We start from the raw sequence: 46,194 nt of genomic DNA on the forward strand, positions 1-46,194 counted from the left end.
ATGTCCGCGCGGCGCAGCAGCGGCCCCACGACCTCCCGCCACCGCCCGGCGTCACCGAGCTTGCGGCGGACGTTGGGGTCGAAGGACACCGTGACACCCCGCTCGCGGGCCAGCTCCAGCAGCCGTCCGGTCGCCCGGCGGGCGTCCTCCGACAGCATCGGCGTGATGCCGGTCAGGTGAAGCAGCCGGGCGCCGTCCAGCACCCCGGGGCCGGGCCAGTCGCCGGAGGCGTGGCAGGCCGCCGATCCGGCCCGGTGGTACTGCACGTCGATCGCCCGGGCGGGATGGCTGTCGCGGATGAGCACCCCGGTCGGGTATCGCTCGTCGATCTGCGCGTGCGACAGGTCGACGCCCTCCGCGCGCAGGTCGGCGAGCACCGCCTCGCCCGCCGGGTCCGCGCCGACCCGGCCCAGCCACCGTACGGCGTGGCCGAGCCTGGCCAGCCCGATCGCCACGTTTCCCTCGGCCCCGGCCACCGAGCGGCGGAAGCTGCGGGCGCGGGCCAGCGGCACCCCGGGCTCGGCCACCATCAGGAGCATGCATTCCCCGTACGTCACGACCTCGGCCACAACCTCACCTCATTAAGTATTATTTAATCGATCACCGTTGCCGTGATGGTCGCCGTCACCCGGGCCTTCTCGCGCCCTCGCACCGGAGACCCGCGGGAGCCGTACGGCGGCCGCCCTCATCGGAATCCGCGTTCCAGCGGGGCGCCCACGGCCCCGGGGACGCGCAGCCGCCACAGTGCTCCGCCGGAGTGCGCGGTGACGCTGTCGCCGAGCCTGCCCCCGTCGGTGACGTAGAGCGCGTCGCCGTCGAAGGCGCAGTTGGTGGGCGTCGCCGGGCCGGTCAGCCGGACCGTCTCGCGCCCCTCGGCGTCGAGGACGTGCACCGCTCCCGAGCCGACCCCGGTGACGAACAGCCGTCCGTCCGCCGCGGCGCACAGGCCGTCCACGAGCGCCCGCTCGTCGGCGAAGGCGTGCAGGACCCGGACCGTGCCGTCGGCCGCCCGGTGCACCACCCGGCGGGTGTACGACTCGGTCCAGATCACCCCGTCGCCGCCGGGGTGGGCGATGATCCCGTTGGGGTACACCGGCCCGAGGTCGGCGACCACCTCGGCCGTGCCGTCGGCGGAGACGGCGTACACGTATCCGGCGTCGGGGCGCTCCACCGGGTCGAAGCGGCCGGGGTCGGTGACGTAGAGGAGGCCGTCGGCGGCGAAGGCCAGGTCGTTCGGGGCGCGCATGGGCCGGCCTCCGGCCTCGGCGGCGAACGTCTCGACGCGTCCCGCGGCGTCGACGACCTGGACGCCGGGGACGCGCGGGTCCTCGGACCGCCACGGCCCGACGACGCCGCCGTTCTGGGTGACGAACAGCCGCCCGCCCGAGCCGCGCGCGGTCGCGTTGGGGCCGCCGCCGACGCGGGCGTACGGCCGCACGCCCCCGCCCGGCCCGTACAGGCTCACCAGACCCCGGTAGGTCTCGACGAACGCGACCGCGCCGCCGCCCAGCACCGACGGGCCCTCCGGCCAGGCCAGGCCCGTGCCGACCCGCTCCGCCGTCATCACGCGCCCCCGGGGGCGGGGTCTCCGGCGGGATCCCCGGCGGCCCCGGCGGGGTCGACGGCGGAGCCCTCGGCGGTCCCCGCTGCGGCCCGCCCGCCGCCCAGCCGCCGGACGTCGCGGGTGGCCTCGTCGAGCAGCGCCAGCATGCGGTTCCGCGCGCCCTCGGCGTCCTGGTCGCGCACGGCCTCGGCGACGTCGCGGTGCCACTCGTAGCCGCGTTTGATCGACACGCGGTGGCCGTGGACGTAGCGGTCGCGGGCCTGCAGGCCGACCTCGATGACCACGGCGAGCTGCTCCACCAGCTCGTTGTGGGTCGCGGCGATGAGCGCCCGGTGGAAGCGCAGGTCGGCGTCGACGATGGACTCGTCGGCGGGGTCGGCGCGTTCCATGTCGGCCAGCGCCGCCTCCATCTCCGCCAGGTCGCCCTCGGTGCGGCGGCGGGCGGCCAGGGCCGCCGCCGACGGTTCGACCATGGCCCTGATCTCGGCGAGCTTCTCCAGCATCGACGGGTCGGTGAACGCCTCGAACTGCCAGCGCAGCACGTCCGGGTCGATGAGGTTCCAGGCCCGCCGCTCGCGCACGAACGTGCCCCGCTTGGGCCGGGCGTCGATCAGCCCCTTGCCCGCCAGCACTTTGAGCGCCTCGCGGATCGCGGTCCTGCTGACGTCGAACTCGACGGCGAGGGCGTCCATGTCGAGGGTGTCCCCGGGGGTGAGCTCGCCCCTGACGACACGCAGCCCGACGCCGTCCACGACCCGGCCGTGCATCCCCCGGTCCGGATATCTCCTCATGCCTCCCGCTCTCATGTCGTCCACCCGTGATGATCAGCCATGTTCGACGACCACCCGCCAGGTCGTCCTCCCGGAGGCGGGCACGACCGCCGTCTCGCCGTCCGCCGCCTTCGAGCGATCATGTACGGCGCCGAGCATAGGCTCCACCCCGAAGCTGCGGTAGGGAGGGCCGCCGTCCCAGGCGTATCCGCCGAGGTTCCGCCAGACGCCGAACCCCACGGGGCCGTGCTCGCTCTCCAGGCCGAACCGCAGCGACGCCGCCCCCGCCGTGACGCGCAGCGACGCCAGCCCCGGCAGCAGGCAGAACGCGGCGCCGCCGTCGTCGGGGCCGAGCACGTCGAACCGGCCGGTCCCGGCCGGGCCCGGCCAGCGCCCGGAGAGGGGGCCGGGCCCGCCGTACGGCCACACCCGGGCGGGGTGACCGTGCGGGACCTCCACCCGAAGGCCCGGCTCGGGGACCAGCAGCGCGTGGAAGGCCCACACGAACGCGTATCCCGGCTCCGCGCGCAGTTCGTAGTCCACCGTGATCCGCTCTCCGGCGGTGATCCGGCGCGAGAGGCGGTACTCGCCGGTCTCCACGGCGGCCTCGCCGGCGTCGCCGGTCCACGGCAGCGCCCAGACCTCCCCGTGGTCGGGCTCGCCGACCACGGTGGGAAAGCATTCCTCGACGCCGCCCACGTCGACGAAGGCCGCCCCGGGCGTGACCGCGACGCGCCGCGGGTCGGGCCGGGACCACAGCCACTCGCGCCCGTCCGGGCCGGTGAGCGAGTCCCACCGGCCGCCGCGCCGGACGTCGACCGCGACGCGGAACCCGCCGGGGTCGCCGAGCACGCTCACCATTCGGTCAGGCTCCCGTCGTCGCGCCGCCAGACGGGCGAGCGCCAGCGGTGGCCGCGGGCCGCCGCGCGCTCCACCTCGGTGGCGTCCACCTCGATGCCGAGCCCCGGGGCCTCCATCAGCGGCACGTGGCCGTCGGCGTAGGCGAAGACGGAGGGGTCCACCAGGTAGTCCAGCAGGTCGGCGTGCTCGTTGTAGTGGATGCCGAGGCTCTGCTCCTGGATGAGCAGGTTGGGGGTGGCGAAGCCGACCTGGAGGCTGGCGGCCAGGGCGATCGGCCCGAGCGGGCAGTGCGGCGCGAGCGACACGTCGTGAACCTCGGCCAGCGCGGCGATCCGCCGCGTCTCGGAGATCCCCCCGGCGTGGGAGATGTCCGGCTGCGCCACCGCGATGCCCGCCTCCAGGGCGGGGCGGAAGTCCCAGCGGGAGTACAGCCGCTCGCCTGTGGCGATGGGGATGCTCGTCGACGCGGTCACCGCCGCCAGGTCACGGGTCAGTTCGGGCACCACCGGCTCCTCCACGAAGAAGGGCAGGTACGGCTCCAGCATCGGCAGGACCCGGCGCGCCATGGGCAGCGTCAGGCGGCCGTGGAAGTCGAGCGCGACGTCGATCCCGTCACCCACCGCCTCGCGCACCGCGGCGAGCCGGGCGGCGATCCCCTTCGTCTCGGCGGGCGTGTCCAGGAGCCGCAGCGCCCCCGAGGCGTTCATCTTGACCGCGGTGAAGCCCGCCTCCACCTGGGCGAGCGCCGCATCGGCGACGTCGGAGGGGGTGTCACCGCCGATCCAGCTGTAGACGCGGATCCGGTCGCGGACCGGGCCGCCCAGCAGGCGGTGCACCGGAACCCCGTACGCCTTGCCCGCGATGTCCCACAGGGCCTGGTCGATCCCGGCGACGGCGCTGGACAGCACCGGGCCGCCCCGGTAGAAGCCGCCTCTGGTCAGGACCTGCCAGTGGTCCTCGATGCGTAGCGGGTCGGCGCCCACGAGGTAGTCGGACAGCTCCTCCACGGCCGCCGCCACCGTGGCGGCCCGGCCCTCGACCACCGGCTCCCCCCAGCCGGTGATCCCCTCGTCGGTGTCGATCCGCAGGAACAGCCAGCGGGGGGCGACCGGGTAGGTCTTCAATGAGGTGATGCGCATGGATCCTTCGATCAGTCCGAGTCCTTGACGACGCTCCAGCCGCCGTCGACGGTCAGCGAGGCGCCGGTGACGTAGGAGGCCTCGTCACTGGCCAGGAACGCCACCGCGGCCGCCACCTCCTCGGGCGCGCCGAGCCGTCCTGCGGCTGTGGCGCGGGCGCTGCGCTCCCGGCCGGCCTCGTCTATGCCGTCCCAGGCGGCGGTGAGGACGGGGCCCGGCAGCACGGCGTTGACCCGGACCTCGGGTCCGTACTCCACCGCGAGCTGGCGGGCCAGGGACAGCAGGCCGCCCTTGGAGGCGGCGTAGGCCGGGCGGCCGGGCAGGCCGAAGTGGGCGTGCACGCTGGAGACGGCGACGACGGCGCCGCGCGAGCGGCGCAGCTCTCCGGCGAAGGCGGCGACGCCGAGGTAGAGACCGGTGAGGTTGACGGCGAGCTGGGCGTTCCAGTCCGCCAGACCCACCTCGTGGGCGGCTCCCATGCGTACCGTGTAGGCGTTGCCCACCAGCACGTCGAGGCGGCCGTGGCGGTCCAGCACCAGCTCGCGCAGCGCCCGCCAGTCGCCGGGCGAGGAGACGTCGCAGCGGGCGTAGCGGGTCCGCGGCGTCGCGGCGGCGAGCCGCTCGCCCGTCTCGTCGTCGACGTCGGCGACGACCACCGAGGCGCCCTCCCCGGCCAGGCGCCGCACGACGGCGGCGCCGATGCCGCGGGCGCCGCCGGTGACGACGGCGACCCTGCCCTCGAAGCGCCCGCTCGCGCCGGAGGCCCGGCCGCTCACCCCGGGGAGCGGGTCGCCCTCGCCCGAGGCCGGACCGCTCACGCCGGGAGTCCCACGCGGCGCTCGCCGCTGCGGACCTGCTGGATGACCACGGCCACGACCAGCAGGAGGCCCTTGGCGACGTTCTGCCAGAAGGGGTTGATGCCCAGCAGCGTCATGCCGTTGGTGAGCACGCCGAGCAGCACCACGGCCAGCAGGGTGCCGCTGACCGCGCCCTTGCCGCCGCGCATGGCGCAGCCGCCGAGCGCCGCCGCGGTGATCGCCTCCAGCTCCAGTCCCTCGGAGCCGGAGATCGGCTGGCCCGAGCCGGTCCTGGCGGTGATCAGCACGCCGCCCAGGGCCGCGATGACGCCGGTCGCCAGGTAGACGCCCAGGATGTAGCGGTTGATGTTGATTCCGGCCAGCCGGGCCGCGACGTCGTTGCCGCCGATCGCGTAGATGTTGCGGCCGATGTCGGTGTACTTCAGCAGCACGTGTACGGCCAGCGCCACGATGATCAGCACCCAGATGAGCGTCGGGATGCCGGCGACGGCCCCGCGGGCGAGGAAGACGAAGACCGGGTCGCTGCCGGTGTAGCCCTGCGCGCGGCCGTTGGAGACGAGTTGCGCCACACCCTTGAACGCGGCCAGGGTGGCCAGTGTGGCGATCACCGGGTTGACCCGGCCGTAGACGATGACGCACCCGTTGACCAGCCCGCACAGCGCGCCGATCACGAGGGCGCCCAGGATGCCGAGCGGGGCGCTTCCGGTGGTCGCCGTGAAGATCATCGCCGAGGCGACGGACGCCAGGCCCGCGACGGAGCCGACGGAGATGTCCAGCGCTCCGAGGATGATCACCATGGTCTGGCCGATGGCCAGCAGGCCGGAGATCGCCACGGCGGTGCCGATCGTCTTGAGGTTGGCGGCGCCGAAGAACACCGGCTCGCGGGCACCGATCAGCGCGACGAGCAGCACGAGCGCGATGAGAAGGCTGATGTTCTGCACGCCCGCGCCGTCGAGCGCCCGGCGCATCGCCGAACGCCCCTCCGGTGCCGCGGCGGGCGCCTCCACCCGGGTCTGACTCACTGCCTCGCTCCCTCGCTGGTGATCTGGTCGGCCATGGCGAGGGCGAGCACCTGCTCCTCGCCGGCCTGGCGCCGGTCCAGCTCTCCGGTGACGCGGCCGTTCTGCATGACGACGATCCGGTCGGCCAGGCCGAGCACCTCGGGTAGTTCCGAACTGATGACGAGCACGGCGACGCCGTCCGCCGCCAGCCGGTCGATGATGGAGTAGATCTCCGCCTTGGCGCCGACGTCGACGCCGCGGGTCGGCTCGTCGAGGATGAGCACCTTGGGCTTCCTCGCCAGCCAGCGCGCCAGGACGACCTTCTGCTGGTTGCCGCCGGACAGGCGGCGCACCTCCGTCTCCACGGACGGCGCCTTGACGCGCAGTCGGTCGGCGTACTCGCGCACCAGTGCCCGCTCGGCGGCCCGCCGTACCAGGTGGAACCGGCTCAGCCGGTCCAGCACGGCCAGCGAGACGTTGTCGCGGATGGAGCGGTGCAGGAGCAGCGCCTGCGCCTTGCGCTCCTCGGGGGCGAACCCGATTCCGGCGCGCACCGTGTCGGACGGGGAGCGCGGCCGCAGCCGGCGGCCCTCCAGCAGAACCTCGCCGGAGCGGATCGGCAGGTCGCCGACGACGGCCCGGGCCAGCTCGCTGCGCCCGGCGCCGACCAGTCCGGCGAGCCCGACGACCTCCCCGGCGCGCACCTCGAAGGAGACGTCGGTGACGTCGTCGGTCGTGACGCCGTTCAGGGCGAGCACGGGCCCGCCGGGCCGGTTGCGCTCGCGCTGGAACATGGCGGACAGGTCGCGGCCGACCATCATCCGGACGAGCTCGTCCTCACCGGTCTCCGCCGCGGGGCGCACGCCGACCAGGCGGCCGTCCCGCAGTACGGCGACGCGGTCGGCCAGCCTGAGGATCTCCTGCATGCGGTGCGAGACGTAGACGATCGCGACGCCCTGGTCACGCAGCCTGCGGATCAGCGCGAACAGCGCCGACACCTCGTGGTCGGAGAGCGAGGAGGTCGGCTCGTCGAAGGCCAGGACCCGCACCTCGCCGGTGAGGGCGCGCAGGATCTCCACGAGCTGGCGCTGGGCGGGCGACAGCCGCTCCCCCGGGCAGCCGGGGTCCATCGCCCCGGCGAAGCCGAGCCGCTCCAGGTCGGCGCGGGTCCTCTCGGACAGCGCCCGGTGGCTGAACAGGCGGCCCCTGGCCGGCAGGGCACCGACGTAGACGTTCTCGGCGACCGAGACGTGCGGGATGATCTCGGGTTCCTGGGCGATGACCCGCACCCCGGCGCGGCGCGCGTCCGCCGGGGAGCCGAAGGAGACCTCCTGCCCGCCGAGGAGCAGCCGGCCGTCGTCCGGCCGGTGGTCACCGGTGATGATCTTCAGTAGCGTCGACTTGCCCGCGCCGTTCTCGCCCATCAGGGCGAGCACCTCGCCGGGCCGGATGTCGAGCGTCACGCCGTCCAGCGCCCGCACGGCGCCGAATCGTTTGCCCAGGCCCTCCACGCGGAGGGCCGGGCCGCTCGTGGCCGGTGTCATGGTCGGTGTCATCTCGTCTTCCCGGTCAGGTGCAGACCACGCCGGCCTGCTGCCAGGTGCCGGCGTCGACCATCTCCGTCTTGGCGATGGTCCTGGGGGGAAGCTCGGCCTCGCCGCGGACCTTCTTCACCAGCGCCTCGGCCGCCGACTTCCCGACCTCGGTGCCGCTGATGAACAGCGCCGCCCGGTTGCCGCTCTCCTTGCCGGCCTTCCAGTCCTTGCAGGTGAGGTAGGCGCCCAGGCCGACGCCGATGACGTCCTCGGCGCCGTATCCGGCGTTGGCCAGCGCGGTCACCGCGCCGGTCTCGCTCTCGTCGTTGCAGCCCCAGACCACCCAGTGCTTGACGGAGGCGTTGGCGGTGACGGTGGCCGCGGCCTTGTCCTGGGCCCCGGTCACGGTGTTGTCGGCGCCAAGGTCGATCTTCTTCACGCCGGTGACCCCTTCCTTCTGGAAGGCGTCCCAGGCGCCGCCGACCCGGTCCTGGCAGACCGACAGGTCGAGCTTGGTGACGCTGAGCACCGCGGTCTCCTCCGGCTTCCAGCCGGACTCCTTGAACAGCCCGGCGGCCTTCTTGCCGACCTGCTCGCCCATCATGGTGCCGTCGAAGCCGACGAACGGGGCCTCCTTGCCGGAGCCGTCCTTGATGACGTCGTCGGAGGCCAGCAGCGGGATCCCGGCGGCGCGGGCCCGGTCGATGACCTGGGGGCCGATCTGCTGGTCGGGGACGACGACGGCGATGGCGTCGAACTTCTGGGCGATCGCGGCGTCGACCGCGCTGATCGCCTTGTCGGCGTCCTCGCCGACGTCGAACACGGTGACCTCGGCGCCGAGCCCCTTGGCCGCCTCCTTGGCGCCGTTCGCCTGGTCGACGAAGTACTGCTGGTCCCCCTGCTTCTGGATATAGGCGATCTTGACGGTCCCGCTCTTCTTGACCGTCGTCTCGCCGGAGGCCGTCTCCTGCCCGGAGGAGCAGGAGGCGGTGCCCGCGGCGAGGGCCAGGAGACCGAAGGTCATGCCGATCAGGCGCATCCGCACATGGATCATGGGGCGCGGTTCCTTCCACCGATGTCCACCCGTCCTCGGCGGGTGGTGAATATTAAATAGTATTTAATACACAGCACGGGAGGGCTTGTAAAGCGGTGAGGTGGATCGGCCCGATACGTAAACCATCCGATGCGCCGCACCCGCCCCAGCGGCAACACTGGGCGGCGTGACCACGTCCTCCTCCGTCGGCGCGCGCCGCGTCGCCCTGCACCGGTGGGCGGACGTGGAGCCCCAGGAGATGGGGCTGGCCGACCACCGCGACCCGTTCGGCGACGCCGTCACGACCTGGAAGTACGCCCGCTGGACCGGTGAGGAGACGCCGCTCGGCTTCCCCGCGGCCGAACTGGTGCCGTCATGGACGGCGAGCGCCCCGCCGGGGTCGTGGATCGAGGTCGAGCTGCGGGCCCGCACCGCGTCGGGCGACCTGACCCGCTGGTACGTGATGGGCCGCTGGGCCGAGGAGGACGGCGACGTCCACCGCACCTCCCTGCCCGGACAGGGCGACGAGCACGGCGACGTCGCCGTGGACACCTTCGTGGCGGCCCGCCCGGTGACGGCCTTCAGGCTCAGGTTCACCCTGTACGGCTCGGGCGCGCGGGTCCACGGGGCCGCGGTGATGGCCTCGGCGCCGACGGCCCGGACGGCGTCGGCGGACGCCGCTCCCCCGGACGCCGCCCACACGGACTCCCGCGTCGGCGCCGCCCACCCGGGCACCGGCCACCGGGACCCCGCCGGGGGCGTGCCGGCCGGGCACGTGGAGCTGGACGTGCCGTGCCGGTCGCAGAAGGTCCACGCCGGGCACTTCCCGCAGTGGGACGGCGGCGGCGCCAACTGGTGCGCCCCCGCCTCGACGAGCATGGTGGTCGCCTACTGGGGCCGCGGCCCCTCCGCCGCCGAGCTGGGCTGGGTCCCGCCGGACGACCCGTGCCCGGCCGTGGACCACGCCGCCCGCGGCATGTACGACCACGGCTACCAGGGCACCGGCAACTGGCCGTTCGGCGTCGCCTACGCCGGCCGCTACGGTCTCGCCGGGTTCGTCACCCGGCTGCGCTCGCTCGCCGAGCTGGAGCGCCTGGTCCGCGCGGGGATCCCGGTCATCACCTCGCAGTCGTTCCGGGAGCACGAGCTGCCCGGCTCCGGCTACTCCACCGGCGGTCACATCATGGTCGTCGTCGGCTTCACCGCGGACGGCGACGTGATCGTCAACGATCCCGCCGCACCCGGTGACCACGAGGTGCGCCGGGTCTACCCGCGGGCCGCGTTCGGCGACGTCTGGCTCCGCTCGTCCGGCAGCGGGGGGATCGCGCACGTGATCCACCCGCCCGGCTTCTCCCTGCCCCCTTCCGACGGCAACTGGTGATCATGCTGAACGACTCTCCCATCCGCCCCGTCGACGTGGCCCGGGTGGACGACCGTCCCCTCTGGGTCGAGATCTGCGGGGAGGAGGTGTGGTGGGACGAGCCGCGCCCGCACGAGGGCGGGCGCAGGTGCGTGGTCCGGCGCGGCCCGGACGGCGTGCCGCGTGACGCGATCCCCCAGGGCTGGAACTCCCGCAACCGCCTCATCGAGTACGGCGGGCGCTCCTGGCGTCCGCTGCCGGACGGCGGCGTGGTGTTCACCAACTGGTCCGACCAGCGGATCTACCGGTACGGCGGGAGGCCCGCCGCGTCCGGCGCCGCCTCCCCCGCCCCGGACGCCGCCGTCTCGTCCGCTCCGGCCGGCGTCCCGGGCACCGCGCCCGACACCGTCCGGGACGCCGCGCCCGACACCGTCCGGGACGCCGTGCCGGACACTGCGCCGGACACCGTGCCGGACGCGGTCCCCGTACCGCTGACCCCCGACGACGGCGCCCGATACGGCGACCTGTACCTGCCGCCCGGCCGCGCCGAGGTGTGGGCGGTGCGCGAGGCGCACCCCGCCGGGTCCGGCGCGAACCCCGCGTCCGGGTCCGCGCCCGCCACCGGGGCCGCCGACGGGTCCGGGTCCGCGCCCGGGCCCCGCCGCGACCTGGTGGCGGTCCCGCTGGACGGCGGCCCGGTACGGGTCGTCGCCACCGCCCAGCACTTCCTGGCCTGCCCGCGCCTGTCCCCGGGTGGGACGCATGTCGCCTGGATCGGCTGGGACCACCCGAACATGCCGTGGGACGGCGCCGAGCTGTGCGTGGCCCCGCTGGACGCCGCCGGCGCGGCCGGGCCGCACCGGGTCGTGGCGGGCGGGCCCGAGGAGTCGGTGGTCCAGGCCGAGTGGCGCGACGACGACGCGCTGTACGCGTTGACCGACCGCGACGGCTGGTGGAACCTGCACCTGGTGCCGCTGGACGGCGGGGAGCCCCGTAACCTCGCCCCGCTCGCCGAGGAGTGCGGCGACGCGCCGTGGCGGCTGGGCAACACCTGCTTCGCGCTCGCGGGCGACCGGATCGTCCTGCTGCACGGCACCCCGGCCCGCCGCCGCCTGGGCGTGCTGGACCCGGCGACCGGGCGGATCGAGGACGTCGAGGCTCCGCCGACCTACTGGAACCCCACCGTCTCGGCCGCGAGTGACGTGGTGGCGGGCGTGGCGGCCTCGCCGTACACGCCGTTCGAGGTCTTCCGGGTGGACCTGCGGACCGGCGGGCACGAGGTGCTGTCGGCGCGCAAGGAGCTGCCGCCGCGCGAGGCGCTGCCGGAGCCGGAGGCGGTGACGTTCGACGGCGTGCACGCGCACGTCTACCCACCGCGCGGCGTCACCGGCCCCGCCCCCTACGTGGTCTTCGTGCACGGCGGCCCGACCAGCGCGAGCACCATGGTCCTGGACCTGGAGATCGCCTACTTCACCAGCCGGGGCATCGGCGTGGCCGACGTGAACTACGGCGGCTCCACCGGGTACGGCCGCGCCTACCGCGAGCGGCTGCGCGGCGAGTGGGGCGTGGTGGACGTGCGCGACTGCGAGACGGTGGCGCGCGGCCTGGTCGCCGCCGGGCGGGCGGACGCCGGGCGGATCGCGATCCGGGGCGGCAGCGCGGGCGGCTGGACGTCGGTGGCCGCGCTGGTGCACAGCACGGTGTTCCGGGGCGCGGTGGCCCACTACGCGATCACCGACCCGGAGGGCTGGGCGGCCGAGACCCACGACTTCGAGTCGCGCTACCTCGACGGGCTGATCGGCCCGCTGCCCGAGACCCGGCAGCGCTACCTGGACCGCTCCCCCACGCTGCACGCCGGCCGCGCCTCCGGCCCGGCGCTGCTCATGCACGGTCTGGAGGACGCGATCGTCGACCCGGTCCAGGCCGAGCGGTTCGTCGCGGCGCTGGACCGCGCGGGCACGCCGTGGGCGTACATCACCTTCCCCGGCGAGCAGCACGGCTGGCGCCGGGAGGAGACGATCGTCGCCGCCCTGGAGGCGGAGCTGGCCTTCTACGGCCTGATCTTCGGCTTCCCGACGCCCGAGGTGCCGCCCCTGGCACTTAAGGGTATGCACCAATAATCCACTTTCGGGGGAGTTTTTCGATGAACGAGGTCGCCCAGATCTGCTCGGACCTGATCAGGTTCGACACCACCAACCCCGGCTCCGGTGAGCGACCGGCGGCCGAGCACGTCGCCGAGCTGCTGACCGACGCCGGCATCGAGCCGGTGGTGTTCGAGTCGGCCGAGCGCCGCACCAGCGTGGTCGCCCGCATCCCGGGCGACTCGCCCGAGGCCCTGCTGATCCACGGCCACCTGGACGTCGTCCCGGCCGAGCCGGCCGACTGGCGGGTCCACCCGTTCTCCGGCGAGGTCGCCGACGGCTGCGTCTGGGGCCGGGGCGCGGTGGACATGAAGGGCACGGTCTCCATGACGCTCGCCCTGGTCCGCGACTGGGCCCGGCGCGGCGTGCGGCCGAAGCGGGACCTCGTGCTCGCCTTCCTCGCCGACGAGGAGGCCACCGGCGAGTACGGCGCGCGGTACGCGGCCACCAGGCACCGGGAGCTGTTCGAGGGCTGCACCGAGGCGATCAGCGAGTCCGGCGGCTACAGCGTCCAGGCCCCCTCCGGGGCGCGGATCTACCCGGTCGCGGTGGGCGAGCGCGGCACCGCGTGGATGAGGCTCACCGCGACCGGCGTCGCCGGCCACGGTTCCAAGCCGCCCAAGGACAGCGCCGTGGCCGAGCTGTGCCACGCGCTGTCCAGGATCGCCGCCCACCGCTGGCCGGTACGGCTCACCCCGGGGGTGGCGGCGCTGCTGAACGAGCTGGGCGACGTCCTGGGCGAGCCGATCGACCTCGACCGGCTGGAGGAGGAGGCCGAGCGGCTGGGCTCGGTCGGCGCGCTGTTCTCGGCGCAGATCCGCAACTCGGCGAACCCGACCATGCTGGAGGCCGGCTACAAGGTCAACGTGATCCCCGGCACCGCGACCGCGCACGTGGACGGCCGGTTCCTGCCCGGATACCGGGAGGAGTTCCTGGAGACGATCGACCGGCTGCTCGGCCCGAAGGTCACCCGCGAGTTCGTCAGCTTCGAGGACGCCCCCTCCGCGCCGCTGGACGCGCCGTTCTTCGACCGGCTGTGCGACGCGCTCGTCGCCGAGGACCCGGCGGCGCGGCCGGTGCCGTACGTGATGTCCGGCGGCACGGACGCCAAGTCCTTCGCCGACATCGGCATCAGGGGGTACGGTTTCGCGCCCCTGATGCTCTCCCCCGAGCTCGACTACTACGGCATGTTCCACGGCGTGGACGAGCGCGTCCCCGTCGAGGGCCTGGAGTTCGGCGTCCGGGTCCTGGACCGCCTCCTGGCCGCCTGACCGCCCGGCCGCGCACCGGGAGCACCGCCGACCGCGCGCCGGGGAACGCCCCGGCGCGCGGCAGGAACAGCTCAAAAGGTCACAGAAGACGCATCAGACAACTTACGTACTTCCTATTCGGGTTGGTTTGCGGCAGTCTGTGCGTGGAGGAGACATGGACCAGATCACCCTGAGCCCGCGCCACCTCCACGCGTTCACCGAAGTGGGCTTCCAGATCGCCGGGCGCGGTGGCGCGGCCGGCGCGATGCGCGCCCTGCGCGAGGTCGTCCCTTTGGACGCCTACGAGTTCGTCGCCTACGATCCCGCGACCGACCGGCACCGCAGCCTGTTCTCCGACGGCTACACCCGGGTGGACGACGACGCCGCCGAGGAGTACGCCCGGCTCGCCCCCTACCGGCGGGCCAGGGACCTGCGGGTGCCGCTGCCCATGGGCGCCCCCGGCACCGAGCGCTACTTCCGCCGCCACCTGGAACCGTACGGCTGGCGCTCCGGGCTGACCGCCCCCCTGTTCCTGACGGAGGGAGACGGAGCCGGCCGCTACACCGGCCTGCTCCACCTGAACGCCCGCGCCCCCGGCGCCTTCCCCTCCGGGACCGGCACGCTGATCGGCGCCGTCTCCCCCGTCCTGGCCCACGTCACCGACCTGAGCCGCTGCGTGGTCAACCCGGTCGGCGTGCCGCCGGGCTTCCACGCGGCGGCGTTCGACCGCAACGGCGACCGCCGGGACGTCGCCGGCGCCCCGCACTCGGCGGCCGTCGCCGCCGAGCCCGCCATGGCCGGGCTCGCCCGGGAGTTCATCGACTCGCGCGAGCTCAACCGGCGGGGCCTCTGGCTCGACGCCACCGGATGCTGGCGCGAGGTGCGGCTGCTGCGCGCCGGGGTCGGGCCGCACGGCGCCCTCCAGGGGGCGGTGATCGCCGAGCGGCCGTGCGCGCTGCCGTACGAGCTGACCGCGCGGGAGATCGAGGTGATCACCCGGGTCGCGCTCGGCGACTCCAACCCGCAGATCGCGGCGGCGCTGGTGCTGAGCGTCCGCACCGTCACCACCCACCTGGAGCACATCTTCGCCAAGCTGGGCTGCGAGAGCCGGACCCGGCTGACCACCAGGGCCCTGGCCGAGGGACTGTGCCGGCTGCTCGTCTGAAGGCCGGGCGGACCGGCCGCCCGCGTCTCCCGCCGGGCGGCCCGGCGGTCAGCGGACGCCGGCCAGCCGGGGCCCGGGCACCGCGGCCGGCTCCAGCACGAGCTCGAACCAGACCCGGTTGGAGCCGGCGTCCCGGACCAGGCCCCAGCGGTGCGCCAGCGCCTCCACCAGCGGCAGGCCGCGACCGCCGGTGGCGTCGGCCGGGGCGCGGCACACGCAGGGCGCCGTGGAGGAGCCCTCGTCCTGGACGGTGACCCGCACGCCCGAGGCGGAGCAGGCGACGGTGACGGTGAACGCCCCGCCGTTCCCCGACCGGGAGTGGACGATCGCGTTGGTGGCGATCTCGCTGGTCAGCAGCACGCAGTCGTCGTGGAGCGGGTGGTCGCGCCCGAGCGTGACCGACACCAGCCGGCGCGCCCGCACCACCTGGTCGGGAGAACCCGCCAAGCGGAGAACCCATTCGCCGCCGTCGTACTCCGATGAGACGTCCATCTGGCCCCCTCCGAGGTGGTCCGCGCACTGAGAGGACGCGACGCCCGAGGAGGGAGATGTCTCATAAAAGTATGAATCCAATCGCTCACCGGACAGCCAGGTCGGGCTTGCCAGGAGGGCCGCCGCCTGCATGGCCGCCTCCCGGACATCAGAAGGCCGCATCCGTCCCAGGGGGAACGGACGCGGCCTCGCGGGGAAACTCCGGTCGCGCGCCCTGCGCCGGGTGCCCTACACCCGGTGCCAGCGCGCCTCGAAGAAGCAGTAGACCGCGAAGAGGATCAGGCCGATCGCGATGAGGGCGAGCAGCCACGGGCCCGCGGGGGCGTCGGCCAGCGCGCGCAGCGTCGCGTCGATGCCCTTGGCCTTGTCCGGGTCGTAGGTGACCGCGGCCTGGATGACGAAGACCCCGGCGATCGCCGCGATCACACCCCGGGCGATGTATCCGGCCATGCCGAGCTTGTCGGCCAGGTTCCGCACCTTCGGCGGCATCTCGCCGGTGCGCATGTCCTTGAGGAACTTCTTCTTCCATCCCCGGTGGATCCAGTACGCGCCGAGCGCGATCACCCCGAGGCCCGCCAGGCCGACCAGGAACTGCCCGCCGGGCAGGTCCATCGCCTTGGCGGTGAGGTCGTGGGAGCTCTCGTCGGTCGAGTTCCCCGGGTCTCCCCGCAGCAGCGTGCTGAGCAGCGCCGCCACGATGAGCCCGTAGACGACCGTGCGCGCCACCGACTCGACGCGGTCCTTGGTCCGGCCGCGGCCGATGACGGCCTCCGACAGCTGCCAGATGGTCAGCGCGGCGAAACCGGCCGCCATCAGCCAGAGCAGCACCGTGCCGAAGGGCTGCTCGGCCACCATCTCGATCGCGCCGGTCTTGTCGGCCTCCTTGCCCCCGCTGCCGCCGTCGAAGGCGATCTGCAGGGCCAGGAATCCGATCAGTCCGTAGAGGACGCCACGGCAGGCGAGTCCGAGCCGGGTCAGCCTCTCCAACGTCCGACTGTTCGCCGCCCTGTGCGCGGCGCCTTCCACCTCTGCCTGAGCGCTGTTCATACTCATGCGCTCTTACCGGTTCACGGGATGGTAAACTTCGCCCTCAACTTTCCGGCATGGCGTCCAGCCGCCGGAGGATGACGCCCTCGCGCAGCGCCCACGGGCAGACCTCCAGCTCATCGACCTCCAGGAGGTCCATCGCGGCGTCGGCGACGATCGCCCCGGCCGGAAGCTGCGGCGCCCGCCCCTCGGAGACCCCGGGCAGCGCCGCCCGTTCGCGCGCGCTCATCGTGACCAGCCGGCCGGCCCACTCCACCAGGTCTGCGTGCCTGAGCACCCGGCGGACGCCGAACCCCTCGGCGGAGGGCGCCGCCCCGGCGATCCTCGCGAGCTGGCGGAAGGTCTTGGAGGTGGCCACCGCGTGGTCGGGCCGGCCGTACCGGGTGACGGCGGACACGGTCCGGGCGATCTCCGCCCGCACATGCCGGCGCAGCTCCCGCGCCTCGGCGGGCGGGGGCGGGTCCGCGGTGAACCGGCCGCGGGTGAGCCGCCCGGCGCCCAGCGGCAGCGACACCGCGACGTCCGGCTGCTCGTCGAGCCCCGAGGCGATCTCCAGCGACCCCCCGCCGATGTCCAGCACCAGCAGCCGCCCGGAGGACCAGCCGAACCAGCGCCGCACCGCCAGGAACGTCAGCCTCGCCTCGTCCTGGCCGGACAGCACCTCGATGCCCACCCCGGTGGCGGCCCTGACCCGTTCGAGGACCTTCTCGCCGTTGGCGGCCTCCCGCACCGCGGAGGTCGCGAAGGCCATGAGATCCTCGACGCCCTTGTCCTCGGCGATCCGTACGGCGTGCTCGACGCATGTGAGCAGCCGCTCGGCCCCGGCCTCCGAAAGCCGCTCGCCGTCCTCCATGTGCTCGGCGAGCCGCAGCTCCTCCTTGTGGGAGTAGGCGGGCAGCGGCCTGGCGCCCCGGTGGGCGTCCATCACCAGCAGATGCACCGTGTTGGAACCGATGTCGAGAACGCCCAGTCGCATGGGATGAAATTACTACCCTTCGTCACCCGGCCGGGCCGCCCGGCGGTGGACGCCGGCGGCGTGACCGTCCCGCGTCGCCGGGCGCCGTCCCGGTGTCGCCCCGGCTCCCCTGTCACGTTCGTCGCCCGGAGGGCGTCGCCCTCCGGTCCGGAAGCGCCCTCCTCCGTCGCCCGAGGACGCCGCTCTCCGGTCCGGAAGCGCTCTCCCCGGACCGGCCAAGGATCTCCCCCCGCGGGGCGTAGCGGTTCTTCCGCAGGGGTACTGATTTTCAAGGCGGACAAATACCTATAAATGACGAAAGGGGGGATAAATATGAATAAAACTCTGGGGCCGACCGTGGGCGTCCTCGGCTCGTACGGCGGCCGCAACCTCGGGGACGAGGCCATCCTGACCAGCATCCTCGACGGCCTCCGGCGGGAACGCCCCGACGCGACCGCCCTGGTCTTCTCCCGCTGCCCCGGCCACACGCGCGCCCACTACCCGGACGTCGAGGTGACCGGCTGGGAAGGGATGAGCCGCGAACCCGTCTCGCAGGTCGTCGCCCGCCTGGACATGCTGCTCCTCGGCGGCGGCGGCATCCTCTACGACACCGAGGCCCGCCGCTACCTGCGGGTGGCCCAGCTCGCCCTGGAGCGGGCCGTCCCCGTCTTCACCTACGCCCTGGGAGCCGGGCCGCTCACCACCCGCACCGACTGCACGATGGCGCGGGAGACCCTGGCGTCCGCCGTCACCGTCACCGTCCGCGACGAGGAGTCCCGGCTGGCGCTGGAGGAGGCCGGCGTGATGTCCCCGATCATCGTCACCGCGGACCCCGCCCTGCTGCTCGAACCCGAGCCGTTCGGCCGGGACATGCTGCGCGCCGAGGGCATCCGGGAGGGCACGCGGCTCGTCGGAATGAACGTGCGCGAGCCCGGCTGCGCCGCCGAGCACCTCGACGTGCAGGGATACCACGAGTTGCTCGCGCACCTCGGGGACTTCCTGGTCAACCGGCTCGACGCCGACGTCGTCTTCGTGCCGATGGAACGCGACGACATCCGGCACTCCCACGCCGTGGTGTCCCACATGAACGCCGCCGACCGCTGCCGGGTGCTGCACGGCGACTACCGGCCGCGGCAGATCCTCGGCCTGGCCCGGCACCTGGACCTCGCGGTCGGCATGCGGCTGCACTTCCTGATCTTCGCCGCGATGCGGGGCGTCCCGCTGCTGCCGCTGCCGTACGCCGGGAAGGTCTTCGACTTCGCCCAGCGGATCGGCGCGCCGGCCCTGCGGGGCGTGGTCAGGGAGGCCGCCGGTCCGCTGCTGGCCGAGGTCGACCGGGTGTGGGACGAGCGGCCGGCGCACACCGAGCGGATCAAAGCCCGCATCCCGGCCCTGCGTGCCATGGCCGCCACGACGGCGGAGTACTTCCTCGAACAGCTCGACCGCCGCACGCCGTGCGTCCCGGTCCCGAGCCGGGCCGTCTGAGATCGGAAACGACGTTTGGGAACCGTGGGGGGAACCGGGGAGGCGGAGAGCGGAGCGGGCCCCGGGCCGTCGGAGACGCCGGACCGGGGCCGGCCCGGCTCGCTGTGGGCCCCGCTGCGCCGCCGTCTGTTCCGCGCGCTGTGGATCGCCCAGCTCGTGGCGAACACCGGCACCTGGATGCAGATCGTGGGCGCGCAGTGGCTCATGGGCGACCTCGGCGGCGGCGCCTTCTCCATCGCCCTCGTGCAGACCGCCACCACGCTGCCGGTCTTCCTGCTGGTCGTCCCGGCGGGGGCGCTGGGCGACATCCTCGACCGGCGCCACCTGCTGCTGGTCAGCCAGGCGATCACCTTCACCGGCGCCGCCGCGCTCGCGGCGCTGACCGCCACCGGTGTCACCACGCAGGCGCTCCTGCTCGCCCTCAGCGCGCTGATGGCCGTCGGCCAGGCGTTCTCCACTCCCGCCTTCCAGGCCATCCAGCCCGAGCTGGTCGGCCGGGAGGAGATCCCCCAGGCGGCACTGCTCAACGGGGCCAACGGCAACCTGGCCCGGGCCGTGGGGCCCGCGCTCGGCGGCGTGCTCATCGCCCTCTCCGGCCCGGCCGCGACGTTCGCCCTCAACGCCGCGTCCTTCCTGGGCGTCATCGCGGTCCTCTTCGCCTGGCGCCGCCCGCCCGACCACCGCCCGCTGGGCGCGGAGTACATCCACGACGCGATCCGCGCCGGCGCCCGCTACGTCCGCAGCGCCCCGTCGTTCGGAGCCGTGCTGTGGTGCACGGTGACCTTCGCCTTCTTCGCCAGCGGTATGTGGGCCCTACTGCCCGCCCTGGCCCGCGGCCCGCTCGGCCTGGGCGCCGGCGGGTACGGCACGCTGCTGGGCGCCGTCGGCCTCGGCGCCATCGCGGGCGCGTTCACACTGCCCAGGCTCGGCGTCCGGCTGGGACAGAACGCGATCGTCGCCTCCGCCGCGGTGAGCTACGCCGTGATGATGGCGGTGATCGGCACCGTGGGGAACCTCGCCGTCGTCATCGCCGCCCTGTTCCTGTCGGGCATGACGTGGATCGCCGTCCTGTCGACGCTGGGCGCCTCGTCCCTGCTGCTGCTGCCGGAGTGGACGCGGGCCCGGGCGCTGGCCTACTACCAGCTGGCGTTCATGGGCGGCCAGGCCATCGGCGCGCTGGTGTGGGGCGCGGTGGCCGGCCACACCGGCCTGGCCGCGGCGTTCCTCCTGCCGGCCGCCGCGCTGGTGCTCAGCACGCCCGTCGGGCTGCGGCGGGTGCCGCTGCCGACGGGCCACCTCGACATGCGTCAGGCGCGCCACTTCCCCGAGCCGCCCAGCGACCTGGCCAGCCACGAGGGGCCGGTGCTGGTCGTGATCGAATGGTGCGTCCGACCGGAGAACGCCGCGGCGTTCGCGGCGGCGATGCGGCCGGTCGGCCAGGCCCGGCGCCGCACCGGGGCGACCATGTGGGGCCTGTTCCGCGACATGGAGGACCCGGACGTCTTCGTCGAGACGTTCACCGTCGCGACCGCCTACGAACACCTGCGCCAGCACTTCGAGCGGGGCACCATACGGGATCGGGAGCTGCAGGAACAGGCGCTCGCCCTGGTCGCCCCGGGCACCCGGCCACACGTGCGCCACCTGATCTGGTCCTACGCGGCCCTGCCCGGCCCGGGGGCGGAGGGGCCCGAGCTGATGAGCCTCGCCAGCCTGCTCCGCCCCCGCTGAGGGCCCGCCCTCACCAGCCCAGCCTGCCCTTGCCGGAGATCAGGGCACGGGCGATGACCATGCGCTGGACGTCGTTGGTGCCCTCGCCGATCGCCATCATCGGCGCGTCGCGGTAGAGCCGCTCGACCACGAACTCCGGGGAGTAGCCGTACCCGCCGTGGATGCGCATCGACTCCAGCGACGCCCTGATCGCCACCTCGGAGGCGAAGTACTTGGCCATGCCCGCCTCCATGTCGGCCCGCTCCCCCGCGTCGGCGCGGGTGGCGGCCCAGTAGGTGAGCAGCCGGGCGGCCTGGATCTCGGTGGCCATGTCGGCCAGCTTGAGCTGGATGGCCTGGAAGTCGGCGATCGGCCGCCCGAAGGCGGCGCGCTGCCGGGAGTAGTCCAGTGCGGCGTCGTAGGCGGCCTGGGCGACGCCGACCGCGCGGGCCGCGATGTTGATCCGGCCGAGCTCCAGCCCCGACAGCACCTGCTGCATGCCGCGCCCCTCGACGCCGCCCAGGAGGTTCGCGGCCGGCACCCGCACGTCGTCCAGCACGACCTCGCACGACTCGGTCCCCTTGTAGCCGAGCTTGGGCAGGTCCCGGCCGACGGTGAAACCCTCGGCGGAGGCGTCCACCAGCAGCACCGACATGCCCCGGTGGGCCGGTTCGGTCCGGGACGTTTTCACCAGCACCGGCAGCGGGTCGGCGTGGCGGGCGTTGGTGATCCAGGTCTTGGCGCCGCGCACCACGTAGTGGTCGCCCTCGCGGCGGGCGGTCGTGGTGATGCCCTGCAGGTCGGTGCCGGCGCCCGGCTCGGTCAGCGCGATCCCGGTACGGCGGGCGCCGGTGGCCAGGTCCGGCAGGTAGGCGGCCTTCTGCTCCGCGGTGCCGTACCGGGCGATCATCGAGCAGGCCAGGGAGTGCGAGCCGATCGTGCCCGCCACCCCCATCCAGCCGCGGGCGATCTCCTCGAACACCAGGGCGAAGGAGACCATGTCCGCCGCCAGCCCGCCGTACTCCTCGGGGACCGAGAGCCCGAACAGGCCCATCCCCTTCATCGTCTCGACGATCTCGGTGGGATGGCGGCCGGAGCGCTCCCACTCCGCGGCGACCGGCACGATCTCCCTGTCCACGAACGCGCGCAGCGTCTCGCGGAACGCCCGCTGCTCCTCGGTCAGCTCGAAGTCCATGTCGCTCCTCGGGAGGGGTCTAAGCCAGCGGCCCGTTCTTGGCCCGCGGGAAGTAGCCCTTGTCGTGCGGCGCGTCGCGCCTGTAGACCATGACGGTCCGCCGCCACGACATGATCTCGTCGCCGTCCTGGTTGAGCCCGCGGGTGCGGCAGGTGACGATGCCGGCGTAGGGGCGGGAGGCCGACTCGCGCTTGCCCAGGACGACCGACTCGGCGTAGACCGTGTCGCCGACGAAGACGGGGTGGCTGAGCTTGATCTCCTCCCACCCGAGGTTCATGACCGCCGTCTGGCTCACGTCGATGACCGACAGGCCGAGCACGACGGCCACGGTGAGCCCGGAGTTGGCGATGATCCTGCCGTAGGGGGCGCGCTCGGCGAAGTGGGCGTTGAAGTGGTTCTGGTTGGTGTTCATCGTCAGGAGGCTGAACCACGTGTTGTCGGCCTCGGTGATCGTGCGGCCGAGCGGGTGCTGGTAGACGTCCCCGACCACGAAGTCCTCGTAGTAGCGGCCGATGCGGGCCTCGTGCACGGTCACGGGCGGCTCCCCGAGGCTCGGCGGGCGTCAGGCCATCACACTAATGATCGTCCGTTCCGGCGGTCAACGCTCCCGCGCCGTCCTGCCGGGAGGACGAGGCATGCCCCAAAAGCCCTCTTCTTCACTTTCTGTTATTATATAGACACATAGGGTAAATACAGTCGGTGGCGGCGCGGAACCGGACCGCCCGGCCGCCCGGCGGAAAGCGACGCGTCCGCCCCCGCGCCGAAGACTCGACGGAGGGTGTCACGTGAGAGATCGGGTGCGGGCATGGCGGACGGCCGGGATCGCCGTCCTCGGTGCGGCGGCCCTGCTGACCGGGGCGGCCACCGGCGCGGTGGCGCTGCCGGCCGGGCCGGCCACCGGCACGGCGGCGGACGGCGACTCGGGGGACGGCGACGGCCCCAAGGACGGCGGCCCCAAGGACGGCGACTCCGGGGACGGCAGCCCCGAGGACGGCGACGGCCCCGGAGCGGGCGGCGTCTCGGCCCCGACCCGGGCCGACCTGATGAAAGCGATACAGGGTGAGGCGTTCGCCTACGCGAAATACCGCGCCTACGCCGCGCAGGCCGGCCGGGAGAACCTGCCGGACGTCCAGGCCCTGTACGAGCGCGTCGCCCACGTCGAACTGCACGAGCACCTCGCCGAGCAGGCGAAACTCGCCGGGCTCGCCGGCGACGACGCCGCCGACCTGCGCGCCGCCATCTCGGGAGAGTCCTGCGAGGCCAAGACGACGTACCCCCGGTTCGCCGCCCGGGCCCGGGTCGCCGGCGACCGGGACGCGGCCAGGCTCTTCTCCGAGATCGCCGGGGACGAGGCCGGCCATCGCACCCGGTTCGCCCAGGCGCTGCGAGCCCTGGAGCACCCGTCGTCCGGGGCGTCCATCCCTGTAGGCCCGGTCGCCCGGCCGGTGGACATTCCGGAGGGATCGCCCCAGGTGTCGTCGCGGACGCTGGAGGACCTGCGGGCCGCGATGCGCGGCGAGGCGCTCGCCCACGCCAGGTACGGCCTGTACGCCGAGCACGCCCGCGCGAACGGCCGCCCCAGGCTGGCCATGCTGTTCGAGCACGCCGCGCAGGTCGAGCTCACCGAGCACTTCGCCGAGGAGGCGCGGCTCGCCGGGCTGGTCCGCTCCACCGCCGCCAACCTGTGCGAGTCGGCCGCCGGGGAGACCGCCGAGGGGACCGACATGTACCCCGGCTACGCCCGCCAGGCCGCGGCGGCCGGAGACCGGGCGGCGGCGGAGCGATTCTCCGAGATCGCCCGCGACGAGCTGAGGCACGCCCGGGAGTTCAAGGACGCCCTGTCCGAACTCGGCGCGAACTGCCCGGCCGGCGGATGACACAGGTCTCAGGGCAGGCCGTACCTGCTCCTGATCACCTTGGCCTCCTCCTCGGTCACCTGGCGCGGCGTGCGGGCCAGAGCCTGACGGAGGTCGGCCAGGATCCTGCCCCCCGAGTCGCGGACACGGGCATGGCGGGAGGCGAGCTCGGCGTCGAACCGCTTGGCGACCGGCCCGGTCCACACCTTGCCGGAGTGGAACTCCCGGCAGGGCGCGTCGAGGCTGCTCTCGATCTCCCGGACCAGCGGCTCGACCATCCGCAGGGTCTCCCCCAGCGCCTCGTGGAGCGGGTTGGGCACCATCTCGGCCATGGCCCGGTCAGTCTCCCTTCGGGGATGCGGAGTCCTTGCTCTTCGGAGAGGGGGACGCCGTGGACGCGGGCTTCGCGGAGGGGGCGCTGGCGTCGGTGATGAGCTTCGGCGCGATGAGCTTCATGAGGGCGAGCACATCTGCGGCGTTGTCCCGCCCTTCGACGCCTATGTCCAGCTGGATGCTGAGTTCAGCCTTTCCACGAACGAGCAGGGCGTATGCATCGTTGTCCTCGCTGTCCTTCGGCCTGAAGTAGGAACCGATGGCCCCGGGAACAATCTCCGGTAAAGGCGAAGCACCATCTTCAAGATGCTCCGTGACCTCCTCTGGATATCCTCCCGGCGTGAGATCTATCAGCAGCACTTTCAGGCGCTCGCCGCTCCTCTGGTAAACCGCGCAACTGCCGATACCGAGGCCTTCCGCCGCCGACAGGTCGAAATAACCACGAACCAACGGATCTCGCACACCGGTCATCAGCTCTACCGCCTTGAGCGGAATATGCTCACAGATGTACGGCGGGGCTGCTACTGCAGGCACAGGAGTACGGTCCATCTCATTAGACGCGCTCTGCCCGGCCTGGCATGCCGTGGACAGAACCAGGGCACATGACAGCGCCGCCGCAGCGGCGAACGACTTTCGCATCATGCCCCGTACCGGGCGAAGCCATTGGTAAATCCCTGATCCAGGGGATCTTCGACATCCTGCCACGGTTTACCCGACAAGCCGCCGTAAAGCCATCGTTCGTAGGCTTCAAGACGTCGGTCATCAGGTCCTCCGGCGGCTTTTTCGTCGACCAACTTGTCCATGGGCATGAGCGTCCGACCGTCGTCTTCAAGGAAGTTGTTGGGATTCTTCCGCGGGTCTTCGCCGTGCCGCATCCCCTCCAGGGAAGCCCAGGGATGGGTCTTATCCGGAGGTTCAGCCGAGCCGAAAAGGCCGTGTTTGAGCATCGCCTGAGCAGTGAGGTCGTGCAGGAGAACCCGGGTTCGGTCGACAGCGGCATTGGCGTCACCACGGGCCCTGTCCTCTGCGTCGCCCTTGAGGCTGTCTTCGAGCAGTCCCGTCCACGCCCCGATGACCCCGGCTCCGATCGGCCACGCGGCCTTCTGCGGGATGGCCAACCCGGTGTTGACCACCGCTGTGAGCACCTTCATGTTGCGAGTCTGCGCCTCGTCCAGTTCCTTACCTTGATCGATTTTGGCCAGACCCGCCGCGTCAGTGATCATTCCGAATCCGGCTCCAATCCGTTTCGCGTTGGCCAGAAGCACCGCGTCACCGCGTCCCTTGGACATCTCCACGGCGCCATAATCGAGAAGGAGACCGGTGAATGCGGTCTGGGCGGCCAGAACGGGAGCGAAAGCACCAGAATCCGTGAAAGCCTCTTTCATCACCCGATGCAGTTCCCTTTTGTTGAACTGCGCCCCCCAAGGGTCTTGTCCTGACGCGCTGGGGCTGTCAGCGCCTTGGACTCCGGAGGTGATGGGATCCCGACCTCCCTTCGCCACCCGATCGATGTCACCGATGTACCCCGCCAGGATCCGCCCCGTGCTCACCGATTTCACGAACGAGTCGCCACCGTTCGTGATCCGTCCCGCTTCGAGGTGGACGAACTCCGAGGCCAGCTTGGCCGACAGGTAGCCGCGTGAGGGCTTGTCCGGCGAGCCGTCGTGGTCGCGAAAGGTGAGGGTGGCGGCTTCCAGCGCCTTGCCCAGCGCCTCGCCGCCGTCGCCCAGGGAACGTTCGGTCAGGTAGTGCTTCAGCGCGGAGGGGTCGCTCGCGAAGAAGTCCTGGGCCGCCGCCGGGTCACGGCCGAGTGCGCCCATGAGGTCCGCCATGACGTTCGGGTGCAGGGGCGCCTGCCGGTCGCATGCGTCGATCTTCTTCGCGATCGTCAGCAGGAAGACGCTGCCGAAGGTGCCGTGCTTGAGTGCCAGCACGGTCGCGTAGCCCCTCTTCCAGTCGGTGTAACCGGCCTTCCCCGAGGGATCGAGGTCGGAGGTGAGCTCGTCGTACCACACCTTGCCGAGCTTCGAACCGGCCGTGCCGAGTGTCCTGCCGAGAGCCGTCTGCAGTCGTTTCGCCTGCTTGTCGTTCTCCCGCCCCGGCCCCACGGTGTCCGTCATCAGCCCGCGGAAGCGGGTCGCGCCCAGCGCGTTCATCAACGCCGTGGCGAACGTCGCGTCCCCGGTACGCTTCTCCAGCTCCGCCAGGGTCTTCTCGTCGATCTCGCCGCTCTTCGCGGCCTCGGCCAGCCTGGTGGTCGCGGCGTAGACGTCCGGGTCACGGGCGGCTTTGCCGTACAGGGCCTCGTCGAAGGCGACGGGCCCGGCCGGGACGCCGCCGGAGGACGCCCCCCAACCGGTCTGCTCCTTGCGGATCGTCTCGCTCCGGCGCCGAAGGTCGGGCCGGCCGGTCCCGATCCAGCTCCGTGTCTCACGCAGGGCGCTCAGCCCCGAGGTGTCCAGGTCGAGCCGTTCCAGGGCGCGGCGGATGAGCGGTTCGTTCCGGCCGAGCGTGTCCTCGGCCCGGCCGAGGACACGCTCGAAGTCGTCCATCGCCGCGGGGTCGATCCCGGAGTACTCGCCGTCCACCGAGGGCGGGGGCTGGGTCGGCTGGGGATGGGCCGGGGTTCGGCTCTCGCCCGTCCCGGAGGCGGTCGGAGACGGCTGCGACACAGCCGGCGGGCTGGGCTGCGGCGAAGGGCTCGGCACCGATGAGAGCTTGGGCGCGGAGGAGGAACCGGGCGCCGGAGCGGCCAGCGGGGACGGGCTGGGCGATGGGTGGGTCATGGGGGCCTGGGCTCCGGCTCGGTCCGTGGGAAGCGGCAACTCCGGCGACAAGATTAATTTCAATCTATCGACCCGTAAAGATCACCGATGGATTTCGGCGGTCCCCGGAGTGGTGAAACCGTTCCAGAGGGCATTATGGTCCGGAGTTTCCTCCCTCTTCCTCCCCATGGGAGAGGTTCACTGGTTTCCGGCCTCGGCAATACGGATCAATTGCCACCGCGATGTTCCCCCGGGATAGGGCCGTCCTGAAAATCGGGTCGTACGGCGCCCGGCACCCTGTTCGCGCCCCTGAGGAAAAGGGCGGACGGCGATCAACCGGTCGGAGAGACGGCGGACCTCTCCCCCGGCGCGCTCGCCCGCTCACCCGTCACGCTGCCCCGCTCACTCATCACACTCGCCCGCTCCGCCGCCGCACTCCCATGACTCCCGTCAGACCCGCACGACGAGCTTGCCGTGTACGTGGCCGGACCGGCTCAGCTCGAACGCCTCGCCCAGCTCCTCCAGGGCGAACGTGCGTGCCACCGGCACGGTGAGCCTCCCCGCGTCGGCGAGCTCCCCGAGGGTGTCCAGGTCGGGGCCGCTGGGGCGCACCCACATCCACTGCCCGCCGGCGGCGACGACGGAGTCGTCCGCGATCGAGGCGTGCCGGCCGCCCTCGGCGAGCACCGCCAGGGTGTCGTCCAGGACGCCGCCCACGAAGTCCGCGACCACGTCGACGCCCTCCGGGGCGAGGGAGCGGACCCGCTCGGCCAGGCCCTCGCCGTACGCCACCGGCTCGGCCCCCAGGACGCGCAGCCGGTCGTGGTTCGCCGGGGAGGCCGTGCCGATCACGCGGGCGCCCAGGGCGACCGCGATCTGCACGCCCAGCGAGCCGACGCCTCCCGCGGCGTTGTGGATCAGCACGGTGTCGCCCTCGCCGGTGCCGAGCCGGGTCAGCAGCTGGTAGGCGGTGAGACCGGCGAGCGGCAGCCCGGCGGCCTCCTCCCAGGTCAGCGAGGTGGGCTTGCGGGCGAGCGCGCGCACGGGCACGGTGACCAGCTCGGCGAAGGTGCCGCCGTGGACGTAGTCCTTGCGGGCGTAGGCGAAGACCTCGTCGCCCACCGCGAACTCGGGGGTGTCGATGCCCACCTGCTCGACGACGCCGGCGACGTCCCATCCGGGGACGACGGGAAAGACGGTGTCCATCAGGGCGTCGAGGCCGCCCGACATGAGCTTCCAGTCGACCGGGTTGACCGCGGCGCAGCGCACGCGCACCAGGACTTCGCCGGGCCCGACCTTGGGACGCGGCAGGCGCGCCGGGGCGAGGACCTCGGTGCCGCCGTAGGCGTCGTACGCCATCGCCCGCATGGTGTTCCCGGCCTCCGCGTCTCCACCGCCGGACATCGCTCACCTCCCATGAGGAGGCCACCGCCGACGCGGCTCGTCCCGCGGCGCCTCACCGATGAGCGCAGGATACCCAGGCTGTCGATCTCCAAATGTGAGGCTCCGCACATGGCCGCGCCGCCCCGCGCCGCCCGGCGCCGTCCGACGCCGCACGGTCCTGCCCGGCCCCGCCCGGCCTGCGGCGCGGGACCGTACGACCGGCCGCCGCGTCCTCCGGGACGCCGCGGCTACGGGACGAGGATGAGGCGGATCGGGTCGCCCGTCTTGTTCTCCAGCCGGGCGACGGCGTCGGCCGCGTCGGCCAGCGGGACGTGGTCGGTGATGGAGGGGGCCAGGTCGAGGCGGCCGGTGGCGGCCAGCCGTACGAGCTGCTCGACGTGCTCGGGCGAGGAGCCGTAGTGGCCGCGGATCTGGTTCTGGCGGTAGCTGAACCGCGTGCCGTCGGTGACGGTGAGCGGCTGCGGGGTGAGCCCTGCCAGGACGAGGACCCCGCCGGGGGCCAGGACGGCGGCGGCCTGCTCGCGGACCGCCGGGACGCCGGCGAAGTCGAACGCGGCCTCCAGGCCGCGCCCTCCGGTGGCCTCCTTCACCGCGGCGGCGAAGCCGGGGTCGGCGGGGTCGAGGGCGACGTCGGCGCCGAAGGCGAGCGCTCGTTCGCGGGCGCCCGGCAGCGGGTCGACGGCGATGACGGGCGCCGCCCCGGCCATCCGGGCGATCCGGACTCCGTGCGCGCCCAGGCCGCCCGCGCCCCAGACGCCGACGGCCTGGGCCGGGCGGACCTGCCCGGTCTGCACGACGGCGGCGTAGGGGGTGGAGACCGCGTCGGGGATGATGGCGGCCTGGTCGAACGGCAGCGTGTCGGGGATCGGGACGAGCGTGTCCTCGCGGGCGAGCGCGTACTGGGCCCAGCCCCCGTCGTAGTCCACGCCCCGGGTGAGCGGCAGGCGGCACGGGCGGCGGCGCAGGCAGTCGGCGCACCGGCCGCAGGACTGCCCGGCCTGCAGGGTGACGCGCGCACCGGGGGCCCAGTCCCCGGCGACGTCCGGGCCGAGGCTGTGGACGATCCCGGCGACCTCGTGGCCGAGGGTGACCGCGTCGGAGAGGCGCAGGGGCCTGAGGCTGCCGTCGATCAGGTGGACGTCGGACAGGCAGACCCCCGCCGCCCTGACCTCGACCAGCACCTCCCCCGGGCCGGGGACGGGAACGGGGACCTCCTCCACCGCGAACGTCCGGGGGTCGGTGGACAGGTGGAGCCGTCCGGCGAGCATGGTGCGCACTGTGGTGAACCTCATTTCTCGGTGGTGGGAGGACGATCGGCGGGACGGGCGGCCCCGGTGAAGCGGACGCCGTCGGTCACCGGCCCGCCCCGCATCAGGCGCACGTCGCGGAGGTAGTTCTGGTACAGCCGCCACGGCGCCGCGGGGCCCTGTCTGGGCAGCAGCCCGGCGCCTCGCAGCACGTACCCGGACTTCAGGTCGATCAGCGGTGCGAGGCCGTCCCGCTCCTTCAGGTCGGGGGCGACCGGGGTGACGGCCCGGTGCCCGTGCGCGGCCATGTGCCTGAGCAGCCGGCACACGTAGTGGGCGACCAGGTCGGCCTTGAGCGTCCAGGAGGCGTTGGTGTAGCCGACGGTGAGGGAGAAGTTCGGCACGCCCGACAGCATCATGCCCTTGTAGACGAGGGTCTCCGGCAGTTCGACGTCCCGGCCGTCGACGCTCAGGCGCATGCCTCCGATCGCCAGGAGGTTGAGCCCGGTCGCGGTCACGACGACGTCGGCGGAGAGGTGCCGGCCGGAGCGGAGCGCGACACCGTCGGCGGTGAGGCGCTCGATGTGGTCGGTGACGACGTCGGCCCGGCCCTCCCGGACGGCGCGGAACAGGTCGCCGTCGGGTACGGCGCACAGCCGCTGGTCCCACGGGTCGTAGGACGGCGCGAAGTGGGTGTCGACGTCGAAGCCGGCGGGCAGCGCGGCCACCGCGCCCCGGCGCAGGACGGCCTTCATCAGCTTGGGCCGGCGGCGGCTGAGCCGGTAGACGGCCATCGAGAACAGCACGTTCTTCCAGCGCACGATCCGGTAGGCCGTGCGGGCCGGCAGGTGGCGGCGGATCCGGTCGGCCAGCCGGTCGCGGGACGGCACGGCCGCGACGTAGGTCGGTGAGCGCTGCAGCATCGTGACGTGTGCCGCCTTCTCCGCCAGCGCGGGCACCAGGGTCACCGCGGTCGCGCCGCTGCCGATGACGACGACACGCCGGCCGGTGTGGTCGAGGTCGTCCGGCCAGTGCTGCGGGTGCACGATCGGCCCCCGGAAGTCGTCCTCGCCGGGGAGGGCGGGGCGGTGCCCCTCGTCGTAGCGGTAGTAGCCGGTGCAGGCCATCAGGAACGAGCAGGTGAACGTCACCCGCCCTCCGGAGCCCTCCCCGGGACCGTTCTCTCCGGGGCCGTTCTCTCCGGGGCCGTGCTCGCCGGGCCCGGTGCGCACCGCGGTGACCGTCCAGCGCGCCGTCTCCGACGACCAGGAGGCGTGCGTGACGCGCAGGCGGAAGCGGATGTGCCGGTCCAGGCCGTACTCGCGGGCGGTGCCGGCGACGTAGGAGCGGATCGACTCGCCGTCGGCGATGGCCCTGGCGTCGGTCCAGGGCCGGAAGGAGTACCCGAGGGTGAACATGTCGGAGTCCGAGCGGATCCCCGGGTAGCGGAACAGGTCCCACGTCCCCCCGATGGCGCCCCTCGACTCCAGGATCGCGAAGGTTCTCCGGGGGTGCTCGCGCCGGAGGTGGGCGGCGGCGCCGATGCCGGACAGGCCCGCTCCCACGATGAGGACGTCGACGTGTTCGGGGGTCTGCTCGGGGACGGCGTTGCTCACCGGTGCGCTCCCAGGAGACGGTCACAACGGATTTACCCCTTCAGCCTTACCTGAACCCCCAGATAGGCCACCCGACGGACACCCCCGGGCGAGCCGCGGGATTGACGTTTTAAGACGACCGGTCATATTGTTCTCGCGTCGCCTCCCGAGGGACGAGACACCCCCGGGAAGCGCCCCCAGGCAGCAATGAGCAGAAAGAAGGCCGATCATGGCCAGCACGACGCCGGCCCCCACCCGGCTCCCCCTCAACACGCTCGGCATCGGCTTCGGGCTCTCCGGGCTCGCGGGCACCTGGACGGCGGCCGGCGCCGCCCTCGGCGCCCCGGCGGCCGCCGGTGAGACGCTGTGGGTGGCGGCGGCGGCCCTGTGGGCCGGCACGCTCGTCCGGTACGGCGCGGGGGTCTCGCGTCTCCGCGACGTGGCCGAGGACCTGCGGCACCCGGTCCTCGGGCCGTTCGCCGCCCTCGCCCCCGCCACCGGCTCGCTGCTGGCCGCCCACCTCTCGGCGTTCCTCCCGGCCCTCGGCGCGGCGCTGGTCTGGACGATGCTGGCGGCCACCACGGCGTTCGGCGCGTGGTTCCTCGCCTCGATGCTCACCGTGCCCCGCGAGTCCGCGACGCTGCACGGCGGCCACCTCCTGCCGACGGTCGCGGCCTCCCTCATCTCGGCGCAGTCCCTCGCGATCATCGGCCACCGGGAGGCGGCCACCGCCCTGTTCGCTGCGGGGATCCTCTTCTGGCTGCTGGTCGGGGCCGTCCTCCTCGCCCGGTTCACCACCGGCCCCGCGCTCCCCGGACCGCTCATGCCCACGCTGGCGATCTTCTCGGCGCCGCCGGCCGTCGCCGGCAACGCCTGGTGGGCGATCGCCGGCCCGCAGCACGGCACCGTGCACGATGTCCTGCTCGGCACCCTCGCCGCGCTGCTGCTGCCCCACCTCTTCCTGGTCCGCCGCTACGCGCACCTCCCCTTCGTGCCGGGCTTCTGGGCCTTCACGTTCACCACGGCGGCGAGCGCGACCTACGGCGTGCGGCTGCTGACGCTCACGCCCTCGCCGCTGCGCACCGCGATCGCCTGGCTCGTGGTGGCGCTCGCCACCGGCGTCATCGGGGGCATCGCCGTCCGCTCGCTCGCCCTGGTCCGCCTGCCGCGACGCCACGGCGTGAAGCGCCTCCGGCACGCCTGACCTCCGCCCTTTTCGAGATGGCCGGTCACATCCGAAAGGAACACCGCGCCCACCTCGCCACCGGCGGCGCCGGATCCCCGCCCCACGGGGATCCGGCGCCGCCGAACGCTTGACACCTTTAAGACGAACGGTCATATTGAAGCCATGCCGCGACCAAGCGTGAAGAACAAGCTGATCGAGAGCGCCGAGGACGTGTTCCGCCGCCAGGGATTCAACGGCGCGAGCGTGCAGGACATCACCGGCGCCGCGGGCGTCCCCAAGGGGTCGTTCTACAACCACTTCGAGAGCAAGCAGGCACTCGCCGCGGAGATCGTGCGGCGCTACGCCCGCGGCACCGACCACTCCATGCTCCAGGGTGACGCGTCCCCCCTGGAGCGGCTGCGCGAGCACTTCCTCACCCAGGCCGGGCGGACCCGCGCCACCGGGGTGGAGTTCGGCTGCCTCCTCGGCACCTTCGCCGGCGAGTGCGCCAGCGCGGGAGACCAGGTCCACGTGGCCGTCCGCGAGGTCCTCGACGCCTGGACCGACGCCGTGGCCGACGTGATCGAGGCGGGCCAGGCGGCCGGCGAGATCACCACGGCCCGCCCGGCCAGGACGCTCGCGGCCTTCCTTATCGACTCCTTCGAGGGCGCCGCACTGCGCGCCAAGACGTACGGCGACCAGTCGAACCTGATCGAGCAGCTCGACATCGCCCTCGCCGCGCTACGCGCCTGAACCCCGCGCCTCCCCCGGCCGGTCGCGCGGGTCGGGGCGGGCTCAACCGGCGGGGCGCCGGACCGCTCGCGCGCCGACCAGCGCCAGCGCGCCGACGGCGGCCAGCGTCCCGGCGGCGATGACCGGCACGAGGGACGGGAAGCCGAACCCGCCGGCCACCAGGCCGAACAGCGGGGGACCGAGCAGCGAGCCGAGGCTGCCCGCCTGGGCGACCACGCCGTTGCCGACATCGGCGTGGTCGAGGCGCTCCAGCACGAGCGGCAGGGCCGCGAAGACGAGCGCCCCGAGGAGCCCGTTCTCCAGCGCGATGACCCCCGCGCCGGTCGCCGCGGCGGCCATGGGCGTGCCGGTGGAATAGAGCAGCCAGGCGGCCGGCACGACCAGCAGCCCGGACGCCGCCAGCGCCCCGAGCGGCGCGCCCCGCCGGAGCAGGATCCCCGCGGCCAGCCCGCCGGGCACGCCGAGAAGTGAGATCGCCGAAGTGAGGGCGCCCGCGGCGGCGGCCGAACGTCCGTACTGCTCGACGAGGAGCGTAGGCAGGAGCACGACCACCGGAACGGTCACCAGCGCGGTCAGGCAGAAGGACCCGGCGAGCACCGCCGGCCACGTCAGCGCCCTCGCCCGGGGGAGGGCCCCGGCCACCGCCCGCCCCCCGGACCCGTGTGGCAGCCACGCCCAGGCGGCCGGCGCCATCACGAACGTCAGGCCGGCGATCAGCCCGGTCCAGCCGCGCCAGCCCAGGGCGGAGCCGGCCGCGCCACCGGCCAGCGTGCTCAGCCCGAGGCCCACCGGGACGAACGTGGCCCAGATCGACAGGGCCGTGCCGCGGTCCCGTTCGCGGGCGAGGCGGAGGATCAGCGCCGGGCAGGCGATGGTGACCAGGAGGTACCCGACGCCTTCGGCGCCCCGGAGGGCCAGCAGCCAGGCGAACCCGCCCGCCGCCACGCTCGCCGCACCCGCCGCCGCGATCAGGACCAGGCCCCCGACCAGTGACCGCTCCGCGCCGAAGCGGCGGACCAGGTACCCGGCGGGCAGGCCGGCCACGGCTCCCACTCCGACGACGGCCGAGATCACCCAGCCCAGCTCCGGCAGCGACAACCCGAGCCCGGCCGCCACCATCGGCCCGACCGAGGCGAACTTGCCGAAGCCCATCGCCGCGACGACCCCGCAGAGGTAGACGACGGCGATCGCCGCCCACCGCGTGCGCGGCCGCAGCTCCTCGTCCAGCTCCGATGCGCCTGACGTCGGCGGAGGGTTCAGCGGGGGGTTCATGGGGCTCTCCTTCGCGCGGGATCGCGGCGGCGGGGTCCGGGCACGGGCACGGGCCGCGGGGGCCGCCGCCCGGCGCCGGACGTCCGCGCGCCGCCCCGGCCGGGCGCCGCCCGCCCTCTCCGGCGCCGTCCCGGATTCGATCATCGCCGTACGGCCGACGCCGTTCAACCTTCCTGCGGCGCCGGGAGACGTTCCTGGGATCATCCGGCGGGAGACCGGCAGGCCCCGCCGCCTGAGCACCGGCGGGCGCGAGGCCCGGCCGCGTGTGGTGCCACGTCGGAGAACGTTCGCCCCACGGGCGCCGATCGGCGCCCGTGGGGCACAGGAAGATCGCGAAACGCCCGGCGCCGGACAGGCCGGGCGTGTCAGGATCACCCGCATGACCTCCACGCCCAAGAGTTCCGCCGGGCAGACGGACACCCCGCCCTCCAACACGCCGTCGTGGATCCGTCCTGTCGCCGAGGATTCCATCGGACCCGCGGAGCGGGCCGCGCTCAACGACTACGACGGCATCGCCGAGGGGTACTCGGCCGAGAACGAGACCAGCCTCCTCAACGCCTACTACGAGCGGCCCGCGATGCTGGACCTGGCCGGCGACGTGGCCGGCCGGCGGATCCTCGACGCCGGCTGCGGTTCCGGCCCCCTGTCGGCGGCGCTGCGCGACCGGGGCGCCGTCGTGACCGGCTTCGACTCCAGCGCCAAGATGCTGGAGCTGGCCCGGCGGCGGCTCGGCGACGACGCGGACCTGCGGGTCGCCGATCTGCGCGACCCGCTGCCGTTCCCCGACGCCGTGTTCGACGACGTCGTGGCGTCCCTGGTCCTGCACTACCTGGAGGACTGGACGGCGCCGCTGGCCGAGCTGCGGCGCGTGCTGACGCCCGGCGGCCGGCTGATCGTGTCGGTCAACCACCCCTTCGCCGACTACCTGTCGGGCGGTCCCGGCACCAACTACTTCGCGACCCGCCAGACCTTCGACGAATGGACCCTCGGCGGGAACACCGCCCTGCTGGGCTTCTGGAGCCGGCCGCTGCACGCGATGGCCGACGCCTTCACCGCGGCCGGCTTCCGGATCGTCACCATCAGCGAGCCGCCTCCCGCGCCGGCCGCCCGCGAACTGTTCCCCGACGTCTTCGCGGACAGGCCCTCCGGGGCCTTCCTGTGCTTCCTGTTCTTCGTGCTTCAGGCCGACTGACGCCGTAGCAGACCACGTTCGTCCCGCCGGCGGCGACGGCCGCCGGCGGGTGCTCCCGCCTCACTCCGACACGATGCTCCCATCGCTGTTAACGCTAACAACTCACCCGCGAGACCGGTCCTCCTTCGTTCGGAGCGTGTGGTGGTGATGCCGCGGAGCAAACACGACGCGGGACGGTCCCGTCAAGGGCCGCCACCCCTCTCCCCCATCGGCCTCCCGGCCCGCCGGGCGGGTCCCGCCCACTCCCACCAGGCGGAACCCGATCACACGCGAGGCGCGACAGATGAAACTTTCACGGAATCACCCCGCGGCGACCGGATGACCCCCCGCCGGAGGGCGCACTCCGGCGAGGGGGCGGAAGACCTCGTCACCCGAGCGGCCCGTCATCGGGCCGGGGGGACGAGGGCCGTCCGTTCCGTCGAAGCGCTTCCATCGCGGCCTTGACAGGTTTCGTCGAGGTTTCCACACTGAGTCCGAAATGGCCCCCTTGCCGCAGTCGGTGGTGATCGGCAGGGGCGCCGGTCGCGACGCCGTCCGCGCCGCACCGGTATGAACCGGGCCGCGAGCCCGCCGGGCCGGGCTTCCTCGCATTCTCATGAACGCCGATGACGGCGCCGGCCGATCCAGGTCTTCCGCGGTCGGCGTCACCACCGCGCGGCCGTGACCGCCGCGTCCCCCTGAGGTGTGGACGAACACGTCCGCGCCACTCCGCACCGCGTCGTCCACCGCCTCGCCGGGCGGCCGGCGCCTCCCCCTGTGACCGACCCCCATCGACGCACGCCGGCATCCGGCCGGCAGAGAGAGTCACACGATGTCGAAACGCAGATCCCTCTTCGTCGCCCTGGCGGTCGCGGCACTCGCCGTCCTGGTCGCGAGCGGCCCGGCGCTGAGCTCCGCCATCGCCGGGACCCCCATGCGCGCGGCCGGCGCCCTCGCGGCGACCGCCGGATGCGGCAAGGCCCCCGGGCTGGCGAGCGGCACGCACACGATCCAGAGCGGCGGCAAGAACCGCAGCTACATCCTGCGGGTCCCCGACAACTACGACAGCGGCCACCCCTACCGGCTGATCTTCGGGCTCCACTGGCTGGGCGGCACCGCCACCGACGTCGCCACCGGCCAGACCGTGCAGCGGGACGTCTGGTCCTACTACGGGCTCCAGCGCCTGGCGAACAACAGCGCGATCTTCGTCGCGCCCCAGGGACTCAACAACGGCTGGGCCAACTCGGGCGGCGAGGACCTGACCCTCGTCGACGACCTGGTCCGGCAGGTCGAGGGCGCCCTGTGCGTCGACACCTCGCAGCTGTTCGCCACCGGCTTCAGCTACGGCGGCGCCATGTCGTACGCGATCGCCTGCGCCAGGGCGGACGTCTTCCGCGCGGTCGCGGTGCAGTCCGGCGGGGTCCTCAGCGGCTGCAGCGGCGGCTCCCAGCCCATCGCGTACATGGGGATCCACGGTCTGCGGGACGGCGTGCTCAACATCTCCGGCGGGCGGTCGATGCGTGACAGGTTCGTCAGGAACAACGGCTGCGCCGCCCAGAACCCGCCCGAGCCGTCGCAGGGCAGCCTGACGCACCGGGTCACCGCCTACTCGGGGTGCCGGACCGGGTACCCGGTGGTGTGGGCCGCGTTCGACGAGGGCCACATCGCCGCGCCGCAGGACGGGGCCCCCGGCGACAGCGGTTCCCGGACCTGGGTCCCCGCCGAGGTGTGGAAGTTCTTCAGCCAGTTCCAGAGCACCACCACGCCGCCGCCCGCGACGCCCACGCCGAGCGTCACGCCGACCACCTCGCCGTCCCCGATCGGGGGCGCCTGCTCGGCAACGGTCGAGACCACCAACAGCTGGCCCGGCGGGTTCCAGTCGACGGTGACGGTCCGCGCGGGCAGCGCGCCGGTCAACGGCTGGACCGTGAAGTGGACCTGGCCGGGCGGGCAGACGATCAGCAGCCTGTGGAGCGGCACGCACACCGTGTCCGGCCCCGCCGTGACCGTCCGCAACGCTCCCTACAACGGCTCCATCGCCGCCGGATCCTCCACCACCTTCGGCTTCACCGCCGACGGTGCCGCGGCCACCCCGACCGCCACCTGCACCAGCCCCTGACCCGTCGCCCACGCGCGGCGGCCGGCGCCACCTCACCGGCGCCGGCCGCCCCCGGCCCGAAGCGGCGATCCGCCGCTTTCCCCGGATGTCCGTCGCTCATCTCTGGGAGGATCCTTGCGCAAGGTGGGAGCTCTACTCGCCGCCGGCGTTCTCGCGGGCGGCCTGGTCGCCCTGCAGGACCAGGCCGACGCCCTGGAGAACGGCGTGGCACGCACGCCGCCCATGGGCTGGAACAGCTGGAACACGTTCGGCTGCAACATCAACGAGACGCTGATCAAGCAGATGGCCGACGCGATCGTCGGCTCCGGCCTGCGGGACCTGGGATACAGGTACGTCGTGGTCGACGACTGCTGGTTCGACCCGGCCCGCGACTCGGCGGGCAACCTGCGGGGCAACCCGTCGCGGTTCCCCAGCGGGATGAAGGCCCTCGGTGACTACCTGCACGCCAAGGGGCTGAAGTTCGGCATCTACCAGGTGCCGGTGGACAAGACCTGCGCGCAGTACTTCGGCGGCTACCCGGGCGCGACCGGCAGCCAGGGACACGAGGTCCAGGACGCCAGGCAGTTCGCCGCCTGGGGCGTGGACTACCTGAAGTACGACTGGTGCTCCCCCGGCGGCACCATCGACGACCAGGTCCGGACGTTCGCGAAGATGCGCGACGCGCTGGCGGCGACCGGGCGGCAGATCGTCTACAGCATCAACCCCAACAGCATCCACGCCAAGACGGGACCGCAGCGCGACTGGGGGGACGTCGCCAACATGTGGCGGACCACCGAGGACATCACCAACAAGTGGGACACCGGCCAGACCAACGGGTACCCGATGGGCATCCAGAACATCGTCAACGTCACCGTCCCGCTCGCGTCGTACGCCAGGCCGGGGGCGTTCAACGACCCGGACATGATGGAGGTCGGCCGGGGCGGCATGACCGACACCGAGATGCGCAGCCACTTCGCCCTCTGGGCGGTCATGGCCTCGCCCCTGATCGCCGGGAACGATCTGCGCTCCATGGACCCGGCGACGACGGCCATCCTGAAGAACCAGAACCTGATCGCCGTCAACCAGGACCCGCTCGGCCTGCAGGCCCGCCAGATCAGCAACGACGGGACCCGGCGGGTGCTGGCCAAGAGGCTCGCCAACGGCGACGTCGCGGTCGCCCTGTTCAACCAGGGCGGCGGCACCACCACGGTCGGCACCACCGCGTCCGCGATCGGCCTGCAGGGCGGGTCGTTCACCCTGCGCGACGCGTGGACGAACGCCGTCAGCGGCAGCACCGGCGCCATCTCGGCCAGCGTGCCGCCGCACGGCACCGTCGTGTACCGGGTCAGCGGAGGCGCGAGCCCGTCGGCGACGCCCACTGTGACCCCGACGGCGACCCCGACGGTGACCCCGACGGCGACCCCGACGCCGGGCGGGCAGGACGGGTGCACGGCGACGTACCGGCTGGCCGGCGACTGGGGCTCCGGCTTCCAGGGTGAGGTGACCGTCCGCAACACCGGGTCGGCCCCGCTCAACGGCTGGACCGTGAAGATGACGCTGTCCGGCGGACAGACGATCACGAACCTGTGGAACGGCGTGAACACCGGCACCGGCGGCACGGTCACCGTCGGGAACGCCCCCTACAACGGCACCGTCGCCGGCGACGGGTCGGTGACGTTCGGCTTCACCGCCGACGGCAGCGGTTCGGCCGCCCCCACCGGCATGACCTGCACGAGCCCGTAGCGGAACGCGAGGCGGGCGACCGGCTTCTCCGGCGGTTTCGCGGCCAGGACCCGGGCCTGTCGCGCCGCGAGAGCCCGCGGCCGTACGCGGGCTCTCGCGGCCGTACCGTGGACTAGAGGAACCGCCACAGGTGGTCGTTCGCCCCGTTGTCGTCGGCGAGCACGACCTGGGCGCCCTGAGCGGTGGAGCCGCCGCTGACGCCGAGGACCCGGCCGCCGTTGGCGCACTGGATGCGGAAACACCCGTTGGATCCGTACCGCAGCCGCCACCGGTGGTCGGCGCCGCCGTTGTCGGCCCACTGGAGCACCCGGGCGCCGAGGGCCGTGCTCGCGTTCTCCACGCCGAGCACCCTGCCGCTGTTGGAGTTGCGCAGGCGCAGGTAGCCGCCGGAGTCCACGACGGCGGTCCACAGGTGGTCGGCGGTGCCCGTGTCGCCCCACTGGATCACCAAGCCGCCGTCGGCGGTGGACATGTCCCGCACGCCCAGCACCAGGCCGCTCGTCAGGTTCTGGATGCGCCGGGCCCCGTTCGGCACGAACCGCCACTGGTTGTCCGCGCCGCCGTTGTCGGAGTCCTGTACGACCTGGGCCCCGTTGGCCGTCGAGCCGCCCTGGATGCCGAGCAGCTTGCCGCTGTTGACGTTGCGGATCTTGTGGGAGCCGTCTCCGGCGTCGATGAGGGTCCAGCGGTGGTCGGCGGTGCCGTTGTCGGTCCACTGCAGGGCGCGGGCGTCGTCGGCGGTGGACATGTTCTCCACGCCGAGCACCTTGCCGCTGTTGACGTTGCGGAGCCGTACGGCGCCGCCGTCCACGATGATCTCCCAGTCGTGGTCGGCGGTGCCGTTGTCGGTCCACTGCAGCGCCAGGCCGCCGTCGGCGGTGGACATGTCCCGGATGCCCAGCGTGAGGCCGCTGGCCGCGTTGAGCAGGCGGTAGCTCGCGCTTCCGCCCGTGTCGCCGCCTACCCTGGCGTTCCAGTAGACGGTGTAGTTGTGCCCGTGGGCGTCGTAGAACGGGCCGAGGTCGACCTGCGCTCCGTTCGCGCCGGCCGTGAACGCCAGGGCCGTGGCGCCGGTCCGGTTGATCGACGCGGTGTTCAGGGTGGGCGGCGCCGACAGAGACGTGTTGCCGTAGTTCCCGGAAAGGACCACCGGGCCGTACATGATCGCCGCCACGTTGGCGTTGTCGTTGGCGGCCTTCATGACCACGCGCATCGGCAGGCGCACGGTGACGGTGTCGCCGGAGCTCCAGGAGCGGGTGAGGGCGGCGTACGTCCCGGGGGTGGTGTCCACGTTCTGCTGGGCGCCGTTGACGCTGATCGTGGCGCCGGTGGTCCAGGAGGGGATGCGGACGCGCATCGTCCACGACCCGCCGGCGTTGCCGGTGACCTGCAGGGTGGTGGTGTCGCTCACCGGGAAGGACGTCGTCTGGGTGACCGTGATGCCGCGCTGGGTCCAGTTCAGCGTCGACGGGGCGAACAGGTTCACCGTCAGCGTGGTGCCGTTGTGGAAGTAGATGGAGTCCATCAGCGCGGTGTTGACCTCCACCCCCGTGCCCTGGCAGCACCAGAAGGAGTTGTAGTCGGTGCTGTAGGTGCCGCCGCCCCACGCGGGACCCACGCCGCGGCGGCCACCCGGTTTGAGCGGGGTGAAGTAGGTGACGTGCCCGTGGCCGTCGGCCGGGTTCTGCGCGCCGAGGATGTGGTTGAACAGCGCCTGCTCGTAGAAGTCGAAGTACGCCGCCCGGTTCGGGTCCAGCAGCCACAGTTCGCGGGTCAGCTTGAGCATGTTGTAGCTGTTGCAGTGCTCGCAGGTGTCGTTGGTGAGATACCCGGCGATCGCGTTGGGGGCGCGGAAGTGCTCGGCCTGGCTGTTGCCGCCGATCGCGTAGGTGTGCGCGCCGACGGTGATGTTCCAGGCGTTGGTGGCGATGTCGCGGTAGCGGGTCGTGCCGGTGGCCTTGTACTCCCGGGCCGCGCCGATCCACTTGGGCACCTGGGTGTTGGCGTGCAGGCCGTTCAGCTGGTCCTGGTTCGACGCCAGGGGGTTGAACACGGCGGCGTGGTCGAATCGCTGGGCGGCGATCAGCCAGCGGGTGTCGCCGGTCTGCTGGTACAGGTCGGCCAGCACCGCGTTCATGCCGCCGAACTCGGTGCCCAGCATGGCCTGCATCTGGGCGGCGGTCAGCCTGCCCGTCCGCTGGTCGACCCAGCCGGCGAGCGCCAGCAGCACGTCGCGGGCCTGGGTGCTGCCGATGAGGCGCCACACGTCCAGCAGGCCGGCCATGGTCTTGTGGACGCAGTAGTACGGCACGTTGCCGTTGCTCAGCGTGCGGGCCTCGAGGGCGGTGAAGTCGGACTCGGGGAACCCGGACAGGTAGCCGGCGTTGAAGCCGGCGGCGGCGTTGTTGGCCTGGCACCTGGCCAGCTCGGCGACCATGCGGGTGGCCTTGTCCCGGCAGACGGTGTCGCCGAGGACGGCGTAGGCCTGGGCCCACGCGGTGAGGAAGTGCCCCTGCACGTGGGTGCGGAACGGGAACGAGGGGGCGTCCCAGCCGCCGTTGGCGGCGGCGCCGCCGGTGGACAGCCGGTGGTTGGCGCGGAAGTTGTACAGCAGCCGTTCGACGTCGACGAACCGCAGGTACGACAGCGTCCGGTTCTGGTTGTCCATCCAGCGTCCGGCCGTCAGCCGTACCTGCCCGAGGTCGAACGGGTACGCCGACACGCCGATGTCGGGCCGCGCGGGGGCGACCGCGGCCCGGGCCGCGGTGGCACCGGCGACCTGGCCGGCGGTGGAGGCGACGACGGCGACGCCGGCGGCCTGGAGCAGCCGGCGGCGGCTGAGCGATGGGGATGACACGTGGGCCTCCTGGAGGGTGGGGGGTCGGACGGGCGCGGGCCGGAAGCGGTCGCGCGGCGGGTCCGGTCGGTTCCCGGCGATGGTCCGTTCGAGGTCGGGGCCGGAGACGCCGTCGCCCGGCGGCACGCGCGGCATGGACCCGAGGGTCCACGGCGTGCGGGATCATCACCGGCGGTCCAGGCGTGCGGGGCCGTCACAGGTCGGGAAGCGGCCGGACCACACCGATCCGGCCGGAAAGGCGCCGCGCGCCGAAGCGCTCCTGCCGCTCCACCACCGACCCGGCAGGAGGCCGACTGGAGAGTCAGTTTCGAAACCATTACGGAGCTTGTCAAGACTTGTTTCCAGACCCGGGGTACGGCTTCGCCGGGAAAGGCGCACCCGGGCCGGCCCGGTGGGCGCACCTCCTCACCGGTCCGCGCTCACCGCGCGAGCCGCCCGCCTGTGAAAGTTTCACTCCGCGCGGGAGCACCCCGGCGTGACCGTGCCCAGCAAGAAGACCCGGGCCGCGATCCGCGGGGGGCGGAGGACGGGGGCCGGGGCTTGACAGGCCCGGCGGTGTCATATTTGCTCCGCGACACCACCGCCACCAACCCACGGCAATCGAAGAAGGGCTGACTCCGCCCATTATGTTAACGCTAACAAAAGCCGATCCGCCTCTCTGAGAAAGGTCCGGTCCCCGTGGCTCTGTCCCGGAGAGATTTCACCAGGGCGGCCCTCGCCTCCGCCGCACTCGCCGCGACGGGCGCGGCCGGCCTCCCCCGGCCGGCGTCGGCGGCGACGCACACCGCCTACGTGTTCGCCTACTTCACCGAGTCGCCGAGCTTCCAGGGCGCGGACTACGGCCTGCACCTGGCGGTCAGCCGGGACGGCCTCAAATGGACGCCGCTGAACCAGCGCGACTACGCCCCGCCGCTGAACTCCAAGCACGGTTCGATCGCGCAGATCACCGACGCCGAGTACAACGCCCTGGTCACCCGCCGGGGAACGCCCGGCTGGGTCCGGCTGAAGTCCTCCAACCTCCCCGACCGGTACGTGCGGCACCTCAACGGCGTCGCACGGATCGACGCCTACCCCTTCGACCCGTACCGGGACCAGATGTGGCGGATGGTCCCCGGCCTCGCCGACGCGAGCGGCGTGTCCTTCGAGTCGGTGAACGTCCCGGGCGGTTACCTGCGGCACTACAACTACGAGCTGCGGCTCGCCGCCGGCGACGACAGCTCGACGTTCCGCGCCGACGCCACCTTCCACCGCGTCGCGGGACTGGCCGACCCGGCGTGGACGTCGTTCCGCTCGTACAACTACCCCGCCCGTCACATCAGGCACAGCGACCACGTGCTGCGCATCGACGAGCTGAGCGCGTCCTCCCCCGCCGCCGACCGGCAGGACGCCACCTTCCGCGTCACCTCCTAGCCGGCGTACGGCCCGCCGTCCCTCAGGTCCGTCACCGGCCGGGCCCCTCCCGGATCGACGGCTCCCCATGAGCGACCACCCCCCGAAGAGGAGATCCATGCGAATCGCACGTCCGGGTCCGAGCGGGATCCCGTCCAGGCGCGGACTCGCCTGGATCATGAGCCTGCTCTCCGTCATGATGCTGCTTCCGGCCGCCGCCGCCAGGGCGGACAACCCGATCGTCCAGACCGTCTACACCGCCGACCCGGCCCCGCTGGTGTACAACGGCCGGGTCTACCTCTACACCGGCCACGACGAGGACGGTTCGACGTACTTCACCATGAAAGAGTGGCGGGTCTGGTCGTCGGCGGACATGGTCAACTGGACCGACCATGGCTCCCCGCTGAGCGTGTCGAGCTTCAGCTGGGCGAGCGCGGACGCGTGGGCGGGCCAGGCGATCCACCGGAACGGCAGGTTCTACTGGTACGTGCCCACGAAGAACCGGGCGACCGGCAGGATGGCCATCGGCGTGGCGGTGTCCGACAGCCCCACCGGGCCCTTCAAGGACGCCATCGGACGCCCGCTGGTGGAGAACGGCGAGATCGACCCCACCGTCTTCGTCGACGACAACGGCCAGGCCTACCTGTACTGGGGCAACCCCAACCTGTGGTACGTGAAGCTGAACGCCGACATGACCTCGTACTCCGGCAGCCCGACGAAGATTCCCCTGACCACCGCGGGATTCGGCACCCGCACCGGTGACGCGAACCGTCCGACCCTGTTCGAGGAGGCGCCCTGGGTCTACAAGCGGGGCGGCCTGTACTACAACGTGTTCGCCGCGAAGTGCTGCTCCGAGTTCCTCGCCTACTCGACGGCCCCCGGCCCCACCGGGCCGTGGACCTACCGGGGCACGATCATGCCCGCCCAGGGCGGCAGCTTCACCAACCACCCCGGCGTCATCGACTTCGCCGGGAACTCGTACTTCTTCTACCACAACGGCGCGTTGCCGGGCGGCGGCGGCTTCACCCGCTCGGTCGCCGTGGAGAGGTTCACCTACAACGCCGACGGCACGATCCCGACGATCAACATGACCACGACCGGGGCGCCGCAGGTGGGCACGCTGAACCCGTACGTCCGGCAGGAGGCCGAGACGATCGCCTGGGAGTCCGGCGTGGAGACGGAACCCTCCGGCGGAGGCGGGATGAACGTCGGGTACATCGAGAACGGCGACCACATCAAGGTCAAGGGCGTCGCCTTCGGCACCGGAGCGAAGACCTTCACCGCGCGGGTCGCCTCGGGGTCCGGCGGCGGGAGGATCGAGCTTCGCCTGGACGGCGTCAACGGCACCCTGGCCGGTACGTGCACCGTCCCGGGCACCGGCGGCTGGCAGTCCTGGACGACCGTGTCCTGCGGGGTGAACGGCGCGACGGGCACCCACGACCTGTACTTCAGGTACACCGGCGGGAGCGGCTACCTGTTCAACGTGGACTGGTGGCAGTTCGGCGCCGGCGGGCCGGCGGCCACGCCCACACCGACGATCACGCCCACCATCACACCGACGCCGACGCCGACGCCCACCCCCGGCGGCGGCGCCTGCGACGCCACCTACCGCACCACCGGCTCGTGGTCCGGCGGCTACCAGGGCGAGGTCACGGTGACGGCCGGCGCCTCGGCGATCGACGGCTGGACCGTCAGGTGGAACCCGGGTGACGGCCAGACCGTCAGCCAGGTCTGGGGCGGCACGCTGAGCACCACCGGTTCGGCCGTGTCGGTGAGCAACGCCTCGTACAACGGCTCGCTCCAGCCGTCCGCCTCGACGACGTTCGGCTTCCTCGCCGGTGGCACACCGTCGGCGCCGTCCCTCACCTGCACCGCCTCCTGAGGACGACGGGGCGGTGATCCACGTCGCGTCCGGGCCACCGGACGGTACGGAGGACCGCGCGCCCCGCCGTACCACCCCGCGATCCGTACACGCCGGACGAACCGGCCCCGCGTACGTGAGCGATGACGACCCATGGCCCGTCCCGCACCCCCCGGGAGCACTCATGAAGATCGCACGACTCCGGCGCCCGGCCGGCACCGGAACCACCGTCGCGGCCGGCGCGCCGGCCCCCGGCCGGGACGCCGCCGGCCGGACCGGCCGGACCGGCCGGTCCCACCGGCACGCGGGAGGAGGGCCGGCCGCGCGTGTGCGGAGACGCCCGTGGGCCGCGACGCTGTCGGCCGTGGCCCTGGCGGCGGCCGCGGTGCTGGGCACGGTGACGGGCGCCGGCACCGCCGCCGCGGAGTCGAACGGCGGGGTGCGGGTCATGCCGCTGGGCGATTCGATCACCGAAGGCACCCAGGTGCCGGGCGGTTACCGGATCGGCCTGTGGCAGCGCCTGGCCGCCGGCCGCTACACGATCGACTTCGTCGGCTCGCAGTACAACGGGCCGGCCGGTCTGGGCGACCACGACCACGAGGGACATCCCGGGTGGCGGATCGACCAGATCGACGCCAACGTCACCGGCTGGCTGCGCACCCACACCCCCCGCACGGTGCTGCTGCACATCGGCACCAACGACATCCTGCAGAACCACAACGTCTCCTCGGCGCCGTCCCGGCTGTCGGCGCTGATCGACCACATCACCGCGGCCGCGCCGAACGCGGAGGTGTTCGTCGCGACGATCATCCCGCTGTCGAACTCCGGCCAGGAGGCCGCCGCCCGCACCTTCAACGCCGCGATCCCCGGGATCGTGCAGTCCAAGGTGAACGGCGGCAGGCGCGTCCACCTGGTCGACATGCACGGCAGGCTGACCACGGGCGACCTGATCGACGGTGTCCATCCCACCGCGACCGGCTACGACAAGATGGCCGCCGCCTGGTACCAGGCCCTGCAGTCGGTCCCCGGCAGCATCGGCCAGGGACCCGGCCCGTCGCCGAGCCCGTCGGTGACCCCGTCGCCCAGCGTCACCCCGACGTCCCCCGGTGAACCGGGCGCCTGCCGGGTCGGCGTCACCGTCAACGCCTGGAACACCGGGCTGACCGA

General features: G+C 73.0%; 37 protein-coding genes (1 of these 37 cut by a window edge). 15 read left to right on the plus strand and 22 right to left on the minus strand.

Translation table 11 applies throughout. The features are described 5' to 3' along the window. The 9 genes from IEZ10_RS22555 to IEZ10_RS22595 form a co-directional block, all read right to left on the minus strand. Positions 1–569, minus strand: the 5' portion of a protein-coding gene (locus tag IEZ10_RS22555) for a sugar kinase (protein WP_268246350.1). It extends 388 nt beyond the left edge of the window; 569 of the gene's 957 nt are visible here — the first part of the coding sequence; the start codon lies at positions 567–569; its stop codon lies off the left edge, out of view. Between the two features lie 116 nt (positions 570–685). Continuing rightward, positions 686–1,564, minus strand: a complete 879-nt coding sequence (locus IEZ10_RS22560; RefSeq protein ID WP_189248480.1) for an SMP-30/gluconolactonase/LRE family protein — start codon at positions 1,562–1,564, stop codon at positions 686–688. Beyond that, on the minus strand, positions 1,564–2,355 hold the full coding sequence (locus IEZ10_RS22565; RefSeq protein WP_229811522.1) for a FadR/GntR family transcriptional regulator: 792 nt from the start codon (positions 2,353–2,355) through the stop codon (positions 1,564–1,566). Before IEZ10_RS22565 ends, IEZ10_RS22560 begins: the two co-directional genes overlap by 1 nt. Before the next feature lie 33 nt (positions 2,356–2,388). Continuing rightward, positions 2,389–3,195: a hypothetical protein gene (locus IEZ10_RS22570; protein ID WP_189248481.1), complete on the minus strand. Its 807-nt coding sequence runs from the start codon at positions 3,193–3,195 to the stop codon at positions 2,389–2,391. Beyond that, positions 3,189–4,334, minus strand: coding sequence for a galactonate dehydratase (gene dgoD / locus IEZ10_RS22575; protein ID WP_189248482.1), 1,146 nt, complete (start codon positions 4,332–4,334; stop codon positions 3,189–3,191). The genes IEZ10_RS22570 and dgoD overlap by 7 nt, the downstream gene beginning before the upstream one ends. An 11-nt stretch (positions 4,335–4,345) precedes the next feature. Further along, positions 4,346–5,152, minus strand: coding sequence for an SDR family NAD(P)-dependent oxidoreductase (locus tag IEZ10_RS22580; protein WP_229811523.1), 807 nt, complete (start codon positions 5,150–5,152; stop codon positions 4,346–4,348). Then, on the minus strand, positions 5,149–6,174 hold the full coding sequence (locus tag IEZ10_RS22585; RefSeq protein ID WP_229811524.1) for an ABC transporter permease: 1,026 nt from the start codon (positions 6,172–6,174) through the stop codon (positions 5,149–5,151). Before IEZ10_RS22585 ends, IEZ10_RS22580 begins: the two co-directional genes overlap by 4 nt. Then, complete coding sequence (locus IEZ10_RS22590) at positions 6,171–7,709, minus strand: sugar ABC transporter ATP-binding protein (protein WP_229811525.1); 1,539 nt, start codon at positions 7,707–7,709, stop codon at positions 6,171–6,173. Before IEZ10_RS22590 ends, IEZ10_RS22585 begins: the two co-directional genes overlap by 4 nt. 13 nt (positions 7,710–7,722) lie before the next feature. Beyond that, positions 7,723–8,742: a substrate-binding domain-containing protein gene (locus IEZ10_RS22595; protein WP_229811526.1), complete on the minus strand. Its 1,020-nt coding sequence runs from the start codon at positions 8,740–8,742 to the stop codon at positions 7,723–7,725. 166 nt (positions 8,743–8,908) lie between these two features. Here IEZ10_RS22595 and IEZ10_RS22600 point away from each other — a divergent pair, with 166 nt between their 5' ends. The 4 genes from IEZ10_RS22600 to IEZ10_RS22615 all read left to right on the plus strand — a co-directional run bounded on the left by IEZ10_RS22600 (position 8,909) and on the right by IEZ10_RS22615 (position 14,637). Further along, positions 8,909–10,102: a C39 family peptidase gene (locus tag IEZ10_RS22600; protein ID WP_229811527.1), complete on the plus strand. Its 1,194-nt coding sequence runs from the start codon at positions 8,909–8,911 to the stop codon at positions 10,100–10,102. 2 nt (positions 10,103–10,104) lie between these two features. Continuing rightward, positions 10,105–12,201, plus strand: a complete 2,097-nt coding sequence (locus IEZ10_RS22605; RefSeq protein ID WP_189248483.1) for a prolyl oligopeptidase family serine peptidase — start codon at positions 10,105–10,107, stop codon at positions 12,199–12,201. 23 nt (positions 12,202–12,224) lie between these two features. Beyond that, positions 12,225–13,493 (plus strand): M20/M25/M40 family metallo-hydrolase, encoded by a 1,269-nt coding sequence (locus IEZ10_RS22610; protein WP_189248484.1) that lies wholly within the window; start codon positions 12,225–12,227, stop codon positions 13,491–13,493. Positions 13,494–13,647: 154 nt separating this feature from the next. Then, the gene (locus IEZ10_RS22615) at positions 13,648–14,637 is read left to right on the plus strand and encodes a helix-turn-helix transcriptional regulator (RefSeq protein ID WP_189248485.1); all 990 of its coding nucleotides are present in this window, start codon (positions 13,648–13,650) and stop codon (positions 14,635–14,637) included. 48 nt (positions 14,638–14,685) lie between these two features. Here the strand turns inward: IEZ10_RS22615 and IEZ10_RS22620 are convergent, their stop codons facing one another. The 3 genes from IEZ10_RS22620 to IEZ10_RS22630 all read right to left on the minus strand — a co-directional run bounded on the left by IEZ10_RS22620 (position 14,686) and on the right by IEZ10_RS22630 (position 17,152). Continuing rightward, positions 14,686–15,129 carry an ATP-binding protein gene (locus IEZ10_RS22620; RefSeq protein ID WP_189248486.1) on the minus strand — a complete coding sequence of 148 codons (444 nt, stop codon included), beginning with the start codon at positions 15,127–15,129 and terminating at the stop codon, positions 14,686–14,688. 228 nt (positions 15,130–15,357) lie between these two features. Beyond that, the gene (locus IEZ10_RS22625) at positions 15,358–16,116 is read right to left on the minus strand and encodes a DUF1206 domain-containing protein (RefSeq protein WP_229811528.1); all 759 of its coding nucleotides are present in this window, start codon (positions 16,114–16,116) and stop codon (positions 15,358–15,360) included. A gap of 103 nt (positions 16,117–16,219) precedes the next feature. Then, positions 16,220–17,152, minus strand: a complete 933-nt coding sequence (locus IEZ10_RS22630; protein ID WP_189248488.1) for a Ppx/GppA phosphatase family protein — start codon at positions 17,150–17,152, stop codon at positions 16,220–16,222. A 312-nt stretch (positions 17,153–17,464) separates the two neighbouring features. On the opposite strand from IEZ10_RS22630, the gene IEZ10_RS22635 reads away from it, so the two are divergent. Beyond that, complete coding sequence (locus IEZ10_RS22635; protein WP_189248489.1) at positions 17,465–18,616, plus strand: polysaccharide pyruvyl transferase family protein; 1,152 nt, start codon at positions 17,465–17,467, stop codon at positions 18,614–18,616. Between the two features lie 24 nt (positions 18,617–18,640). Continuing rightward, positions 18,641–20,344: an MFS transporter gene (locus IEZ10_RS22640; RefSeq protein ID WP_229811529.1), complete on the plus strand. Its 1,704-nt coding sequence runs from the start codon at positions 18,641–18,643 to the stop codon at positions 20,342–20,344. Positions 20,345–20,354: 10 nt separating this feature from the next. Here IEZ10_RS22640 and IEZ10_RS22645 read toward each other — a convergent pair whose 3' ends face one another. Together IEZ10_RS22645 and IEZ10_RS22650 are read right to left on the minus strand one after the other, a co-directional pair. Next, positions 20,355–21,518, minus strand: a complete 1,164-nt coding sequence (locus tag IEZ10_RS22645) for an acyl-CoA dehydrogenase family protein (RefSeq protein WP_189248490.1) — start codon at positions 21,516–21,518, stop codon at positions 20,355–20,357. A 19-nt stretch (positions 21,519–21,537) separates the two neighbouring features. Beyond that, positions 21,538–22,053 (minus strand): MaoC family dehydratase, encoded by a 516-nt coding sequence (locus IEZ10_RS22650; protein WP_189248491.1) that lies wholly within the window; start codon positions 22,051–22,053, stop codon positions 21,538–21,540. A gap of 250 nt (positions 22,054–22,303) precedes the next feature. Between IEZ10_RS22650 and IEZ10_RS22655 the strand changes: the two genes are divergently transcribed. Further along, positions 22,304–23,395 carry a ferritin family protein gene (locus IEZ10_RS22655; RefSeq protein ID WP_229811530.1) on the plus strand — a complete coding sequence of 364 codons (1,092 nt, stop codon included), beginning with the start codon at positions 22,304–22,306 and terminating at the stop codon, positions 23,393–23,395. An 8-nt stretch (positions 23,396–23,403) separates the two neighbouring features. Here the strand turns inward: IEZ10_RS22655 and IEZ10_RS22660 are convergent, their stop codons facing one another. The 6 genes from IEZ10_RS22660 to IEZ10_RS22685 form a co-directional block, all read right to left on the minus strand. Further along, complete coding sequence (locus IEZ10_RS22660) at positions 23,404–23,706, minus strand: hypothetical protein (protein WP_189248492.1); 303 nt, start codon at positions 23,704–23,706, stop codon at positions 23,404–23,406. Positions 23,707–23,713: 7 nt separating this feature from the next. Further along, complete coding sequence (locus tag IEZ10_RS22665; RefSeq protein WP_189248493.1) at positions 23,714–24,241, minus strand: hypothetical protein; 528 nt, start codon at positions 24,239–24,241, stop codon at positions 23,714–23,716. A gap of 104 nt (positions 24,242–24,345) precedes the next feature. Beyond that, the gene (locus IEZ10_RS22670; RefSeq protein ID WP_189248494.1) at positions 24,346–26,259 is read right to left on the minus strand and encodes a hypothetical protein; all 1,914 of its coding nucleotides are present in this window, start codon (positions 26,257–26,259) and stop codon (positions 24,346–24,348) included. Between the two features lie 663 nt (positions 26,260–26,922). Further along, positions 26,923–27,840 carry an NADP-dependent oxidoreductase gene (locus tag IEZ10_RS22675; RefSeq protein WP_189248544.1) on the minus strand — a complete coding sequence of 306 codons (918 nt, stop codon included), beginning with the start codon at positions 27,838–27,840 and terminating at the stop codon, positions 26,923–26,925. A gap of 263 nt (positions 27,841–28,103) precedes the next feature. Further along, the gene (locus IEZ10_RS22680) at positions 28,104–29,168 is read right to left on the minus strand and encodes a zinc-binding dehydrogenase (protein WP_229811532.1); all 1,065 of its coding nucleotides are present in this window, start codon (positions 29,166–29,168) and stop codon (positions 28,104–28,106) included. Beyond that, on the minus strand, positions 29,165–30,739 hold the full coding sequence (locus IEZ10_RS22685) for a flavin-containing monooxygenase (protein WP_189248495.1): 1,575 nt from the start codon (positions 30,737–30,739) through the stop codon (positions 29,165–29,167). Before IEZ10_RS22685 ends, IEZ10_RS22680 begins: the two co-directional genes overlap by 4 nt. 208 nt (positions 30,740–30,947) lie before the next feature. On the opposite strand from IEZ10_RS22685, the gene IEZ10_RS22690 reads away from it, so the two are divergent. Next, positions 30,948–31,922, plus strand: coding sequence for an SLAC1 family transporter (locus tag IEZ10_RS22690; protein ID WP_189248496.1), 975 nt, complete (start codon positions 30,948–30,950; stop codon positions 31,920–31,922). A gap of 144 nt (positions 31,923–32,066) precedes the next feature. After that, a complete protein-coding gene (locus tag IEZ10_RS22695; RefSeq protein WP_189248497.1) occupies positions 32,067–32,636 on the plus strand; it encodes a TetR/AcrR family transcriptional regulator in 570 nt (189 codons plus the stop codon). A 42-nt stretch (positions 32,637–32,678) separates the two neighbouring features. Here IEZ10_RS22695 and IEZ10_RS22700 read toward each other — a convergent pair whose 3' ends face one another. Next, on the minus strand, positions 32,679–33,908 hold the full coding sequence (locus IEZ10_RS22700; protein ID WP_189248498.1) for an MFS transporter: 1,230 nt from the start codon (positions 33,906–33,908) through the stop codon (positions 32,679–32,681). A gap of 379 nt (positions 33,909–34,287) precedes the next feature. Here IEZ10_RS22700 and IEZ10_RS22705 point away from each other — a divergent pair, with 379 nt between their 5' ends. The 3 genes from IEZ10_RS22705 (at position 34,288) to IEZ10_RS22715 (ending at position 38,920) form a co-directional block, all read left to right on the plus strand. Then, positions 34,288–35,100, plus strand: a complete 813-nt coding sequence (locus tag IEZ10_RS22705; protein ID WP_189248499.1) for a class I SAM-dependent methyltransferase — start codon at positions 34,288–34,290, stop codon at positions 35,098–35,100. Between the two features lie 811 nt (positions 35,101–35,911). Continuing rightward, entirely contained in the window at positions 35,912–37,198 is a 1,287-nt protein-coding gene (locus tag IEZ10_RS22710) for a CE1 family esterase (protein WP_189248500.1), read from the plus strand. A gap of 123 nt (positions 37,199–37,321) precedes the next feature. Continuing rightward, the gene (locus IEZ10_RS22715; protein WP_229811539.1) at positions 37,322–38,920 is read left to right on the plus strand and encodes a cellulose binding domain-containing protein; all 1,599 of its coding nucleotides are present in this window, start codon (positions 37,322–37,324) and stop codon (positions 38,918–38,920) included. 112 nt (positions 38,921–39,032) lie between these two features. Here the strand turns inward: IEZ10_RS22715 and IEZ10_RS22720 are convergent, their stop codons facing one another. Beyond that, positions 39,033–41,777 (minus strand): beta-L-arabinofuranosidase domain-containing protein, encoded by a 2,745-nt coding sequence (locus IEZ10_RS22720; RefSeq protein ID WP_189248502.1) that lies wholly within the window; start codon positions 41,775–41,777, stop codon positions 39,033–39,035. 678 nt (positions 41,778–42,455) lie between these two features. Between IEZ10_RS22720 and IEZ10_RS22725 the strand changes: the two genes are divergently transcribed. From IEZ10_RS22725 to IEZ10_RS22735, 3 genes are all read left to right on the plus strand, one after another. Next, positions 42,456–43,187, plus strand: a complete 732-nt coding sequence (locus IEZ10_RS22725; protein ID WP_189248503.1) for an AbfB domain-containing protein — start codon at positions 42,456–42,458, stop codon at positions 43,185–43,187. Between the two features lie 97 nt (positions 43,188–43,284). Beyond that, on the plus strand, positions 43,285–45,048 hold the full coding sequence (locus IEZ10_RS22730; protein ID WP_189248504.1) for a family 43 glycosylhydrolase: 1,764 nt from the start codon (positions 43,285–43,287) through the stop codon (positions 45,046–45,048). A 307-nt stretch (positions 45,049–45,355) separates the two neighbouring features. Beyond that, the coding region (locus IEZ10_RS22735) for an SGNH/GDSL hydrolase family protein (protein WP_229811533.1) at positions 45,356–46,194 on the plus strand (839 nt) is incomplete at its 3' end.

Source organism: Streptosporangium pseudovulgare (assembly GCF_014648055.1).
Classification (GTDB): domain Bacteria; phylum Actinomycetota; class Actinomycetes; order Streptosporangiales; family Streptosporangiaceae; genus Streptosporangium; species Streptosporangium pseudovulgare.

Bases quoted from the DNA above. Each gene is read 5' to 3' on its own strand.
- IEZ10_RS22560 (WP_189248480.1), bottom strand. From the start codon at position 1,564: ATGACGGCGGAGCGGGTCGGCACGGGCCTGGCCTGGCCGGAGGGCCCG.
- IEZ10_RS22565 (WP_229811522.1), bottom strand. From the start codon at position 2,355: ATGAGGAGATATCCGGACCGGGGGATGCACGGCCGGGTCGTGGACGGC.
- IEZ10_RS22570 (WP_189248481.1), bottom strand. From the start codon at position 3,195: ATGGTGAGCGTGCTCGGCGACCCCGGCGGGTTCCGCGTCGCGGTCGAC.
- dgoD (WP_189248482.1), bottom strand. From the start codon at position 4,334: ATGCGCATCACCTCATTGAAGACCTACCCGGTCGCCCCCCGCTGGCTG.
- IEZ10_RS22590 (WP_229811525.1), bottom strand. From the start codon at position 7,709: ATGACACCGACCATGACACCGGCCACGAGCGGCCCGGCCCTCCGCGTG.
- IEZ10_RS22595 (WP_229811526.1), bottom strand. From the start codon at position 8,742: ATGATCCATGTGCGGATGCGCCTGATCGGCATGACCTTCGGTCTCCTG.
- IEZ10_RS22605 (WP_189248483.1), top strand. From the start codon at position 10,105: ATGCTGAACGACTCTCCCATCCGCCCCGTCGACGTGGCCCGGGTGGAC.
- IEZ10_RS22610 (WP_189248484.1), top strand. From the start codon at position 12,225: ATGAACGAGGTCGCCCAGATCTGCTCGGACCTGATCAGGTTCGACACC.
- IEZ10_RS22615 (WP_189248485.1), top strand. From the start codon at position 13,648: ATGGACCAGATCACCCTGAGCCCGCGCCACCTCCACGCGTTCACCGAA.
- IEZ10_RS22620 (WP_189248486.1), bottom strand. From the start codon at position 15,129: ATGGACGTCTCATCGGAGTACGACGGCGGCGAATGGGTTCTCCGCTTG.
- IEZ10_RS22630 (WP_189248488.1), bottom strand. From the start codon at position 17,152: ATGCGACTGGGCGTTCTCGACATCGGTTCCAACACGGTGCATCTGCTG.
- IEZ10_RS22635 (WP_189248489.1), top strand. From the start codon at position 17,465: ATGAATAAAACTCTGGGGCCGACCGTGGGCGTCCTCGGCTCGTACGGC.
- IEZ10_RS22645 (WP_189248490.1), bottom strand. From the start codon at position 21,518: ATGGACTTCGAGCTGACCGAGGAGCAGCGGGCGTTCCGCGAGACGCTG.
- IEZ10_RS22660 (WP_189248492.1), bottom strand. From the start codon at position 23,706: ATGGCCGAGATGGTGCCCAACCCGCTCCACGAGGCGCTGGGGGAGACC.
- IEZ10_RS22670 (WP_189248494.1), bottom strand. From the start codon at position 26,259: ATGGACGACTTCGAGCGTGTCCTCGGCCGGGCCGAGGACACGCTCGGC.
- IEZ10_RS22675 (WP_189248544.1), bottom strand. From the start codon at position 27,840: ATGCGGGCGATGGCGTACGACGCCTACGGCGGCACCGAGGTCCTCGCC.
- IEZ10_RS22680 (WP_229811532.1), bottom strand. From the start codon at position 29,168: ATGAGGTTCACCACAGTGCGCACCATGCTCGCCGGACGGCTCCACCTG.
- IEZ10_RS22690 (WP_189248496.1), top strand. From the start codon at position 30,948: ATGGCCAGCACGACGCCGGCCCCCACCCGGCTCCCCCTCAACACGCTC.
- IEZ10_RS22695 (WP_189248497.1), top strand. From the start codon at position 32,067: ATGCCGCGACCAAGCGTGAAGAACAAGCTGATCGAGAGCGCCGAGGAC.
- IEZ10_RS22700 (WP_189248498.1), bottom strand. From the start codon at position 33,908: ATGAACCCCCCGCTGAACCCTCCGCCGACGTCAGGCGCATCGGAGCTG.
- IEZ10_RS22705 (WP_189248499.1), top strand. From the start codon at position 34,288: ATGACCTCCACGCCCAAGAGTTCCGCCGGGCAGACGGACACCCCGCCC.
- IEZ10_RS22710 (WP_189248500.1), top strand. From the start codon at position 35,912: ATGTCGAAACGCAGATCCCTCTTCGTCGCCCTGGCGGTCGCGGCACTC.
- IEZ10_RS22730 (WP_189248504.1), top strand. From the start codon at position 43,285: ATGCGAATCGCACGTCCGGGTCCGAGCGGGATCCCGTCCAGGCGCGGA.